We start from the raw sequence: 57,671 nt of genomic DNA, 5'->3' as shown, positions 1-57,671 counted from the left end.
TTATGACAACGCTGCTGGAGCGTAAAGACCGCATGAGCATGGGGGCGAGTCTAGAGGTGCGAGTTCCGTTCGCTGATCATCGGCTTGTGGAGTATGCCTGGAACATTCCATGGAACATGAAAATGCTGAACGGGCGGGAAAAAGGAATTCTACGTCGCGCTTTAGAAGGAGTGCTGCCTCATGATGTGCTTTACAGGAAAAAGAGCCCTTACCCAAAAACCTATCATCCAGAATACACAGCACGGGTAAAGAAACAGTTAACGAACATCATCGATACTCCATCATCTCCTATTCTTGAACTGCTCTCAAAAACAAAAGTGGCAGACATTATTCACTCAAATGGCTCCTCCTTCAAAGTGCCCTGGTTTGGCCAGCTTATGACAGGGCCGCAGCTCATTGCCCATCTTATTCAAATCAATGAATGGCTCGAACATTACAACATTAATATTATTGATAACTAAAAAACAGGGTCAGTTCCCACTGTGCCCATGCACTACCGCAGTGGTGAGCTGACCTGAAATAAAGGAGGAATGTGAATGGATGATTTGTATTGGTTAAATAGTGTATGGATCATGCTAGGGACCATTTTAGTTATTTTAATGCAAGGCGGTTTTATTTTGCTGGAGGCTGGATCAACACGAATGAAGAATGCGGGACACATCGCTGGAAAGACGATTTTTACGTTTGGAATTGCTTCAATTGTGTTTTGGGCGGCAGGATACGGTTTTATTTTCGGGGAGGATGCCAACTTTTTTATTGGGATGTCTGACTTTTTTTATTCCGGTTATGAAGTAGAGGCGACAAGCTATTCCACTGCCGTATTTTTTATGTTTCAGCTGGCATTTGCAGGGATCGCTCTGACGATTGCTTTCGGTGGATTTGCCGAGCGGGCTAAGCTTTCCGTTTATCTGGCTTTTGCTCTTATTTTTTCAGCGGTGATTTACCCTGTTGTAGCTCACTGGATATGGGGGGGCGGCTGGCTGGCTGCGCACGGAAAGCAAGATTTTGCCGGCTCAACAGTTGTTCATTTGACGGGAGCGATGGCTGCTCTTGCAGCTACTATTCTATTAAAACCGAGAATTGGTAAATATAATAAAGACGGGACGGCTAACAACTTATCTGGGCATAATCAAGTGTTCACTGCTTTGGGCGTGCTCATCTTATGGGTTGGCTGGTTTGGTTTTAATGCGGGAAGCACACTAGGAGTGGAAGATGGTTTTTTCGGATTTGTCGCTCTGAATACGAACGTAGCTGCGGCTGCAGGAGCATTTAGTGCCTTAGTCATTTCGTGGATTGTGTGTGGAAAACCTGATGTCCCAACAATGTTGAATGGCGCGCTTGCCGGACTTGTTGCCATCACAGCTTCATGTGCTTTTGTCGAAACGTGGGCAGCGCTTGCTATCGGTTTGGTAGCTGGAATCCTAGTATTTTATAGTGTAAGATTTTTTGAGAAAATAAAAGTGGATGATCCGATCTTTGCTCTTTCAGTCCACGGAGTTGCTGGTGTGTGGGGAACGTTATCAACCGGTTTGTTTGCCACTCCAGAGCTAGCAACTGTTGGTCAACCCGGTCTCCTCTATGGTGGCGGGCTAACGCAGCTTGCTGTACAAGCAATGGGAATCGCTGTATCAGGAGCCTATGCATTTGCTGTTTCATTCGCTGTTTTAGTGATCCTGAAAAAAATGATGAATGGACTGCGAGTGACGGAAGAAGAAGAGCTCGTAGGTCTGGATTTAAGTGAGCATGGCAGTTACGGGTATCCTGAAGCATTTACAGTGAAAGAGCACAGGCTAGCGAAATAGCTTTTTTATTTAGTTGAATAAACCATTAAAGCGATAGAGGACGGGCCTACTATAGCTCATCAGTTAAGTGCTGGTGTAAGATGCAGATGAACGGCTAGCGAGGGGGAGCCCATACTGCTGTTAGGTGTACAGGGCCACTCCGGCTAGACCGGAAAGAATAATGACAACTGCAGGATGAAGATGCAATCTAGTTAATGCCAGCAAAGAAAAAATAAATATTAGTAAAAGACTAAATGATCCGTTGGACAAAGGAGTAGCCATGCCGCTGGAAACGGCATGGTCTGGTGAAGCATTGATTATAGCCTTCGAGTTATAAGGTGACAATAAGTTTAGTTATTTTAAAACCTCAAACAAGCATAACCCCGTTCTAAATTTAGGACGGGGATAAAATATAGTTGTTTCATTTCTAATATAAGATCCTTCACTTTACTTAAAAATATAACAATACAGTTATTTAAATCTAAATATTATTCCATTGTTACGCCCGATTGTTAAAGTTTGGTTCCAGTATAAAGCGCATTTTCATAAAAACCACAAAACCATTAAGATTTCTCCCCAATTTTAGTCAGAATCACATTAGCTGCTTCTACAGCACCGCCGGCATTTTGAAAGGATTCTGACAGTTTCTGTGCATTTCCCTTATATGTCCAATTTGTCAGCACCTCAGCTACTGCTGTTGCTAAATAGTTTGGCGTCGTCCTCTTTAGTTTCAATCCTGCACCCAGTTCGGCAACTCGGTCGGCCACTAATTTTTGTTCGCTATGTTGCGGGAATAAAACCATTGGAACTCCGAAATACAGACTTTCATTTACACTGTTCATACCACTATGGGTAATAAATACGTCTGCTGTCTGTAATATCGATATCTGGTCTACGGAGTTTTTTACTGTGAAATTTTCTGGTATGTTACCAAGAGAAGAAATCTCAGTTTTTTCACCAACTGACATCACAATATCATAGTTCGTCTTTGCAAATGCTTTGATACAGTTTTGGTAAAAATCCTGATTTTGATTAAGTACAGTTCCGAGGGAAATATAGACGACCTTTTTATCTTTTTTAGCGCTCTGCACCGGCGAAGACTGCCTAATGGATGGCCCAACAAAAGCATATCGCTCAGAAAAGGTATGAGCCATCGGCTGGAATTCTTTTGACGTATAAACAATGGTGTCCGTTTCATTATCGTTTTGAACAATCGACACAAAATTCTCTACTTCATAACTATGATTTTTTAGTAAGTGAATTTTTTTGTTAATTCGCGGCATGCCCACGACCATTCTCCATAACTCCAGGAAACTCGGCTTCATCAGTTTTGCTGTATGCTGATTAAAAGAAAAAGAAGTAGTCGAACAAATATATCGGATTCCTAATTTTTGGGCAAATAATTTGCCCCAAAGACATAAAGAGTCGAATACGATGCAATCTGGATGAATAGCCTTTAATTCTTTGCATACCTTTTCATCCAAAGCAATGGTCGTATCAGCAACCATTTCAATCAGTGCCGCAAAATCTTTACCAGCCTTACGGGCCAATTCTTTTTGCGATAATTGAGGCAAGAATTTATCACAAGCAATGTACGTGGCACCCGCACTCTCTATTTTTTCCTGAAATTCTGAAAAGGAGTAGTACCAAACTTGATGGCCCCTTTTTACTAGCTCGGTTACCACCGGAATGGTCGGATTAGTATGACCATGCGCGGGTATCGAGAAAAATACGATTTTGCTCATTCTGACTCATCTTCCGTCAGTTCAGCTTTTCGGATCATCTCCGCAAACTCCAGGAAACTCTCACTTTTTAATATAGCCATTCCTTTTGTCGCATCTTCTCCCAAAACGATTAGCTTATCACCAGCATGAATTTGATACATTTCTCGTGCTTGTTTGGGAATCACAATCTGTCCCCGTTCCCCTACCTTTACCACACCAAAGAACTGCTTTCCTTTGGGCCCGAGCTGATTTACCTCTTCCTCACTCATATTACGAGATAATTGATCCATGGTTACTTGAAAAATATCAGCAAGTATCTTGCACTTATAAATATCGGGTGCGGCTTCTTCGTTTTCCCACTTTGCTATGGTCTGTCGTGATACGTTTAACTTCTCAGCTAATTGTTCTTGACTTAGTTTATGCTTTTTACGCAAAATACGAATATTCATACCAATCATGTCTTTCATCTCCTTATATGTTTAAATATATAAAAGGATGAAGGTGAAATCTATCAACAGTTCGGAACATTTTTTGTTAAAAATCGTGGCAAAGTACTTATGCATTTTATGCAGCTTATCAAGTGGAAAGCTTAGAATCGCCTCTTCAAATAAATTAAGTCGCATACACTTTACTTCTAGATAACGAAGAGATGATACAAACAGCGATATCCATACTTGAAATAATCGAATATAACACTAAATGGCCCGATTGCTGAATAGCATAACTGGGGTTTTTTTAACAACTTTACTATTTTTTAAGCACCTTTATTGTTGCTTAACGCTCCTCAAACGAGAAAGCATCCTGATGCTTCTTTGCTCGGGGAGTGTTCTTTCTGCTTCATATATTTTTTATTTGTTTATTTACCCCCTCCTTTAATCTAATTAAATATAAATTTCTCGGATGGATTTAGGAAGCTTTTTTCTTTGAGGCATTTACGGTGAATCTAACATACAAAAAAGGTCTTCTTTTCTCTATGTCAATGATTTAAATGAAATGATGTAAGTTCTCATTTTTTAGAAAGGTTCGTCCATCAAACAAAAGTATGTACTTGAAAAGGTCATAATATTTAAATAAGCTGAAAAGGTAGCGAAATATCTATACAGTACAGACTGATAAAGTACTGATTTTTAAAGTACTATACGTAGTTGAAAAGGAGAGAAGTCTATGAAATTGCAAGTTAAAGAGCAAATTGCAGAGTGGTTTGATTATTTTCATCAGCACCCTGAAGTGAGTTGGCAAGAAGAGGGCACCACACAAAAAATCACGGAGATTTTAGATGAATTAGGTGTGTCTTACCGGCGCTTCTCTGATGTAACAGGGGTCATTGCAGAAATTGGAGAAGGGGATCAAACAGTGGCCGTCCGTGCTGATATTGATGCATTATGGCAGGAAGTGGATGGGGTGTTCCAAGCCAATCATTCGTGTGGGCATGATGCTCATATGTCGATGGTATTAGGTGCCCTTCTTCAATTGCGAAATGAACCACTCAATAAGAGAATACGCTTTATTTTTCAGCCGGCTGAGGAAAAAGGCAATGGTTCGGTCGCTATGATTGAACGCGGGGCAATGGAAGAAGTGACACATCTTTTTGGTGTGCATGTACGTCCGGCAGAGGAGCTTTCATTTGGACACTTTGCCCCTGCTATTTATCATGGAGCCGGCATTTTCCTGGAAGGAAAAATTATTGGAGTAGATGCCCATGGAGCACGTCCTCACCAAGGAAAAAATGCCATTGATGTGATTGTTGCCTTTCATCAATTGATCAAGTCCATTTACCTGTCACCATTCGAAACCTATTCGGCTAAATTGACAAAAATTGTAGCCGGGGGAGAAAGTGTTAATATTATTCCGGGGACGGTTGAGTTTTCTGTTGATGTACGCGCTCAGAAAAATGACACATTGCGAGTTCTTCAGGAACGCTTGACAGAAGGCTTGGAAGGATTAAAAACGCTCTATGGTGTGGAGATAGAAGCGAATTGGATTGACTATACTCCGGGAGCAGAAGTATCAGAAGAAGCGGCATCTGTTGCGGAGGAAGCTATTCGTTATGTAGCAGGAGACCAGGCTGTTGCCCCACCAGTCGTTACTTCTGGAAGTGATGATTTCCATTTTTATACGATTAAGCATCCGGAAGTGAAAGCGACGATGATCGGTGTGGGAGCGGATTTAGTACCAGGATTGCACCATCCCCATATGACATTTAACCGCTCTGTATTATATACAGGTGCGCAAATTTTGGCAGAAGCACTTAAGAGGGCTTAGCAGAATAAAAGTTTTTGTGAAAAAATAAAAAATCGAATTGACGTACAGCCATTGACCAGTTATTATTACCCTATTAACGTCTATTATGCGACAATTGAAAGTTTTCGAAAAAAGAAGGATTGGGGTAAGATAATGAAAAAAGAGATGTCTTTTTGGGTAGCCATTATTCCGCTGGCTGTTATGATTACTGTCATGGCGATAGCAGTAATAGCTTTAGATCAGGGACCGCACATTCCATTGATTGTCGGTACGACGACAGCCGCACTTGTTGCCTGGCGTTCAGGTTTTAAGTGGGACGAAATTGAAGAAGCTATGTATAAAGGGATACGCCTTGCGCTTCCGGCTGTCGTTATTATTATGCTTGTTGGTTTGACAATCGGGGCTTGGATCGGTGGAGGCATTGTAGCGACGATGATTTATTATGGATTGAAAATCATTACACCGTCATTATTTTTAGTATCCATTACGATCATTTGTGCCGTCGTCTCTTTAGCGATCGGAAGCTCTTGGTCTACAATGGGGACAATTGGCGTAGCAGGCATGGGGATCGGCCTAAGCATGGGAATTCCGGCACCGATGATTGCAGGGGCTGTTATCTCTGGTGCTTATTTCGGAGACAAAATGTCACCGCTTTCAGATACAACGAACTTGGCTGCGGGCTTAACGAATACGGATTTATTTGTTCATATTCGCCACATGTTCTATACGACGATCCCGGGATTAATTATCACGTTAGCTGTATACGCGTTTTTAGGAAAAGATTTTGGTAAAAGCGGAATGGATACAGCTGACATTCAACAAACAATGACGGTGCTTCAAGATAGCTTTGTCATCTCACCATTTTTAATGCTTATTCCATTACTCGTTATTGTGTTGGTAGCCAAAAAGGTGCCTGCGATTCCTGCACTTATTATCGGAATTATCCTCGGTTTTGGCTCTCAAGTCTTTATTCAAGGAGGCTCTTTTACAGGGGCGATTGCTGCCCTGCAAAGCGGTTTTGTTATTGATACCGGAAACGAGATGGTTGATAACTTATTTAACCGCGGCGGTTTAGATTCAATGATGTATACCGTTTCCATGACGATTGTGGCTATGACTTTTGGAGGCGTTCTAGAGTATACAGGAATGCTTGAAGCCATTGTCAAACAAATTTTAAAGCTGGCAAGAACAGGAAAAACGCTTGTGGCATCAACGGTGGTTTCTTGTTTTGCGACAAACGCTTCTTGTTCCGAACAATATATTTCTATCGTTATTCCTTCAAGAATGTATGCAAAAGCTTATCAGGAGAAAGGGCTTCATTCGAAAAATCTTTCGCGTGCTCTTGAAGATGGAGGAACGCTAACTTCCGTGTTCATTCCATGGAATACGTGCGGAGTGTTCATACTCGCAACGCTTGGTGTTCATACATTTGATTATGCGCCGTACGCGATACTGAATTTCGTGGTGCCAATTCTTTCTATTATTTATGCGTTAACTGGATTCTCTATTGTCAAGCTGACAGATGAAGAGAAATTAGCCTTAGCACAGCAAGAGGAAACGACATTAAATCAATAGAATAAAGGAAAGAAAAAGTTCCTTTATGTGAACTTTTTCTTTCCCTCAATTAATAGATAGGGATATTCAGTTCATAAATAGAGCGAGGCCGCCCTTGTTGGTAAGTCATTTCTTCACCAACAACTTTAACAAAGCCATGATCGACGAGTTTTTTTAAGATCCGCTCCGTTGACCGGCGGGTGACTTGCAAATAGTCTGATAGATCGGCAGCTGTAAAGTGAAGAGATGGACGGGATTTGCCAAATTGAATAACCTTCGATATATTTGCAGGACTCAGCTTTGTTTCTTTTGCTATTTGAAGCAATGCCGGATGATCGTTTTTTAACCGTTGTGTTTTCTTTTCTTTTGGAAAAGGTCCGAGAAGTTCTTTATCTTCTGTTAGAATGTATCCGCAGCTTTCATGTTCATGATGGGCCGCAAAACTGTTTGCAATTTTTGCATGTTGACTGGCCTCGGCTGCTGTCAATCCGTATCCAAAGCCTACTGTTACAGGGCTCTGCCACTTGAGAAGGAATTCATAGAAATCGTCGCTGTTCATGATGATTTCAACATCGCCGCGAGTACTATATAGCAAAAAAGTAGCTTCTGCTGATTGTTGAATAGAAGCATTCATTTTATGCGCAAACGCTTCTAAATACTCTTCCTGAACATCTTCTGTTTTCTCTAAGGAAATATAGCCGGCTGCAACTGTAGCGGATTGGCTTTTGGTTAATTCTGCTCGAGCTTTGGCATCTTGTAAGCCATGTATCAATGATTTAACGGGATCGATCATTCTTTGGGCGGGAACACCTAGCTGTTGGAGCCTGTCATACACAGCATGAATACTTGTTAACGCCAGTTCTATTTTTCCAGCTTGAAAGCGGGAATAATGAAAATGGACAATATCATTGATATCAAATTTATTGGGCAGTTTATCCGCATAATCAATCACATGAAGAGGGCCATTGCGAAAGCCGATATCAGCAAGGATGTTTTTAATAAATGAGGATTCAGTTAAATCAATGGAAATCCGCTCCATGGAAATCTGCTTATGAGAGATAAGAGAAAGAAGAGAAATGGCAATAGCCGTTTCATCCTGTTCTAAATAGAGAGAGGGAATCGGCATTGACTCGTGAACTTCCTTTGAAAAATAATAAGGTAAAGCTCCTGAAAAAAATAAAACATCGCAAGGTTTTACTTGTTTGACCAGCTCGGTGGCTTCTTCTGGCCGATCATATACATATGGCTCAATCTCAACTTCTCCGACTTGGGGGGCTATAGAAGAAATAGTACGGATAAAATCAGCTGAACCGATTACAGCAATTTTAATGGTCATAATTCCAGCTCCTATATGAATAAAAAATTTTTATTATTTAGCGTCTATTTAACGATAACTATATCAAATAAAAAAAACAATTGTAAACTGAAAGGAAGAAAACTTGATGAAGATTACAGCCATCCATTTATACGCTACACATTTCCCTTTGCATACTCCATTTATCGTAAGCTATCATACTTATGATTATATGCCATCTATTATTGTGAAGGTAGAAACAGATGAAGGAATTACAGGATACGGAGAAACTGTAGCGGATGAACACGTAACAGGCGAAACGTGGGAGGGAGCTTTTTATACGCTTAAAAATACTCTAGCTCCTGCCGTATTAGGAAAAAAACCGCTGGAGATTGAAAAAATACACGATATTATGAACAAGGCCGTTTATGGAGCACCAGCTGCAAAAGCGGCTATCGATATAGCTTGTTTTGATATTCTCGGCAAAAAGCTAAAACAGCCTGTCTATCAGCTTATTGGCGGCCGTTATCACGATGAATTCCCAATCACACACGTATTAAGCATTGCCGAGCCTGACTATATGGCAGAAGAAGCAGCCACTAGGGTCGATCAAGGTTATCGATCATTTAAAATGAAAGTCGGAAACGACGTCAAAAAGGACGTCGAACGAATAAAAGCTGTACGAGCAAGAGTAGGAGAGGATATTGCGATTCGGGTAGACGTCAATCAAGGATGGACAAACAGCGCGACGACACTAACGGCGCTGCGTGCCCTTCAAGAAGTAAATCTTGATTGGCTGGAGCAGCCAATTTTAGCGGATGACATCAATGGCATGGCATTTATCAGATCAAAGACGGATATTCCTTTAATGATTGATGAAGGATTAAAAGGCCCCCGGGAAATGCGAGAGATCATTGAAAAACAGGCAGCTGATAAAGTAAATATTAAATTAATGAAGTGCGGCGGCATTTATCCTGCGGTAAAATTAGCCCATCAAGCCGAAATGGCCGGGTTTGAGTGCCAAGTTGGTTCGATGGTTGAATCGTCTATCGGTTCTGCCGCTGGATTCCATGTTGCTTTTTCAAAAAAGGTAATTACAAGTGTTGAGTTAACAGGTCCTTTAAAGTTTTCTAAGGATGTAGGGAACCTTCATTATGATGTTCCGTTTATTAGATTAACGGAACATCCGGGGCTTGGTGTCGAAGTAGATGAAAAAACATTAACGGAGCTAACTGTTTTTGAAGCGACAGTCTGTTAACAGAAGGGAGAATTTTAGTGAGAGTCATTCATGAGGGAAGATTAGGTACGAACAATCAATCATTTAATGTTTTGCGGCTATCTATGGAGCATATAGAGCCTATTTTAGAATTACAGCAATCGGTCATTGAAGTTTTGGAAAACAAAGAGATATTGCAGCCGCTTTCCTATGAGGAATTTCAGTATATCCTTGAGGGAAAGGGCTTGATGATTGGGGCGTTTACAAACAAAAAATTGATTGCTTTCCGAGCGTTACTGGTGCCGCCAATAGATGAGGAGCATCTCGGGTGGGATATTGGATTGACAGAAGAAGAGCTGCCAGGTGTAATTTATCAGGAAATCTCGAATGTGCACCCCGATTATCGCGGAAATGGCTTGCAAAAGCTTTTAGCTGCCTGCATCATGCAAGAGCTAGATCTACTTGAGCCAAAGTACAAGTACGTTTGCTGTACAGTAGCGCCATTTAATATTCCGAGCTTAAAAGACAAATTCGCTCAAGGAATGGAAATTGCTGCGTTAAAAGAAAAGTATGGCAGCCGGCTTCGTTATGTTTTTGTAAAGGAACTGAAGAAAGACAGCACCGAAAAAGAGTGGACATTCACAACACGCCGAATGGACGACACGGCTGGGCAGCAAGAGCTGCTTAAGCAAGGGTGGAAGGGCTTCCGCATGGAAACTCATGAAGGCACACAATGGGTTGAATTTAGAAGAGAAGTGCAGTAAGATTTGCTGCTATCGCGTAATAAATATTTAATAGAGTAGGGCGTTGCTTTTACTACAGACAAACCATCTATTCTTTCCTAATAGGATTGAATAGGTGGTTTTTTATATGAATTAGCATGATAAGGGTTAAAAAATTAGAATATTCAAACTTATTAGGCTGTTGTTTGCAATCGTTTATTTTTTTATTATTTGAATACGGAAAGTAATTCAGAACATTTCAACAATTATATTGAAAACGTTCTCATTCATTTAAATGAATCAGTAAATTCTCACTAAATTATTGGAGGCTGAAGAAAATGAATTTTGGTATTTATGTAGAGATGCAAAACCCTGAACAATATAAGAAGCCACATGCGCAAGTATACAGAGAAATATTAGAACAAATTGAGCATGCAGACAAACGGGGATTTAGTACCTTTAATACACTTGAACATCATTGGTTTGAAGAATTCTCGATTTCGGCGAACCCGATGGCTCTTTACTCAGCAGCGGCACAGCATACAAGCAATATTCGTTTTAGAACTTGTTCACATGTACTTCCATTGCATAACCCGATGGTGTTTGCCGGCCAGGCCGCTGTAACAGATATTTTAACAGGGGGAAGATTTGAATTTGCAGTAGGCCGCGGTCATGCTTGGGTGTTCCCTAAAGCCTCTATCCCGCTAGAAGAATCAAGAGGCCGCTTTGTTGAATCGCTTGAAATTATCGAAAAAGCATTGGAAGAAGAAGTATTCTCTTATCACGGAAAGTATTACGACGTAGAGAATGTGAGAGTAGTTCCGCGCCCAACGAAGAAACCAAGAATTTTTACAGGCGGAGCGAGCAACCATAATTATGAGCTTGCCGGGAAAAAAGGCTGGGGGGTACTGATCACCCCAATGCTGCCGTTAGAGCACGTATTAGGCCAGCTTGATATTTATCGCAAGTCATGCAAGGAGCACGGAAATACGCCAGACATCGTTTACGTTCAAGCGTTATATCTCGATGACGACGGCGAGAGAGCCAGGAAAGAAGCAGAACCATATATTTTACAGTTCATGAAAGGAAATGTGTCACCGGCAAAAGAGCTTCCTCCTAAAGAAGAAATGATCAAAAAGGACTTTGGCTTCTATGCTAGCGGCGCCTTAGAGTCATTAGCGGATATTCCATATCAAAAATTAATTGATGACGAGTATGTATGGGTTGGATCTCCAGATGAAATTCAACCAAAAGTTAAGAAAGTCATTGAAGCTTGCCCTGATTTATCGGAAATTGCCCTGCTCTGTACGTATGCGGGAATGGAGCATTGGAAAACAATCCGTACACAAGATTTATTCAGCCAGCAAATTATGCCTCATTTTCAAGAAAATAAAGAAGAAGCACTCGTTCGTTACTAACAAAATAGAAGGCTGCTTCAAGAAGAGGGACGTGTTGAGGCAGCCTGAACAAAAAGAAAGAACGGAGTGACAAAGCGTGAACCAATTAATAACAGGAAAAATCATTCAGGGAGAAGGAAAAGCAAAACATCTTGGTTTTCCAACGGCCAATGTTCTTTGTCATTGTAAATTACTAAATGGGGTATATGGCGTCATTATACGGCTTAGGAATGAACGATATGCGGGCATCATGAATATCGGAAATAAGATTACGTTTCATGACCAGTTTCCCACTTCAATAGAGATTCACATTTTTGATTTTAATAAACAAATATACGGTGAAATGATTGAGGCAGAGATTGCCTTCTTTATTAGGGAAGAGCAAAAGTTTCCTTCTGTGGAAGATTTAATTACTCAAGTAAAGGAGGATATTGCCTATGCACGTAGCCGATTTGCAAAAACGGGCATCCGGGTGTCGAGTTGAACAGATTATTCATTTGCCTGACAAAAAATTCGTCGACTGGTGTGGCGAGCATTATGCCATTAATCGGGGGGTGTTCAATGTTATTGACCGCTGGTTTTTTGATTATGGATTGACGAACATTTTACAGAGGCGGCAAACTATGGTGCAGTTTTTGCAACATTTTCATACTGTCAATAAGGTGGATTCCAAAAAAATGTATGTTCAATTCGGAAAAGGCGGAGTGAAGAAGAGCCTTTATTATTTTGTAAATCAATGTTTAAAATAAGTAAAAACAAAATAATGAGGGTGATATTGTAGCCATGAAAGCAAGCGATTTGAGTTTAGACCACTTTATAAGCATCTCAGAAAGACCTGGCATGAGAATGAAAGAATTACAGCTAACACTTACTAGTGCAGATGCCATTGCATTGCTTCGCAGAGATTTAATTAATGCATTAGGCATCCAAAGGGCCAAAAGATTTTTGCTTAGATACGGTTATCACTGTGGGGCTCACGAAGCAAGAATATTGAAGGAGGCTATTCAGTGGCAAGATGCTTTGGAATGGCTGATTGCCGGGTCTAAAATGCACCAGTTAACGGGGCGGGCCTTTTCTTATCCGGATACCTTCCGTGTTGATATGAAAAAAGGTACATTTGATGTTTCAGGATACTGGAATGATTCCTATGAAGCCAAGCAGCATCTTGCCTATTTTTCGGAACATATTGAACCAGTTTGTTACTATTTAGTCGGTTATGCCAGCGGATACACCAGTGAATGCATGGAAAAGCAGATTATTTTTAAAGAAGTAAAGTGTAAAGGAAAAGGTGATGACCACTGCAGCTATGTGGGTAAAACAGTAGAAGAATGGGGAAAGGAAATCGAAGAAGATCTCCTTTACTATCAAGATGAAGATATGTCAGCTGAACTCGATCAAATGTATCGAAGAGTGGAACAGCAAAAAGAAAGATTAGAGATTGGCTATTCGTTAAGCCGCAGCCTGACACAAGCGATGCTCCAAGAAAAAGGACTGCCTGCTTTTGCTGAAATATTAGGAAAGAGCCTTCACTGCCAAGTGCTGATTGAAAACAAAGACTTTGAATCCATTGCTCAATATAGTGTAAGCCCCGGGCTCGATCAATATATGACGGTGAAAAATCTGGAGAAGAAGGCTAAGGATGAGCTTAGAAACCACTCTGTCATTGAGAGAGAACTGAAGAACAAAACATTTAGGCTTCTAACAACAGCTATTATTATGAAAAATAACGTTTATGGCTATATTACCATCGCTTTAAATCAGAAAAACGACGATTTCTACACAGATTTACTTGAGCGTACAGCGACTACTGCTGCTTTATATATTCAAAATGAGCGAGTAGCGGTTGAAACGGAGCAACGCTTAAAAGGAGATTTATTAGAGCAGCTGCTCAATAATAAAGAAGTAAAACCTCAGGAAATACATGCCCGTCTTTCTTTGCTTGGCTATGACATTACGCAACCCCATTATATTATTCACATGGAAATAGAAAGTGAGAATAAAACAAAAAAGACCTCGCTAAATTCAGAATATTTTAAAATATACAACAAACTAACAGATATTTTTAATCATGAACTAAATAGAAATGGAAGCCATGCTTTGATGCTCCCCAAATTAAATACCGTACAGGCGATTGTTTCAAAAAAATATATTGATGGAGAAGGGATAACCATTAAGAAACTGGGGGAAAGGCTGCTTCAAAAGATTGGAGGTACACATCAGCAAATCTATATTGGAATCAGCGAGGAAACGACCCACGTTTCAGAATTTCATAAAAAAATAGAAGAAGCGAAAAAAGCAGTAGAGCTGGCTAAAGTAAGATATTCCAGTTCGAAGGTAATCCTAGCAAGTGAATTAGGGCATTTAACTTTATTTTTAAGTGCAAGGGCCCCAGAAGAACTGGAAGCATTTGCTGTGGAAAAACTGTATTCCATTTTGGATTACGATCAAAAGAAAAACTCAGAGCTTGTTGTTACGCTGTTTTATTATTCGCAAAATGAATTTAATTTACATAAAACAGCCAGAAAAATGTCCATTTCCATTAGTGGAATGAGGTATCGGCTGCAAAAGATTGAGGAGCTGCTCAATTTGAGCTTAGCAGATTCCAGCTGCCGGTTTGAAATTCAACTAGCTCTTCAGATTCTATTAATGCTTGGAAAGATCCATATGTAGTTGATGATATGGCCATCAGAGTTCTCAATTGTATTAAAAACTATTATTAACGAACAGCAGGGGGAGAAAAATGTTAAGTAAAGAGGATAACCAATTATTAACTCAAACAGGGCCAGGTACACCGATGGGAGAAATGTTTCGCAGATATTGGATTCCGGCTTTACGATCTGATGAATTAGAAAAGGATGGGAAGCCGCAACGCGTTAAATTGTTAGGGGAAGATTTAGTTGCTTTTCGTGACACCGAAGGAAAAGTAGGTTTGATTGATGAAAGATGCCCGCATCGCGGCACGTCTTTATATTTTGGCATTAATGATGGCTGTGGTATTCGCTGTATGTATCACGGATGGAAATTTGATACAAATGGAGATTGTACAGAAATTCCTTCTGAAGCGAAGGATGGGAAGTTCAGACAATCTATCAAACTAAAAAGCTATCCAGTGGAAGAGGTGAGCGGCATTATCTGGACGTACATGGGACCGCAAGAAGATCAGCCGCCATTTCCAGAATTTTATTGGATGAATCTTCCAAATGAAAATAAGTTAGTCGAACGGGTTTGGCAGGAATGCAACTATGCCCAAGTAATGGAAAATGACTTGGATTTTGTCCATGCCGCGTTCCTGCATAAAGCCCATAATAAGCAAACAGTAGAGGAAGGTATTTTAAGCAGTGATTTAGGGATCGATCCTGATCATCCTCTCGTGAAAAATCCTCCGGTTAAGCAGGCCGTAGAAGACGCAAATTACGGTAAACGCTGTATTGCCGTTGGAATCGGTACAGAAGAAGAGAATGCTTTTATGGAAATCCATTATATTTTTCCATTCTACACATACCCGCCAAGATTCGGTGGGGAAGATGGCATGTGGCATGCCTTTATCCCCCGGGATGATTACAGCACCTGGTCCTGGGACGTTCAATTTTCCCATGACCGAGCCATTGATGTTCAAGCGCAGCATGATCGCCGCGGCTTACAATTAGATGAAGAGTTTAGGAAAAAAATAAATATGGAAAATGAGTATGGTCAAGATCGCGGCCTGCAAAAAACAGGCAATTTCACTGGCATTCGCGGGATTGCCAACCAAGATCATGCTGCTACGGAAACGATGGGTCCCATTGTTGACCGCTCGATTGAACACCTTGGAACGAGTGACCTGCCAATTATTCATATGCGCAGGCTATTGCTTCAGCAGTTAAAAGCCTTCCAACAAGGCCAAAAACCGATGCAATTGGATAATCCATCATTAAAAACGCTATATAGCGATGGACTATATGATGATAACCAAAAGACGTGGCAGGAAGCTTTTCCGATGAAAGAGCAATTTAACATAAAAGCGGCTGCGAAACAGTGAATCATAATGAATGAGAAAAGATTTGCTGGTTATACATCATTCCGTTATTTAGAAGCGAACAAAGACTATAAACTGTATGATTTGGCGGATGAGATCGATCGAGTTCCGCTCTTCTCTTTAGAGCTCACAGTGGAGGAAGAAGAAAAGGTACAGGATATTTTCACTAAACATCCGATTGTTTCGATGCGCGATCACGGTTTTATCGTACCAAGACAGTATAAAGACATTCTCCCGTATTGCAGTGATTTGCACACCTCCTTTCATTATGAAGGAATTTCTAAGTCGGGAGTGGATGTGATATTTGAAAATTTCATGGATGGCATTTCTACTATTACATCCAAAAATGGCCTGAAGTGGCAGGATGTTATTTACTTGCTTGGCATTCGGTATGCTGATATCCAAAAGCAACAGACTGTTTATATCGCCAGCACCTATAACGATCTCACAAAAGCTAAAAGAAAAAAGCAAGTAGCACTCCTGCCGTCTTTAGAGGCGGCCAGCATTTTGGAAAATGAAGTGGATCGGGTGGATATTTTATATGGATTCGGCATTCGATGCATGGGCATTACATACAACGAGGCCAATACTCTCGGTTCGGGACTCGTCGAGAAGCATGATGGCGGATTAACCAACTTTGGCCGCCGGGTCATCAAGCGAATGAATCAGATTGGTATGTTAATTGATATTTCCCATTGTGGAGATCAGACGAGCCTGGATGTCATCGAAACAAGCGATGACCCTGTTTTAATGACACATGCGGGAGCCCGTGCTTTATGGCATACCCCTCGAATGAAACCAGACGATGTATTGAAAGCCTGTGCAGAAAAGGGCGGCGTCATCGGAATATGCGCGGCGCCGAATACGACATTAACGAAAAGCTCGCCTTCTCACACGATTCATTCTGTCATGGAGCATTTTGAATACATTGCTGATTTAGTAGGCATCAATCATGTTGGAATGGGGCCGGATACATTCTTTGGTGATCATGTGGCCTTACAGCATGCATTTGATAACATGCTGGGCATTTCTGCTTCGCATAGCGGAGAAGAATTCACAGAGTCCTCCTATGTAGAAGGATTAGAAAATCCATCGGAAGCGATGAAAAACATGATCGGCTGGCTCGTAAAAAATCATTATTCAAAGAAGGACATTGCTAAGGCAGCTGGAGGCAATACGATGAGAGTCATAAAGAAAGTATTAACCTAATGGAAGGAGGGACCAAATAGTGGAAAGCTCAGTAGCTATTGTTACAGGTGCTGGACAAGGATTAGGTCTGGCGATTGCGAAAAAATTTCTTTCGGAAGAAAAGAAAGTCGTTTTTGTGGATGTGAATGAACAGTTATTAAATGAAGTACGCTCCTCTTCTTTTCTAACAGACTATGATCCTTCCCATTCTATGTTTTTAACAGTCGATGTGGCAGACGTTCAAGCGGTTAAGAACAGTGTCAAAATGATTGTGGAGTCATGGGGCCGGATTGATATTTTAGTAAATAATGCAGGTGTCCGCAAAGAAACAGCGATTGAAGGCATTACAGAAGAAGAATGGAACCTTATCTTATCCGTTAATCTCGGCGGTACGTTTTTCTATTCTCAAGCTGTATTGGAAACAATGAAAAAACAGCAAAAGGGGCGCATTATTAATATTTCATCTTTTGGCGGCCAGGCAGGCCCTCTGACTTCTGGAGCGCATTATTGTGCATCCAAAGCAGGTCAGCTTGTGTTAACAAAAGTATTTGCCAGATCGTTGGCAGATCAAGGAATTACGGTCAATACGGTAGCGCCCGCAGCCATTGAAACACCAGAGATGGATAAAATGGATTCAGATGTTCTAGAAAAAATGAAAGCAGGAATTCCTGTTAAGCGATTTGGGAAATCAGAGGAGGTAGCGGATATGGTTTCTTATCTTGCTTCAGATGCAGCTGGTTATGTTACTGGTTCTACATTCGATATCAATGGCGGTTTGCTTATGCGTTAAACAAATAAAGGGGGTTCATACAGTGGGAGAGATTAAACATGGAGCACCACAAATTCCAACACCATTACGGGTATTTATGACATTTGAATCGACAGGCTGGTTTGATACCAATCAAGAGCAGAAAGAAAAAGAGATTTTGCCACAGCTTAATGAGATTTTAGAAAGCTGGAAACAAAATGGATCAAAGCTGTTAGGAACATTTGATAGAGATATTTTAACAGCCGGGCATGCAGGACCTGTCCACTGGCACGCTTGCTTTTTATACGATATCCCTAATTTGCAAACGGTGACAGATATGACGCATTCTTTTCGTGCAGCAGGTCTTGATCGTTATTTTCGTCTGGAAGCTTCCATCGGTCGGCCGTTTTTCTTATTAGAAAGATAATAAATAAACAAAAAACCGAAGAGAAAAACAACGATCTTCTCTTCGGTTTTCTAAATAAGGAGTGGGGAAATGAAGAAAGTTCTTTCTTTTATTTTCGCAATATTTTTAATGTTTTTACTTTCAGCCTGCAATTCCAATGAAAAAACTGGAGCTTCCGACGGAAAAGGCCCTATTAAACTAACATATGCTTTTTTCGCACCTGCTAACACGTTTCCAGCTGTGCAAATGGAGGAGTGGAAAAAACAATTAGAAGAGCGAACGAATGGAAAAGTAAAAGTAGAACTATTTCATGGAGGATCTTTACTAGAGGCCAATAATATGTACGATGGAGTGGCCAGCGGTACAGCTGACATTGGCTTAACTTCCACTTCTTATGAGCCTGGCCGCTTTCCTCTTTTAGCTATTTCTGATATGCCTTCCGGTTATAAAAATGCCACAGTGGCAAGCAAAGTAGTAGCCGATTTGGTTGAACAGTATCCACCCGAGGCTTTAAAGGATTTTAAAATTATTACGACATTTGCCACTGAGCCAGCTTACATTCAAAGTAAAAAACCAATTTCCTCATTAAAAGACCTCAAAGGAAAACAACTTCGCATTGCCGGGGCCTTAACACCGATTATGGAAAAACTAGGAGCAGCGCCTGTCGGCATGTCACAGGCGGAAGTGCCCGAGGCATTGCAAACAGGGATTGTTGACGGCTATGTTTCTTCAAGAGAAATTTTAAAAGACTCTAAGTTAGCTGAAATGGTAGGCTATACAACTGACTATCCGCTTGCTTTAAATACCTTTATTGCGGTGATGAATAAAGACAAATGGGATAGTCTTCCAAAGGATGTACAGCAAGTTATTGATGAATTAAATCGAGAAATGACCGATTTTACTGGCGAGTATTTGGATCATCATGTGCAAGAATCTCTCAAGTGGAGTAAAGAAAATCACGACCACAAAATTGTTCAGTTGTCTGCCAGTGAGAAAGCGGCATGGGATAAACAATTAAAAGATATGCAAATCAAATATGTCAGGAAAACCGAAAAAGAAGGTCAGCCGGCTAATGAATATTTTAGCAAGATGGAAGAATTAATTAAGAAGCATAACGAAGAAAGCAAATAATCATTTATGTACAAGGAGGTGAACAGATGGAAAATAAACAGGCGATTTCGTTGGAGGAAGAAAAATCTCAGCCGATCGATTTGGAGGAGACAGCGAACCTTGAAAGTGAATCGAATGTGTTTTTTAAAATGATAGACCGTTTAAACCAAGGCTTGGCCATTCTGGCCGGTCTTGCTCTCGTTTGCATGATGTTATTAGTAGTGTTTAATGCCGTTAAGCGGCTTTATTCTGATCCAATTGCAGGTACGGTGGAACTCGTTAGTTGGCTTGGTGCGATCACGGCCGTATTTTCGCTTGGATATGCCCAACTGCATAGAGGCCATGTGTATATTGATCTCCTCGTTAATAAGTTGCCAAATAGGAGCCAAAAAATTATTCATTCGTTTATGAATGTGCTCAGTATGGGCTTTTTCTTAATAGCCGCTTGGCAGATTGTTTCATACGGGCTGGATCTAATGAACAGCGGCGTTGTCTCTGAAACGATACAGGTGGCTTTTTATCCGCTTGTCATTCTTTGTTCTGTGGGGTTTTTCAGTTTAGTAATGGCAATCTTGAAAGAAACTATTTTGATTTGGAGGGAGGTGGCATAATGGACCCTAATCTATTGGCCCTCATAGGGATTACTGTCTTGTTCGTCTTTATGTTTCTGCGAATGCCGATCAGCTTTGCCATGTTCATCGTAGGGTTTGTGGGCATCTTGCTCGTTGCTTCTCCACAAGCTGCTTACAACGTATTAAGCGCTGATTTATGGAATCAATTTTCCAGTTATTCATTAAGTGTTGTGCCGCTTTATATTTTAATGGGTGAAGTGGTTTTTCGAACAGGTATTACCGAAAAACTTTTTCAGGCAGCCTATAAATGGATTGGTCATTTGAAGGGGGGAATGGCGAGCACGACTATTCTAGCTAGTGCTGGTTTTGCTTCCATTTGCGGTTCCAATTCAGCAACGGCTGCCACTATGGCGACCATGTCCCTTCCAGAACTTGATAAGTATAAGTATGATAAGGCACTTAGTACAGGGAGTATTGCAACAGGAGGTACGCTTGGCATTATTATTCCCCCCAGCACGGTCTTGATCGTCTTGGCACTGCAAATGGAACAGTCCGTTAAGGAATTATTTGTGGCAAGCATCGTGCCGGGACTCTTGCTTACAATTCTCTTGATCATGACAGTCGTGTTTATCTGTCGAAGAAATCCGGAATATGGGCCTGCTGGTGAGCGTTCTACTATGAAGGAAAGAATGGCTTCGCTCAGGGATGTTATCCCAATTGCTCTTCTGTTCGTATTCGTAATCGGCGGTCTGTACAAAGGCTGGTTTACTCCCACTGAATCTGGTGCATTTGGTGCATTCGGAGCGATTGTTTTGTCTATCGTCATGAAAAAAATAACATGGAGAAAATTTCAAACAGCAATGTCCGGTACTCTTAAGTCTTCTGCCATGGTGTTGATGTTAGTAGTTGGAGCCATGGTATTTGGCCGGTTTTTAACGATTACAAGGCTGCCATTTACTGTGGCTGAATGGGTTAATCAGCTTCCTGTTCCGCCGATTGTTGTGTTGCTTGCGATTTTGCTTATTTATGTCATCGGCGGTTCCATCATGGATGCACTTGGCTTTTTAATTATTTCTATTCCTATTTTCTATCCAACAGTCGTTGCACTCGGATATGATCCGGTTTGGTTTGCCGTCATACTTTGTGTCGTAACGAGTATGGGAGCCATTACTCCACCAGTTGGTGTCAATGTCTTTGTCGTGCAGGGGTTAACCCCTCAGACTCCTGTTACGACCGTATTCAAAGGAGCTTCTTATTTTTTGGTTACGTATATTCTGTTTATTGGATTACTGATTCTTTTTCCTCAAATCATCTTATTTTTTGTTTGATTGACCTGGCAACTCTCCATTCGCGGGACAGGATCTATTTCTGTTTTTAATAAAAAGCTCTGTTAAAGGTAAATGCTGTTTTTTAATCGTTGATTGTAACGGAAGGCGGCGACTCCAGCGGGAAAAGCGTGTCCTGGTGAGACCCCATAGGAGTGCATGCGACGAGGAGGCTCACGGACCGGACCGACCGCGGAAAGCGTCCGCCTGCAGTGAAAATCAACAAACAAGTATAACAAAGCCAATAAAAAAGGAGGAAGAGCAAGTGACGTTAATGGAATTTTTACAAGACATCCTCGAGGAAGAAGAACTGAAATTAGTAGGGGAAGAGCCTGCTTTTGCTTTTTTGTTGGAAGAGTTAAAGGAGCATGAAGAATGAGTGATATTCTTTTTGACACAATTGAAACCGTTGGGGAATTAGTGAGGAATAAAAAAATTTCGCCAGTAGAGTTAACGAAGCTAACGCTTGAAAGAATTGATCTTCATGAACCAGGACTCTCCGCTTTCATCACCATAACGAAAGAAGAAGCTCTTGTGCAAGCAAAGGAAGCGGAAAAAGAGATACAAAAAGGAAATTGGCGAGGTCCGTTACATGGTGTTCCAATTGCTGTGAAAGACTTGCTGCAAACAAAAGGAGTTAGAACAACAGGGGGATCAAAAATATTTGAACAGTGGATTCCTAGTGAAGATGCTTTCGCTGTGCAAAAGTTAAAAGAAGCAGGAGCAGTGATTGTCGGAAAAGCAAATTTGCATGAATTTGCCATGGGAGCGACAACGGAAAACCCCCATTATGGGAGTGCAAAAAACCCTTGGGACCTTACAAGGATACCAGGAGGATCAAGCGGAGGATCGGCCGTAGCAACAGCAACAGGGATGGCATTTGCAGCAGTCGGAACAGATACAGCGGGGTCGATTCGATTGCCGGCAGCTATGTGCGGGACGGTTGGATTCAAACCAACATATGGCCTTGTCAGCCGAGAAGGATGTTTTCCATTTAGCTGGTCACTCGACCATATTGGGCCGATGACGAGAACTGTAAAAGACGCTGCCATTATGCTTGAGGCAATGAAAGGATATGATCCAAAAGATTTTTCCTCTGTCAAAAAAGATCAAGAAGTGCTGTTCCGTCACTCATTGACAGATCTACAAGGAATCAAACTCGGTTTTCATGAAGCTTATATGTTTGCGGGAATAGATGAGAGCATCAGAAGGGTGATAGACCGGGCTTTCGAACATTTAAGAGCGCTGGGAGCAGAAATTGTTCCGATTGAACTGCCGGGAATAGAGCGGGCTCTTGAGGCACTAAAAGTGATTGCCCAATCAGAAGTGGTCTCTTTCCATGAGCCGCTGCTAAAAAAATACGGAGATCTTTATGGAGAGGACTTAAAATACCGCTTCCAATTCGGCCGTGATATTTCTGCAACTGCCTACATTAATGCTCAGCGGATAAGGAAGCAATTTGTCAGAAAAACATTGGAACAAATGCAAGGAATAGACGCGCTTGTCGGCCCAACAAACGTAAAGCCTCCTTTTGAAATCGGCACGATGGTTCCAGAGCAGGCAATCAGCAATATGTTCACACTTGGAAAAACGCCGCTTGCCAATATATTAGGTTTTCCTGCTTTATCTGTTGCTTGTGGGTTCATAGAAGCGAATCTTCCTGTTGGCCTTCAGTTAATTGGGAAACCTTTTTCTGATCAAAAAGTTCTCCAAATAGGAGATTGCTATGAAAAATCGGAACAATGGGCGAAGGCATTGAGAGGAAATACGCATTATTTTTCTAAAGAAGCGAGCAGCTAATAAGGGCTAAGCCTCATTGGAAGATAGTTAACTTTTCAAAAAAAGAAAATGAGGAGGAGAATGAGATGAAGATTGCCGTACTTGGCGGTGGAAATGGCGCCTATGCAGCCGCGGTCGATTTAACAGAGCAAGGCCATGAGGTTCGGTTATGGAGACGAGACAAGCAGGCATTCCAAGAGGTATTAAATACACAATCTATTCAGTTAAAGGATGCAAAAGGAATACGAGATGTTTCATTAAAATTGGCTACACCTGACTTAAAGTCAGCTATTGAAGGGGCAAAGCTTATTGTCATTCCTTTGCCGGCTACTACCCAGCAGTCACTCGCCAAGCAGCTTGCTCCCGTTCTTGAAGAGGGGCAAGTGATTTTCCTGCCACCTGGAACATTCGGCAGCTATGTCATGTCAAAAACTCTAATAGAAGCCGGCTGCAAAGTAAATGTTCTATTTGCAGAAACAGGCACGCTGCCTTATCTGGCAAGAAAGTATGATGAACGAACAGTCTCCGTTTCCGGCCGGGCAACACGGCTTCCAACCGGTGTATTTCCAAGTGATCAATTCAGCAAAGCCTTTGAAATATTACAAGAAGCTTATCCAGCGGTGGAGCTTATCGAGGATGCACTTGATGGGGCGCTGATGAATGCCGGTCCTATTATTCACCCACCCTTAATATTAATGAACGCCGGTCCCATTGAGCATTTTGACAAGTGGGATATACATGATGAAGGCACACAGCCAGCGATTCGAAATGTTCATAAGGCCCTCGATGCCGAAAGAATTAAAATTCGTGAAGCGCTAGGATACAAAGCGCCTCATTTTCCACTCGACGATCATTATAATCCAGACGGTGAAGAATGGATGTATGGAAACGGTGCCCATGAAAAGCTTGTAGATGGAGAAGATTGGTTCGAACCGCTCGAGTTAAAGACCCATCGCTATATGAGAGAGGACGTTGCTTGTGGTCTTGCTTTTCTTGTGTCGCTTGGTGAGTGGCTGAATATCCCCGTTCCAACAGCGGCTGGGCTTTTGGCCATTGCTTCAAGTGTAATCGGAGAAAATCTGCGAGGGACTGGAAGAACAATTGAAAGCTTAGGACTTGCCAATAAAACGAAAGACGAAGTACAAGAGCTGTTGCGAAAAGGAATGGTTCAATATGAAGTCAACTAGGGGAATCATTGCCATTGCCGGAGCTGGACGAATGGGGAGAGGGATTGCCTTAACTTTTGCTTATCAAGGGTATCGGGTGGGTCTTATCGATGTTAAAGAAAGAGGAGAGAATGAATTCCAGCAATTAAAATTAGCGGCATTTACTGAAATGGAGAGCCAGCTTCACCTTCTAGCAGCAGCAAATGTGTTCCCAAAGGAATCTGTTTCTTCTTTATTAGATCAGATTTCGATTGGTTCTATACAAGACCAAATGGATATCTTGCAGGGGGCTGATGTGCTCTTTGAGGCAGTGCCTGAAATATTGGAGGTGAAAGAAAAAGTCTTTGCTCGTTTATGCCCCCTCTTTCCAGAGAATATGCTTATCGCTTCAACAACCTCTTCTTTTTCGGTAAATCATTTAGCGGGGTTTGTTACTGAGAGAGGTCGATTTATGAATACACATTGGCTCAATCCCGCCTACTTAATTCCGCTGGTTGAAGTAAGTCCAGGCGATGAAACGAGTGAAGAAGCGTTGCAAGCGATGTTCCAGCTTCTTGAAGGCGTGGGAAAAGTGCCTGTTATGTGTGCTCCTTCTCCAGGCTTTATTGTTCCAAGAATTCAAGCGTTGGCCATGAATGAAGCTGCCCGTCTTGCAGAGGAGGGCGTCGCTTCCATTGGAGACATTGATAAAGCTTCCCGGATTGGCTTCGGCTTGAGATTTGCCGTGCTTGGGCTATTAGAATTCATTGATTGGGGCGGTGCCGATACCCTTTTCCATGCGAGTCATTATTTAAGAAATTCATTGAAGCAAGACAGATTTGCGCCACCGAAAATAATTGAGAACAAAATGGAAACAGGAGATATTGGGATGAAAGCACAGCGAGGATTTTATTCATTTGATGATCAGAATGTCGATGAATATCAAATAGAGACTTTGCGAAAATTTATTGATTTGCTGCAGCATCTAGGATTCATTGCTTCCCCTAAAGAAGCTTCTCTTACGGTTAGGGAGGAGGGAATAAAAAAACACTAAAATATGGGAGATATGCTAGTGAACATTCGTCAGTGGTTCAATTCAGAACACTATAATTTTTGAGAGGTGAGTAATTCTATGAAAAGCGAGACGAATAAGAAAATGGGAAGACGTGCTGCTGTTGCTGCGACATTCGGGTCCGTTATTGAATGGTATGACTTTTTCTTATATGCTACGGCTTCGGCATTGATTTTTCCAAAGGTGTTTTTTCCTGATGCCGATCCTTATCTAGCAACCTTGCAGTCTTTTGGAGCATTTGCGATCGGCTTTTTTGCTCGTCCGGTTGGTGCCGCAATTTTTGGTCATTTCGGCGATCGGGTCGGACGTAAAAATGCACTCGTGCTGACGATGTTTTTAATGGGATTCAGCAGTTTGGCTATGGGACTTTTGCCTACTTATCACAGCATCGGCATGTGGGCACCTACCTTGCTCGTTCTGTTACGTTTAATTCAAGGAATCGGAGTAGGAGGAGAATGGGGAGGAGCAGTTTTGCTTTCGATGGAATGGGGACAAAAGAAGAGGCAGGCTTTAATGGCCAGTTGGCCGCAAATGGGAGTGTCCGCGGGCCTTTTATTATCTTCTCTCGTTATTTCATTGATCATGTATATATCGGGTGACGGTTTTTATACGTGGGGGTGGCGCATACCTTTTCTCTTTAGCGTCGTTCTGCTTGTCATGGGGTTGATTATTAGAGCAAAAATACCCGAAACTCCTTCTTTCAGAAATGTACAAGAAAAACAAAAAGTGTCTCGTATGCCTGTAGTAGATGTAATCAAACAACATCCAAAGGAGATCATTTTAGCTGCTTTAGTCCGGCTATCTGAAAACGGCCCTTTTTATGTCTATACTGTATTGATGATCAATTATGGAATCGAAACATTTGCGGTCGATAAGCAGTTTTTAGTGAACGCTAACACAGCAGCAAGCTGTGTAATGGTTTTTTGTATTCCTTTATTCGGTTACCTGGCTGATCGGTTTGGGATTAAGAAGATGTATTTAATCGGCGTAGCGGTTACTTTCCTTTGGGCATTCCCGTATATTGGACTGATTAATACAGGTGTTCCTATGGTCATTTTCTTAGCTACTGCTTTATCCATGATTCCTCATAGTATGCAAGTTGGGCCTCAAGGAGCGTTAGTTGCCCAAAGCTTTCCTGCTAGATTACGCTATAGCGGATTGTCACTAGGCTCCCAATTTGGATCAATTATCGCCGGAGGGGTAGCACCGCTTATTTGTACATTCCTTTTACATGAATTCGGCACTGCTTATGCTGTTAGCGGTTATATTGTTTTCGCTGCCATCGTTACGTTCATCGCCTCACTTCTACTTAAAAGCTATGCTGGAGCGGAGGAAGCACAGGAAGAACATGAGAGGGAAATTTCGTCTGCTGCATCTTTACACTAAAGCATCCGGCGATGTATCGAACCAGACAGAAAATCCAACTGTTTCATACTAAATTATCTGAATTATCAAACCTGTTAGTATATTGTGAAAACTGTTTTGAGAATTTAGAATGAAATCATAAGTAAAGTTTAAGACAATGTTGAAAGCGTTAACATGATGGCTCGTTTAATACGGCACTTTAGAGTAAAGGAGGGGAGACTAATGGCGAAGTATACCATCGTCGATCAAGAGACGTGTATCGCCTGTGGGGCCTGTGGAGCGGCCGCCCCTGAAATTTTTGATTATGACGATGAAGGAATTTCCTATGTAATTCTTGATCAAAATGAAGGAACGATGGACGTGCCTGAAGAATTGATCGATGATCTGGAAGAAGCATACGAAGGATGTCCAACAGAGTCAATAAAAGTAGCAGATGTCCCTTTTCACGGAAATCCACTGAAGTATGAAGAAGCAATCTGAAAGGGATTTATCTTTTTTAATGCAGGGATTGTGCTTTTAGCCTGGTTGATATAAATCAATAAATTAAAATAAGAGATTCACTAGAGGAGGAATTCAAATGATCGAGTCTGTTGCTAAGAATAAGCGTGTTGTGGAAATCTATGAAAGCTTTGTTAAGCATATGAAGAACTTTCTGGATGAACAGCAAATCAATCATGAAGAATATACAAACTTCGTAAATTGGGCAAATCGCCTAGGTACAAGCGGTGAAATTCCTTTGTTTCTAGATGTGTTCGTTGAAACACATGTACTTGAATCAAAATATAAAACTCTTCCAGGAACAGAGCCTTCTCTTCTTGGTCCATATTTTGTAGAAGGAACGCAGTTGTTAACGGAACAGCCTTTTGTTATCCCGCAAAGACCAGATGAAAAAGGGGGAAAACTAGTATTTCGTGGAAATGTCAGCTCTGTGAATGGCCAGCCGCTGCCTAATACAAGAGTAGAATGGTGGCAGGATGATGCGGACGGATTCTATTCTAATTTTGACTCCGATGCGCCTGATTTTAATTTACGAGGTCATTTCTATACAGATGAAAATGGTCATTTTGAAGTGCATTCGATCGTACCGGTTCCTTATCAAATCCCAACAAACGGTCCAACAGGAGAATTTGTAAGGGCTGCCGGCTATCACGCTTATCGGCCGGCCCACCTGCATTTAAAATTCGAGAAAGAAGGTCATGAAGCTCTGATTACGCAAGTATTCTTTGAAGGGGATGAGTGGCTCGAAACAGATGTAGCTAAAGGGGTTCGTTCTTCTTTGCTTACTAAGCTGATAGATAAAGGAGAATATAAAGAAGCTTCGTTAGATTTTGTTATGCGAACTGAATAAGGAAGGGAAAAGAAGGAAGAGAAGCTCTTCCTTCTTTTTCTTCCTAGATAATAGAATTACTAATTTTTTGAAAGGGATGGAGATATGGGGAGAAATGCACTGTGGACAAAAGATTTTTTATTTCTATCACTCGCCAACTTTTTTTTATTTTTAGCTTATTATGCTTTGCTCGTTACGCTCCCCTCAGCCGCCATCCAACACTATAATGTATCAGGGGCAACAGCCGGACTGTTTACAACGGTTTTACTGGGAGCCGCTATCGTCGTAAGGCCGTTTACCAGCCGCTGGATTGAACAACATGGAAAGCAGGCTATCTTCCTTATTTCATTGTTGATTTTCGTTTGTTCTTCGATTGCTTATAGTTTTTTTTCTTCCATTATACCTTTGCTCTTTATTCGATTTATCCATGGACTTGGATTTGGGATTGCCACTACTGTCACCATTGCTATTGTCGCTGATATTGTACCTGATTCTCGGAAGGGGGAAGGGATCGGTTATTTTATTATGTCATCCAATTTAGCGATGGTGATAGGGCCTTTCATCGGTTTAAGGATATTGGATGGGTTTAGTATTCATAGTTTGTTTTTTGTGTCGGCATTTTTTTCTTTGTCTGCCTTTCTTTTAGGCTGTACAGTACGACTGCCTAAAGAACAGCAAGTTACACCATTGCCAGGCTCAAAAAAATTTTTTGCCTTCGAAAAAACGACGATTCCGATTGCCATTACAGGAGCCTTTTTTTCTTTCGCTTATTCTTCTGTTCTATCTTTCATGCCGGTATTCGCTGATGAGCGGGGACTAGCGAGAGAAGCGGGTTATTTTTTTGCTGTGTATGCCACTGTTTTAATGATAAGCAGACCTTTTACGGGCAGATGGTTTGATGCGCATGGAAAAAATGTTATTGTTTTTCCATCGATTCTCTTATTCGCATCAGGAATGTTTTGTCTCGGAATGGCAAAAGAAGCTGTTTTATTTTTTGTTGCAGCAGGACTTATTGGTATGGGCTGGGGTACGCTTTTTCCAAGCTTCCAGACCATTGCTGTTCAAGAGGTTGAACCACATCGGCGATCCGTAGCAACCGCTACTTTCCTATCTATTTTTGATATTGGTATTGGCGGCGGTTCATTCGCTGCTGGGATATTTACAGAAAAGCTTGATATTGGTATTTTATATGCAGGCAGTTCTATCTACATTTTGCTCGGACTTTTTGTTTATTATTGGGCTCAAAAGAAAAGGGCAGTAGAAATCAAACAGGCAAGTCAAAGACAGGAGGCTTAATAAGTTTTTATCAACTGTAAAAAAGTATATGAAAGTAGCTTGGAGCTATACTTTTTTGTGGTTTATAAATAGAAAGAATATTGCTAATATTTGTGATACGAACATTTATAAGCGCAAATATTTTGTTCAGCAAAGGGTGGGGAGAAATGAAGTCGTATCAGCTGCTATTTGAGAACTTAATTGATGTAAATCCCCGTACTGGAGAAATTAAATTTAGCGACAGAAGAATGGCTCTCGTGCCTGTAGAAGCATTAGGAATTCTGCGCAGAGATTTAGTTAATACGTTAGGCATGGAGCGGGCAAAGGGATTTTTAATGAGGTACGGGTGGGCATGGGGATATCGAGACGGAGAAACCATTGAAAAAATGTTTGATTGGGACTCAAAGCAAGAGCTTATACTGGCAGGACCTTATTTGCACACCTTAGAAGGGATCGCCACCGTCGAGCAGGATGTAATTGAACTAACAGAGGAAGTTCTTTATTTTACGGGATTCTGGAAAAATTCTTTTGAAGCTGTGGAGCATATTGATCACTATGGCTGCAGCGAGGACCCAGTTTGCTGGACATTGATTGGTTATGCAAGCGGTTATTTAACTAAAACGTTTGGCAAGGAAGTATTAGTCATTGAGGAAGAGTGCCAGGGGAAAGGGGACGCACATTGCCGCTTTGTTGCAAAAACCGTTGATGAAAAGGATGAGCGCCATCAACAGGACTTGCGCTATTATAAGGCGGAATCGCTGCTGTCTGAACTAGATCATGCTTACAAAGAAGTGCAGCAGTTAAACGAAAATATCACCCGATCAGAACAAATTCAAAAGCAATTAACAGATATGCTGCTCGAAGATAAGAGTATAACAGATACGATTCGATTTCTTGCCAATACTTTGCAAAAAAGCATAGTGATTGATTATTACTTTGAGAAGTTAGAGTGTGCATTTGTCTGCTTAGCTGATGAAAAGACCTATCAAAACTGGCGAGAGAATAAAGGCGTTTATAAGGAAGGACAAAAGCAGATTGATGCGTTTTCCATTCGGGCTCACAATGAAAATCTCGGAAGTCTGGTCGTTATTGGCGACAAAGAGCTATGTCAAAAAGAACGAATGATTACTGAACGGGCGCTTACCGTTTTCTCGATACAAATGTTTCATCAGCGCAAGTTGACACAAGCGCTTTGGAGCAAAAAGGAAGATTTTTTTCAAGAAATATTAAATAATAATTACGATGAACATACTCTTCAAAGGTACACACATATTTTCAATTTTAACCCCAAAAATTCAAGCCGCATTCTTACACTGAAAGTCGATACCGATTTAAAACGAAAAGAAATTCTTCATCATATTTGTTTGTTGTATCCAGACACGGATGTGTTTTTAAAGGATCAATATATCACTTTTATATTGTCAGAAGAAGACTACTCGGAAATCGAAAGGTTTTCAATCAAGCTGCAATCCGCTATTCAAAAAGAATTCAAGCCTATAAGGATATACATAGGGGCCGGGCGTAAGGTAAATCATCTAAAAGACTTACCAAGAAGCTATGAAGATGCCTGCCATATTTGTGATTTTATCGAGGCCGCCTATCCGACTGATAGCAGGATCTCCTGCTTTGAAGAATTAGAGCCGGTTATTATGTTTTTTAAAGGCAGTAATCAACAAGAGCTGATCGAATTTTGCAAGAGGACGATCGGAGATATCATTGAGTACGATGAATTAAATCAGGGGAATTTAGTGATTACATTAAAATCTTATTTAGAGCATAATGGCAATCTCCAGCAAACAGCAGATGACTTACATTTATCAATTGCAGGATTGCGTTATCGGATAGAAAAGATCGAATCGCTTTGCCGATCTGACTTAAAGACTGGCATTGGTCGTTTTAATTGTCAATTGGCTGTCCAAGTGTATTTTGCCTTGAGAATCATTGAGGGAGATTCCCCTTTTGCTGCGTTAAAAATATAAATAGAGAAGGCCGCCTGTCCGTTCCTTTTGGAGCCGATCGGCGGCTTTTATGTGCTTTCGTTGGATCAAGAATAGGACAAAATTTATACTTTACTCTCATTTAAAAGCGAAACCACAAAATATGAAACAAAACTAGAGATATACCACGTTTTTTTACAGTTCAAACTATTCTAATTATTCAGGATAATATATTTACAACATGAAAGCGCTTTATAACAAGGAGGCAAAATAAGGAGGAATAATAATGAATGCACAACAAACGGCAACCACCAACCGGCCTTTAACAGGAAAAGAATATTTGGAAAGTCTAAAAGATGGGCGTGAAATATGGATTTATGGCGAGAAAGTAGAAGATGTCACCACTCACCCCGCTTTTCGTAACTCGGCCCGTTCAATCGCCCGGCTTTATGATGCCTTGCATGATGAAAAAACAAAAAATGTTTTAACGGCCGAAACGGATACCGGCAACGGTGGATACACTCAAAAATTTTTCCAATTTGATAAAACAGCAGAGGATCTCTTAGCTTCCCGCAATGCCATTGCTGAATGGGCAAAGCTCTCTTATGGGCAAATGGGAAGGTCTCCCGATTACAAAGCGTCTTTTTTGGCAACGCTTGGTGCTGATCCTGATTATTATGCTCCTTATGCAGATAACGCAAGAAGGTGGTACAAGGAAGCACAGGAAAAGAACTTATTTTTCAACCATGCGATTATTAATCCACCAGTGGACCGTAACAAACCATTAGAAGCGGTGCAAGATATTTTTATTAAAGCAGTGGGAGAAACAGAGGAAGGGGTCATCGTTAGCGGTGCCAAGATGGTCGCCACCGGCTCCGCTCTAACCAACTATAACTTTGTGGCTCATTACGGGGCAGCTCCTATTAAGGATGAAAACATGGCCCTTTGCTTTGTAGCTTCGATGGATACGCCAGGTGTCAAACTAGTGTGCCGGACTTCGTACGAAATGAACGCGGCTGTTATGGGCAGCCCATTTGATTATCCGTTGAGCAGCCGCTTTGATGAAAATGATGCCGTGCTGGTGTTTGAGAATGCCTTAATCCCTTGGGAGAATATTTTAATTTATAAAGATGTGAAGAAGATTAATAACTTCTTTGCAGAGAGCGGATTCTTACATCGTTTTACTTTCCATGGCCTTACAAGACTAGCAGTAAAGCTAGACTTTATCGCCGGCTTATTGATCAAAGCGGTTAAGGTGAATGGAACCGACCAATTCCGCGGTGTGCAGGCGAATGTCGGAGAGGTTATTGCTTGGAAAAATATGTTCTGGGCTTTAAGTGACGCCATGGCGATGAATCCAAATGAAGGAAAGAATGGCACGGTGCTGCCAAACTTAAATTATGGGCTCGCCTATCGGGTCTTTATGTCAGAAGGCTGGCCGAAAATTAAAGAGATTATTGAAAACGTCGTGGCAGGCAGCTTAATCGTTCAACCTTCCAGCGTACGAGACTTTAAAAATCCTGAGCTCCGTTCTATCATCGATAAGCTGTACAGAGGCTCCAATGATGTAGATGCCTTAAATAAGATCAAGCTCATTAAATTGCTTTGGGACGTAGTAGGAACAGAATACGGCGGCAGACACGAATTGTATGAAAGAAATTATTCTGGAAATCACGAAAATATCCGGCTTGAAAACCTCGTTGTCGCTACTAGCAGCGGAGAGGCAGAGAGGATGGAGAAATTCGTTGAAGCGTGTATGAATGATTACGACTTAGACGGCTGGAAAAATGACACATGGATAAACCCCGACGATGTCAGCTATTTTTCAAAGTGACCAGTAAGAGAGTCCGGAAGAGTTTCACTGGCTGTTTTCAAAAAAAGCTCTATTGGAGGAGAAGTGAACAGGCCGTTAAGGAGACGCTGCATCAATCATAGGATATGGAGGGAACTTCTATGGAAGTAATCAAAAACCATAATTTAAAGCTGAAGCAATCTGTCGTGACGATCGGCGCTTTTGACGGCATTCATATTGGGCACCAGTCGCTTATCAAGAAGACGGTCAATCGGGCACGCCAGTTAAATGTTCCTGCGGTAGTCTATACGTTTGATCCTCCTCCTAGACCCTATTTTCAAAATCAAATGATTTTAACGACTGTGGAGGAAAAAGTCGGATTTTTAAAAAAGCTTGGTATCGATTATGCCATTATTGCAAGATTTGATGAAGATTACGTGGCAAGAAGTGCTGAAGACTTTCTAAAAGAATTGGAAGCCTTGTCTCCACAAGAGGTATGGATAGGGCCAAATTTTCAATTTGGAAAAGGCAAACAAGGAACAACGAAAGAATTGGCTGCCCGTTTTCATACATTTATTCATCCGCTGGTTAAGTGTGCAAACGGACAACCGGTTTCTTCTACACGAATAAGAAACTTACTTGATGAGCAGGAAGAAAAGCTGGCAAATGAGCTTCTCGGAAGAGATTTGTTTGCCGGCGCTTAAATATAGTGATTCTTGAGCGAAAGAGTCTTATAAAAAAATAAATTGAAATAGGGAGGAATTAAAATGATAGAATCTGTTGCCCAAAGTAAACGAGTGGTGGAAATCTATGAGAGCTTCGTTAAGCATATGAAGAATTTTTTGGATGAGCAGCAAATCAATCATGAAGAATATACAAACTTTGTGAAGTGGGCAAACCGTTTAGGCACGAGCGGGGAAATTCCTCTGTTTTTAGATGTATTCGTAGAAACATATGTATTAGAAGCAAAATATAAGGGCCTTCCTGGAACAGAGCCGTCGCTTCTTGGCCCTTATTTTGTAGAAGGAACTCCATTACTGAAAGAGAAACCTTTCGCCGTCCCGCAAAGACCGGATGAAAAAGGGGATAAGCTTGTATTCCGTGGCAGTGTCCGCTCCGTAAATGGAACGATTTTATCTAATACGAGAGTAGAATGGTGGCAGGATGATGCGGACGGCTATTATTCTAACTTTGATTCTGATGCTCCCCACTACAATTTAAGAGGACATTTCTATACAGATGATAATGGCCAGTTTGAAGTACACTCCATCGTACCGGTTCCTTATCAAATTCCAACGAACGGGCCAACCGGAGAATTTGTAAGAGCGGCTGGTTATCATTCCTACCGTCCAGCTCATATTCACATGAAATTTGAAAAAGAGGGCCATGAAACATTGATTACGCAAGTATTCTTTGAGGGTGATGAGTGGCTCGATACAGATGTAGCCAACGGCGTCCGTTCTTCTTTATTAACGAAGCTTGTAGACAAAGGTGATCATAAAGAAGCTTCACTGGACTTCGTTATGCGGACGGAATGAGAAAGAAGTTACTGAAGAGGGAAGGGGGATAACTGCCTCTTCTCTTTCTTTGCTCACAAAAAAGCTATTTCAAAAAAATTCAACCATTTTTTGAGGGAGTAAATCCGTTCTTCTTATTTATTGAATAGCGCAAAGCTGACGAAAAAACCTTATAAAAAAGAATAAAAGAGAGCCAGAAAAGTGTTTGCTAAGTATCTGATACTCTATAGACGATTTAAGTTATACTCGAAACGTTGAGCGCTATATGATAGAATAAATTAACAAATAAGAAACTGCCTATTCATTAGCGATTAAAAGATGCCCTTTTTTAATTGAAACTAGTGAAAGAACTGGCTGTCTTAAATAACTGCTGTCAAAATTTGATAGCACTATTTAAGGCAGCCAATTTTTATTATAAGGAGTGAAAATCATGAAGATGTATATGAAAGAGATTAATAACCGCAGGTTCCAATTGGCTGACTACCCTGGAAAAAAAGGGACGATCATTGCGATTCACGGCTTAACAGGCACGCACAAAAATATGCATTATTACGCTGAGTCGTTAAAAGGAGATTACCGGTTTATTTCACTTGATTTAAGAGGGAGAGGCAATAGTTCAGAGATGGATGAGGAGCCTTCGATCTTCAAGCATGCAGAAGATATTATAGATTTAATAAAGGAGCTTAAAATTGAAAATCCCATTTTAATCGGCCATTCGATGGGTGCTTTTATCTCGACTATTGTGGCCAGCAAATTAAATTCTGTGAAAGGGATTATTTTGTTAGATGGCGCCGCTTTAATGTCTGATCATCAGCGCGATATTGTGAAGCCGTCACTTGGAAGGTTAAGTAAGCAGTATGAGTCAGCGGAAAGGTATGTGCAAGAAACAAAAGGAATTTATGAGCGTTTAGGTGTAGAGTGGTCCCCGGTATTAGAAGAGGCGGTCCGGTATGAAATTCGGGAAGCGGAGGGCCATTGGGAACATAAATCGTGCGAAGCAAAAATTTTATCTGACTTTGAAAGTTTTTATTCCTATTCTCCTAAAGAGATATGTGAAGCAATTCAATGCCCAGTTTTATTGGTATATGCCAAAGGGGAAATCGGACCATTTCCTCCTCTGTTTTACGAGGCAGACTACGATGAAACAAAAAAATATACAAAGAATATGAAGACAGTGATTTCAGACAGCAATCATTACACGATGGTATTTGAAAACAGAGAAGAAATCAATCAGATAGTAAAAGAATTTTTGCAGAATATTCGTTAAATTAGTTGTAATATTTAGAATTTAGTGTAAAATATAAATATGAATTAAATGAGCGATTGCCTATTCATTAGCTATTAAAAATTACCCTTTTTAATACTACCTAATGAACAAATGGCTGTCTTAAACAACTGTTATCTCATGAGATAGCAATGTTTAAGGCAGCCATTTTTTTGTGGCAATGGTGTAAAGCTTTCAATCGATCTTACCTTCACAATTTAATGGAATAGGATGTTGAAAATGAGCAAAGGATTAGCATATTTCAAAGAAGTATACGATAAAGTGCCAGGCTGGGTACAAAAAATGCATGATTATAGCCCTGAAGCGCTTGAGCATTACACAAGTTTGCGCGGCGGCATTATGAATGATAGCGCCCTAACAAGAAAAGAAAAAGATATTCTGCTAGTCGGCATGAATGCAGCACGGCTGTATGAGCGGAGTATGGTCTACCACACGAAAGGAGCGTTAGATGGCGGAGCGACTATACCGGAATTAGTAGAATACTTGTTGGTTTCCTATTTATATAACGGAGAGAAAGCATTAAAAACAGCTACCAAATCGTTAGAGTATGCCTTGTCATTAAAAGGAAAAGAGGTTCCTGATTTCAAAAACAATGCACAAACAGCGGAAGAACTGCTGAATCGGATGATTCAATTAATGGAGGATGAAGACACACAGTTCGCGGAAGAAGTGTTGGCCTTGATTCGTTCGGGAGAAGAAGAGCAGTTAAAAGAAAAAATAGTAAGCGATGCAGTAGTTTCCCGGAGAATGAAGCATCTTTTAATATCAGGTATTTATATTACCGAACTAAAAGGAAAGGAAGCAGGGGAGTGGGTGGAAGCGGCCAGAAAACAGGGAGCTTCCGAAGCGGAATTAGCCGATGTTGGATTGATTTGTTTATTAACAGCAGGCATTCCGGCCTGGTTTGAAGCCAGTGATTCATTAATTGAAAAATAAAGGGGAAGAGGTGGTGAAAAGCATGGCGAAAATCTATGAGGACATCAAGCAAGCTTTGTCTTGTGTACAGTCTGGCCACACGCTTATGGTCGGCGGATTTGGTTTAATCGGAGCGCCTCTAACATTAATTGACGGACTGGCTGAAAGAGACGTATCCAATTTGACGATCATTAGCAACAACTTAGGGGAAGTCGGCCGGGGGTTGGGGATTCTCCTTAGACAAAACAAAATCAGGAAAGCGATCGGCTCTTATTTTACAAGCAACCGGGAAGTGGGCGACTATTATCAAAAAGGAGAAATAGAGTTGCAGCTGTTGCCACAGGGGACGTTATCCGAGTCCATGCGAGCGGGCGGAGCAGGAATTGGCGGGTACTATACGAAAACTGGTGTTGGAACCGAATTAGCTAAAGGAAAGGAAGAACGGGAGATTAACGGAGTGAAGTATATTTTTGAACCGGCCATTCGGGCAGATGTGGCATTAATCAGAGCACATAAAGCAGACACGCTTGGAAATCTTGTTTACTACAAGACAGCTCGTAATTTCAATCCGTTAATGGCCACAGCAGCCGATATCGTTATCGCCGAAGTAGATGAAATTGTTGAACCAGGCGAACTGTCACCGGAAGAAATTGTAACGCCTCATTTATTCGTCGATGGAATCGTGAAGGCACAGAAAATATTGACGAAAGCCGGGGTGGTCAGTTGTGGCTGAAAAACATACTATTCAGGAAGTGATCGCTGAACGAGCCGCCAGAGAATTAACAGGTCCTTGTATTGTTAATCTGGGGATCGGAATTCCAACATTAGTAGCCAAGTATATTGATGATAAAGATGTTTATTTTCATACGGAGAACGGCCTGCTTGGTGTAACGGATGTAGAAGAAGATGAGATCGATCCGAACCGGGTGAATGCAGGTAAATTGCCAGTTGGTGAAACGATCGGTGCCTCATTTTTCAACAGTGCAGATTCTTTTGCTATGATTCGCGGGGGTCATGTTGATGTCGCCATCCTTGGTGTATTGCAAGTGGATCAAAAAGGTATTATTGCTAACTGGGCTGTGCCGGGGAAGAACATTATGGGAGTAGGCGGCGCGATGGATTTACTTGTAGGAGCAAAGAAAGTAATTGTCACAACGACACATACAACAAAAGACGGAAAAAGCAAACTGTTAAAGGCGTGTACGTTCCCAATTACTTCAACAAGAAGTGTAGATATGATCATTACCGAGCTGGCTGTTTTTGAAGTAGCTGACGGCAAACTAAAGTTAATCGAGTTAATGCCGGGAGCGACAATAGAGATGGTACGAGAAAAAACAGAAGCAGAATTTATAGAGCAGAGGATTGATGATAATGAAGATTCATTCGCTAAATATATACGTAGTTGACCTGCCGACCATTCGTCCTCATCATTTAGCGATGCATACGATTGTCACACAAACCATTGTATTGGCGTGTATGAAGAGTGAGGATGGCATAGAAGGATGGGCGGAAGTAGCGACGATTGGTGGCACGTCTTATTCGGAGGAAAGTCCGGAAGCCATTAAGTTTAACATTGAAAAATATATTAAGCCGCTCATTATTGGGGAGAGTGCGGGAAACTTTGAGGCATTGTCTTATAAAATCGGTACGTATGTGAAAGGAAATTACTATGCAAAGGCGCTCATTGAAGCAGCAATGGTTGATTTAACTGCTAAAACAAGAAACGTTCCTGCCTACGAATTATTTGGCGGGCAATGCCACGCTTCATTACCTGTCGCCTGGACACTGGCCAGTGGTGATACAGCAAGAGACATTGAAGAGGCGCAGCGTTGTCTGGCAGAAAGAAAGCATAATATTTTTAAATTAAAAATTGGAAAGGGGGATCCAAAAACGAATGTGGCTCATGTGATTAAGATCAAAGAAGCGATTGGGGAGTCCGGTAGTGTCCGGGTTGATGTGAACCAGGCGTGGGATGAAGTGACCTCTTTGTATTGTATTGAAGCACTGGAAGATGGCGGCGTGGACCTCATTGAACAGCCACTCGTCCGTTGGAACAATGAAGGCATGGCGAAGCTTTCGGCTCGTTTCAAAGTGCCGATTATGGCCGATGAATCGGTTGGCACGATTCAAGAAGCATATCAAATGGCTAAGTGCAGGGCAGCGAACGTATTTGCTTTGAAAGTTGCCAAAGCCGGCGGTTTAACAGCGGTGAAAAAGGTGGCCGCTATTGCGGAAGCGTCTGGAATACCGTTATATGGCGGAACGATGATCGAATCCTCGCTCGGAACGGCCATTTGCGCGCAGCTCTATTCCACTATTTCAGAAATGACGTTTGGCACAGAACTATTTGGTCCGCTGCTATTTAAAGATAATGTGACGGTTAACGAAATTGAATATGAAAACTTTGAAGTAAAAGTGCCGAACGGGCCAGGGTTTGGGATGACAATCGATAAAGAAAAAGTAAAACATTATTCAAGAGAAGTGTATATGGTATAAACTTATAAGGGAAAAATAATTCCCTTACATGGTGAATGCCACATAGACATGGGATCTTGAAAGGATGTAGTTGTATGAGAATGACAAGTGTACTGATTACCGCTTATGCAAAAGCACCGCAAAATACAAGCATGTATGAAAATTATAAATACGCGGGAATCGTGCTTGAAATTCATAAAGAAAGTCATATTGTCCTCAATGCCGAATTTACCTTCTTAACGAACCTTGCTCAGGATTACTTTAAGAGAATGATTGTTGGTTATGACTTTAGCAAAGATCTTAAACCGCTGATCGAAGAGATCACGGAAGATTTTCTGGCGCCGTCCCAGCAGGCGGTAATCGTAGCGTTAAAGGTGGCGCATCAGCGGTATAAAGACAGTTTGGAAGCGAGAAAATAAGGAGCAAATCACCGAAAAGATATAGTAGAGCGTTTCCTCTTTATCTTTTAATAATCCTATTTGATTGAATATTTAAAATTTTGTTTATTCCAGTTTTTACGTCTTTCCAAGAAAGTGGAGCGTACAGTTGCGCAGTAATTTGATAAGCAAGAATTATAGAAATAAAGATAAACAAATTTCATGTAACAATATAAAAGGAGCGAGAATAAATGGACAAAGCAGAAAAGCAGAATTTATTTAAAGAAGTGATGGGAAACTATCCGACGGGAGTAACGATTGTAACTGGAGTTACTGAGGATGGAACACCGGTTGGCTTAACCGTGAATTCATTTGCGTCCGTCTCGCTTGACCCCTTGATGGTGCTTTGGTCTATTGACCATGGAGTGTCAACAATTAAAGCATTTACAGAAGGAGGAAAGTTTGCTATCCACGTTCTCGCTGGTGAACAGCAAGAACTATGTAAAACCTTTGCCACAAAAGGAGTAGATCGCTTCGGTCAGTGTAAGTGGGAGATGTCTGAAAATGGACTGCCAATCATTGAAGGGGCGTTTGGTGTCTTTGAATGTGAAACATCTCAAGCTGTTGAAGCAGGAGATCACACGATATTGATTGGGAATGTGACCAATATCCATCTTGATAAAACTAAAGATCCAATGCTTTATCATCGCCGTTGTTTCGGTCCAATTCCGGCTGAGTTTTATAGCTATGTTAAGTGAACAATCAAAAGAGGTTATCAGTTAATGGATAACAAAAATCGGGCAAATTGCCCGATTTTTTGTTGGCTATTAAGATATCCCTAGGGTGACGCCGAGCTTCTTCAAATATTGTCTGTAAGCGATGCTCACGCGGTCAGAGATCAATGAAAGCTCAACTTGCAAGTCAAGCGGCAGCTCCTCTGGTTTTTGGTTTTCGACGATCGGTTTGTCCTGAGAGAAAATTTCATCCTGGAATTCGACCAGCTGCTGGTCTGTTAGCCCGGTATCGTAATTGAAAGAAAGAATACCGTAAGCGATGGAAGTTATTTCATCAACAGGGCGGACTGTTAAGAGAATCGTCATTAATGTATCATTTTCACGGTCTTTCTTCGTGAATTTTACCGTTAATGGACGAATGATTTCATACGTGTAGTAAACATATTTCGGTATGCCAGATCCGTCTGGGTCAGGCTGGAAAATAGCAATTTCGTCAGAGAATATCCGGCTGCCTTCCCAATGGACGGAATAGTCCCCGATCTCCCGATGCGTTTCTGCCCCTAAGTACCCTTGATGAACAACAGCAAGATGGCCGACATCAAGAAAATTCTCAATGATGCGCGGTGGCTTTGCTTGCACTTCTTGCGGTCCCCAAATGACATTGTGAAAGTCTGTGCCTTCCATTTCCTCATATCGAAAAAATTCTGGTTGGTTGTTCGCTAAGTTGACCCAAATGAAGCCGTATTTCTCCACACAAGCGTAGGAGACCGCTTTCGCTTTTTTAGGGATAGCCCTTCCTTCCGGCAGCTGCGGGATCTTCACGCAATCGCCTTGATCATTATATTCCCAAGCATGATAAGGACAGACGAGACAGTCATTCTTGACTTCTCCGAGTGATAAAGCAGCTCCTCTGTGGATACACAAATCTTTAAAAGCGTGCACGCCGTTATGGTTTCTGAAAATAGCCAAACGTTCTCCCATAAGAATGACTTGAACAGGCTTTTCTTTTACATCCTCTGAACGACAAGCTACTAGCCAGTCCTGCCGTAATACATCGTCTTGCAACATATCTCTTATCCCTCCGAATCAATATCATGCCTTTATTTTAATAATAGGAGAGTAGTAGGTCAACAAAAATACGAATTAAATTATATTTTTTTTAAAAAATGTTCGTTTTTTATATACAAAAAAGAATTTTTTTTATATAATCCACTTGAAAATAAATAAAAAACGAATAAAAGGAAGGGTTGCAGTGGAAAACAAGTCAGGAAACAACATTATTATCGGAGTAGATGATAAAGTTAGCCCCGGTAAAGCATTTGTCCTTGGATTACAGCATGTGCTGGCTATGGATTTATATATTGCCCCAATTGTCATTGCAGGCCTACTTGCGTTAAGTACAGAGAATACATCTTTCTTTATCCAAATGTGCTTCTTGGCCACAGGACTAGCTACATTAATTCAAACAGGTGCAGGAATCAAGCTTCCAGTCGTACAAGGGCCGTCTTATGTGCCGATTGGTGCGATCGCTGCAATTGGCGGTAAGCTCGGTCTTGGCGCAATTGCAGGGAGCCTCATTCCTGGTGCCATCATTATTGCTATTCTTGGGTATCCGTTAAAGTGGTTTGCTAAAGCAGTTAGAAGAATTATTCCACCACTTGTCGGTGGTACGGTTATCATTATTGTAGGTATCGCTTTAATGCCTGTCGGGCTTAATAATGTGTTTATCTCAGAAGGAAACATCGGGGACAATATTTTGATCGCAGCTGTTTCGGCGATCGTGCTCGTTATTTGTATGCTGCTTGGCCGTAAAAAGAATGGTTTCAGCACGTTTTTACGCTTGGTCTCTGTTATTATTGCCATTGTCGCCGGTACAATCACAGCCAGCTTTTTTGGCACAGTTGATTTTTCCCCAGTAAAAGAAGCGAGCTGGTTTGCCCTGCCGACCTTATTTCCGTTTGGAAAGCCGATATTTGATGCCGGTGCTATTATTACAATGGTGTTTGTCTATTTCATTATTTTAATGGAAACAACAGGTACTTGGTTCGTTGTCTCTACTGTTACTGGAAAAGAACTGGACGAAAAACGCTTGAATCGAGCTTCTGTTGGAGAAGGGCTTGGCTGTTTGGTCGGGTCTCTATTTGGCAGCACGCCGATGACGGGTTATTCATCAAATGCGGGCCTCCTAGCTATTACCGGTGTGGCAAGCCGGATGGTCATCATGGCAAGTGGACTGATTCTTGTCTTTCTTGGCCTTATTCCTAAATTGTCCACAGCGATTACGTGTATCCCTGAGCCTGTAATCAATGGGATCTTTGGCATCGTTTGTGTAGCTATCGTTACGAATGGCATGAAAGTTATTCAACCCATCATCATTGATGACCGCAATATGATCGTGATTGGCCTTCCAATTTTATTAACCATTGCTGTTACCATTTTACCGAAAGAAGTACTCAATAGTGTTCCTGACTGGGCTAACTATATTTTATCTTCTGGTATTACAGTTGGTGCACTGGCAACTGTTCTTCTAAATCTGGCCATTCCGGAAGAAAAAAGAAAAGCAGAAAAGGAAGTAAGCAGTTTATAGTGATTTGTGAAAAAGCCATCATCCTTCTTAAGAGGGATGATGGCTTTTTATAAAAGAACAGTTATTAAGGAAATCGGATAGGAATGTTTGATTTATGCTGGTCCTTATAGGAACGATAAGCGACAATGCTCCGGTCGGTTGTCCGGGCGTCTAATTGTAAAATCTGTGGCCCTTTCATCTCCAAATAATAATGGATGCCCATTGTTTCAAGGTCGTAGAACGTGAAGGTTTTCCCTAAAAAAGTTTTAGTCACTTTCTTTGTATCATGATGGGTGGGAATGAAGGCTGCCAGTTCTGTAACAGAGGCAGAAGGTATGCCTGTTAATTCAAATGTTTTTTCTTTTATATAGGCGGTAGTCCGTCCGATTGTTTCCTTTGCCTGATTCACCATCTGATTCACGTTCATAGGGTTATCACCTCAAGAGCTGACCCATCATGCAAATGGGTCAGCTATTTGTTAATGATCCAATAAAATCATGCTGTTTTGCATTTGCTGAAGCTGCAGTCTCATTCGGTGAAGCTGTTCTCTTTGCTGCTCGTTTGCACTAAGTAACAATTTATCCAATTGATTGTAAGCATCCTCCAACATCAATTGAGACTGAGAAAAGTTTCCATCATTATTATGCTCTTGCCGAGCTGCCTGCTTATATTGTTCTTCAGCATAATTAATTGCCCCTTGACATTGCTCCAAACATTCATCGACAGATTGTCTTGTTGCCATGCAGATCCTCTCCTTGCGACAAGTAATAAAAGCTTGCCGTTGCCTTTAGTTTTGCCTTTTTTATTTCTGATTATTAAAGCCAAAGATTGAAAGGACGAGAAGTTTGCATGTGACATTTTTCCATACTACAGCTGGTGTTTTAAGCAAATAGTAAATACAGGGGGTGTTAATATGAGCAAAAATAGGAATCGGGGCAATAAAGCTTTCAGCGGTGTAAATCCTCAAGGGTATGCCGGAGGAGGAAAAGGAGATACGAGCCCAAAGTCAGAGCTCGAAGATAGAGCTAAACATAGCAATACGAAGCGTTAACATTTGCTCTCCCGCTATAACGGCGGGAGGGCGATTCCAAACGAAGTGGTTTAAGCAAATGAATGTTTGGCAGCAGAATGAGTGTGGCCATGACAGAAAGACTTTAACGACGTCTTATTCCAGATTCGATGTAAACATGCGCACATAGAGGTAGGGGAATCACAGAGAATCCATTACAGTTCAAGTGCCCGATTGCCCATTATCCTCTAAAGACGCAGGTTTTTTTTATGATGAATATAGGTCTATTTATTCGCAACAAATTACATAGATTTGTTAACAGAGTAGTGTTAATATTGAGATAGTTAATGAGGGGGGAGAATAATGTTACATCCATTAAGAGAAATAGTGGAGCATTTATCAACTATTCAACAGACTTATCCAGAGGATACTTGCTTGATCTTAAGTGACAGGGAAACAATCATTGGCTATCTTCCAGGAAAGGAAATTGATTTAAAGTTAAAAGTCGGCGAGAGCATGTCCAAATATAAAAAATCTGCTACTTATAAAGTGTTGCAGACAGGTGAAAAAATTCGTGAAGAAATACCTGCAGACATGCTTGGCATTCCTTACGTATCAACTTGTACACCAATCAAGCAAGATGGACAAGTGATTGGCGCCTTTGCGGCAGTCGTTTCAAATCAAAAGATGGAGGATCTTCGCAAAGGAGCGGAAAAACTCAGCGCGGTTATTAGCCAAATGACAACGTTTTCAGAAGAAATAGCCTCCATCACTAATTCTTCGGCAGATAAACTCCAGGAATTGTCTCAGCAATCAGAAACGATGAAAAATAATATGAAGAGTGTGGAAAGAATTATTCAGCAAGTAAAGGAGATTTCCTCCAGGTCAAATATTTTAGGGTTAAATGCATCAATTGAAGCTGCTCGTTCTGGAGAGTATGGAAGAGGATTTTCAGTTGTGGCTGATGAAATACGTAAAATGGCCGCTAACAGCAATTCGGCGGCTGAAGATATACAAAAGCAGTTGGAATTAACTCAGAAAGAAATTTTAAAAATTAATGAATCTATCCATGAAATTGCCGCCCAAACAGAAGAACAATCGGCTAGTACGCAAGAGTTCCATTCAATGGTAGAAAGAATTTCTGATACAGCTAAACTGTTAAATAAGCACGGTGGAATCCATCATGCGTCCCATTAATGGCTGCCAAAGAAGGCGGTCTTTTTTTATTGGCAAGAACAAGCTTATATATTAGGTGTGGTGAAAGGCGTACACAACAAATTGATTGCTGAATGAGCAGGATTATCTCTATATTTCTGACAATCATCGTCCCGCTTATATTCAGCAGAGGGGGAACAGCAAAATAAATGAAAAGCCAAGCTGTCTTACTGCTGGCATGATGAAAATATTAGGCCATTACTTGTCACTATGCCTAATCGCCAACTATGCAAATACAAATTCCATGCTGTTTTAGCAATAGCTGCTATACACAATGAGGACGATTGAATGTGATGTCAACGATTTCGTGGAAGGTGTGGGGAAAAGCTATTTGGGGTATAACAAAAGGTAGTATCCAGTGCAGCAGTGGAATGCTAAAAAATGGGGTGAAAAGAGTGTTTTATCGTTATTCTATAGCTTTATTATGTTTGGCTGGAGGAGCCTTCTTGTCTTTAAAAACCCGACGTCAACAGCGGTTGGCTCGCATCAATAGTCTGATGATCAAATCCATTGAACAGAAGGAAAATGAAATTACCTTTCATTGGAAAGGAGAATTGGCGTCCTATAACCTGTACAGGGAGGGGGAGCTCGTCTATTCAGGATCAGATACAGAAGTGACGGATACAGGACTTCTTCCAGGTCAGCCATATTCATATACAATCGAAAAGAAAAGGGCAGGAAACCGTCCTTTAAAGATAATAAAAATACAGACCGCTACTGCTACTGCGGCAAAAGATAAGAGCTCTGTCAATGTCTTACAAGATTTAATCGTTACAACTATTGTAACAGACTCGCTTGTTAGTATGGAATGGGAGCCGATTGAAGGGATTGAAGAGTATTCAGTTTACCGGAACGGAGAAAGAATAGCAAAGGTAAAGGATTGTCGTTTTATTGATAATGATGTTCAAGCCAACAAGGATTATACGTATTCTATTCAAGCGGCCCGTCCCCTAGTGTTGTCAGAAAAGAAGATGAGTGAGGAAAAATTCGCCATAGCAGGGATTATCGGCTTTTTCAAAAAGGGAGCATCGGAAAAGGAAGCAGTCCTGGAAAGATTTAATCTAACTAAACGAATTGGCACAATTGAAAATGTATTAAAGCCAGTAGAACAGCTGTCTGAAGAGACAGAATGGATGGTTCGTTACACAACGTTTTTAGAGAATAAATGGTTGAAAAACCCCAACTTCTTTTCCCCGCTTCGTTATTTTAAAGGAGATAACCGCGGGTTTGACCCTGATTCTCAAGATTATCGAACAAGAGCGGACATTCGAGTCAACTATAATGGACAAAGTCCTCAAGTTCATTTATCAAGAGATGTTGGCAAAACAAAAGCTTATGGGTGGATGAGAAGGCTGAAAAAAGAAGAAACAGCTTCAGAGGACGGTATTAAGATAGAAACTGTAAACACAACAAGCGAAAAAGTCATTGTTCATCTTACTCACTCAGTCGGAAATCCATTGGTTACTTCCCCAGCAATTGATTATAAAGTACGGGCTTTGCTGTTCAGCAATGGTTTTTTTGATATTAGCGGGATACATGACCAATCTCCTCATCATGAAATATACATTAAGAATAGCAGTCATCCTTATTGGCAGCCTCTTCATCAAGCAGAGAGCAAAGGCTTAGAATGGATGTCGACAACGATGGCCGATCAATTTTGGAGAGTTTCTAACTTTATATAAAAAAAGGAAAAGCGAAAAACGCTTTTCCTTTTTTATATAAAGCGAGCCCGCACACTCGGTGACGGAAGCATGCAGCTTTCTTTTTTGCCAAACCATTTATAACGGTTTTTGGCGATAAAGTCATAAGCTATATTTCGGATTGGACGAGGCACGATAATCAGCGCATATAACAGTTTCCATGCTCCCTTTAAATGTTTGCAAATACGAAGGGCAGCGGCTGATTTGTAATAAACTTTGTCTCCTTCAATCAAAATCATACTATCAATATCAGATGGCACGCGGTGTTTTTTCAATAACGATTGCCCGGTGTCACTTTGCAAAGAGGCAAAGTGAAAGATGCCTTTAGGGTCATTCTTTATAATGAACTGGACACTTGAATCACAAAAATTACATTCACCATCAAATAAAATAATCGGGTTCATTTTTTGTCCTCCTCTATTTCTTAAAATATAAATTCATTACTTCTATTTTATCCTCTTTTAAGTCGCATAAAACGTTCAATGGTTATCATGAATGAAACTATAAAAAAAATCAGCATACTAGAACAGTCATAGTCTAACAATTTTTCTTTTTAGAACCATTATATGTTCAAAACGAACAATATGACTTGACTATTTTGTTTTAAAGTAACATAATTATGTTTGAAAGTAACAAAAGATTATTTGATATGAAGGCGGTGCTTGGCAATGTCGTCTTATGAGCGAAAAAAGAGCATTCTTGAACAGTTACACATTTACGGAAAGGTCGAGATTACAGAGCTTTCAGAAGCTTTATCTGTCTCTCCAATGACGATTCGTCGAGATCTCGATCTATTAGAAAAGCAAAAAAAATTAATCCGCACACATGGAGGAGCCGTTCTTCCACAGGCTTTAATTAATGAACAATCTTTTGCTTCCAAAGCAGGATCGGCCGTTGAAGAAAAAAAGCAAATTGCGTTAGAAGCTGTCTCTCTTGTTAAGCCAAATATGACCGTTTTGCTTGATTCAGGAACCACCACACTGGAAATTGCCCGGCTGTTGAAAAGCAATGTGCCAGCCACCGTAATAACAAACGATATACAAATTGCTGCTGAGTTAATGGATAGCCATTTGGAAGTAATTGTAATTGGTGGGCGGCTCCAAAATGACGTCGGTGCCTTGTTCGGCTCTCTTGCAGAAAATACATTAAGAAATATGCATGTTGATCTCTTTTTTATGGGAGCCCATGCGATTCATTCAGCATTCGGTATTACAGCCCCCACACTCGAAAAAGCGGCTGTTAAGCAAGAGATGATAAAAACTGCAGAAAAAGTTGTGCTTGTGGCGGATTCATCTAAATTCCATCAGAAGGCGTTTTCTAAAGTATGCGATTTAGACTTTGTCACGACCGTTATTACAGACAGATATATATCTGAAGAAATTCGAAAATCCTATGAGGAATACGTAGATATAGTAATAGCAAAGTAGGTGGGCAGGATGAAAATAGGAATTATTGCAGATGATTTAACGGGTGCGAATGCGACTGGTGTTCGGCTTGCGAAAGCTGGCTTTGTAAGTGCCGCTGTTGTTTTCGGAGGAGGAGTCCCCACATCAGGAAACTTTACTGCTATTAGTATAGATACAGATAGTCGCTATATAAAGCCAGACACTGCTAAGTATCGTGTTCAAAAGGCTTATCGACAGTTAAAAGATTGGGGAGCGGATGTAGTAGCCAAGCGGATTGATAGCACGGTTCGCGGAAACTTAGGTGCAGAAACAGACGCTCTGTTAGATGCGATTGGTCCTGGCAGTATTGCTGTTGTAGTGGCTTCCTATCCGGATTCAGGACGTGTCACCTCCGGCGGATATTTGCTTGTAGAAGGGATGCCTGTTCAAGCAACAGATGTAGCAAAAGATCCGATGAACCCCATTGCAAGCTCTTATGTCCCAGATGTTATAAAGGAGCAAAGCCGCTATGAAGTCGGCCATATTGGGCTAGGGACGGTTTTAAAAGGAGCGGAAGCCATTTTACCTGCAATGAAGGCGTTAATGGCTGCAAACAAACGAATTATTGTCGTGGATGCAGTAACGAATGAAGAGATTGACCATATTGCAGAATCGATGGCCGCTATTGATGAGTATACGATCATCCCTGTAGACCCTGGTCCATTATCAGCTGCCTACGGCCGTGTCAAATCAAGACAAAGCATACATCTGAATAAATGGATTGTCACAGTAGGAAGCGTGACTCCGTTAACAGGACGGCAAATTCGCTATTTAATCGATAAAACCAACTCACATCCTGTGTATGTTAATGCGGCGAATCTCGCATCTTTAACAGGTTCATGGGAAGAAGAAGTGCAGCGGGCGACAAAGGAAGCGTTAGAAAAGCTAAAAGAGGAAGAAATTTTAATTATTACAACACAGTCACCCGCGTCCATAGTGTTGCCGCTTTCAGAAATAGCAAAAGAAGAAGGAACAACAGAGGAAACACTGGCTAAAAGAATCACGGACGGGTTGGCTAAAATTACCTATGGAGTGTTTAAAGAGCGGGGCACGGCCATTAATGGCACTTTTTCAAGTGGAGGAGATGTAACGGCTGCTCTTTGTGCAGTGAGCAAAGCGGAGGCCATTCAACTGGAGGATGAAGTACTGCCGCTCGCTGCTTATGGAAAATTTATCGGTGGGGCCCTTAACGGCATTCCGGTTGTGACAAAAGGCGGAATGGTCGGCGACAAACAATCAATTTATCAGTGCGTCAATTATCTAAGAACAAAAAATCATGAAGGACGTGTTTAATATGACAATAGAACGTGCAATTATCGCTATCCCTATGGGAGATGCAGCCGGGATTGGACCGGAAATTACCGTAAAATCATTAGCCAAAGAGGAAATCTATTCTATGTGCCGTCCCCTCGTTGTTGGTGATGCAGCAACCATACGCGAAGCGATTGTAGTAACAGAAACTAATTTGAAAGTAAATGAAGTGTCTTCGCCAGCAGAGGGGAAATATGAATTCGGCACAATTGATGTATTGAATTTGGCAAACATTGATGCAAAGGCCCTTCAACCTGGGAAGGTCCAGGCTCAATGTGGACAAGCAGCTTTTGAATATATTAAAAAATCCGTTCAGCTGGCGATGGATGGGAAAGTAGCCGCTCTTGCTACTACACCGATTAATAAAGAATCGTTGAAAGCTGCGAATGTACCATTTATCGGTCATACGGAAATGCTAGAATCCCTGACGAATTCCAAAGATCCGTTAACGATGTTTGAAGTGCGCAGTCTGCGTATCTTTTTCTTAACCCGTCATGTGTCTTTAAAAGAGGCGATTACTCAGATGACAAAAGAACGCGTTCATGACTATTTAATCCGATGTGATCAAGCGTTGAAGCGTCTTGGAATTGAGAATCGCTCGATCGCAGTGGCTGGATTAAATCCACATAGCGGAGAAGGCGGCTTGTTTGGCGATGAAGAAGTAAAAGAAATTGGACCGGGAATCGAAGCGGCCAAAAGAGACGGAATTAACGCTTACGGACCAGTGCCGGCAGATTCTGTTTTCTTCCAGGCGTTAAATGGCAAATATGATGCCGTTCTATCCTTGTATCACGATCAGGGACATATCGCTGCTAAAATGACAGATTTTCATCGTACGATTTCTATTACAAACGGCTTGCCTTTCTTGCGTACATCAGTTGATCATGGAACGGCATTTGATATCGCTTGGAAAAATATTGCTTCCAGTGTCAGTATGGAAGAATGCATTAAATTGGCAGCACAGTACGCACCAAAATTCACACGAGAGTCGCTTTAATAGAGAGAACCAAAAGAGAGGGGATTCTCCCTTTCTTTTTACCTATATTGAAAGGGGTTGCAGAGGATGACACCAGAAACGCAAATGATCGTCGGATTGATTATTGGTGTAGCCGCATTGATCATACTTGTGTTAAAAACAAAAATTCATGCATTTTTAGCTTTGATTATCGGAGCTTCTTTAACTGGAATTATTGGTGGGATGGACCCGGTTAAAGTAGCGGAAACAATCTCTGCAGGGTTTGGAAGTACGTTAGGATCGATTGGGATTGTTATTGGTTTTGGCGTAATGATCGGCCGGATTTTGGAAGTATCGGGTGCAGCAGAGAGACTCGCCTACAGTTTAATTAAACTTGTCGGAAAGAAAAAAGAAGAATGGGCGATGGCCATTGCCGGATATATTGTGTCTATTCCTATTTTTGTCGATTCAGCATTTGTTATTTTAAATCCATTAGTTAAGGCGCTTTCCCGCAAAACAGGAAAGTCTGTTGTCACGCTTGGAGTCGCATTGGCCATCGGGCTGGCTGCTACGCATCATGCTGTGCCACCTACGCCAGGACCACTGGGTGTAGCCGGTATTTTCGGAGTGGATATTGGCTTAATGATTGCTTGGGGGTTAGTGTTTGCCGTTCCAATCATTATTGTTGGTGTCACTTATGCCAAGTGGATTGGCAAGAAAATTTACCAGCTTCCTGCTGAAGAAGGGGCAGACTTTGTCCGTCCAGATGCTCCACAGGCCTATCAGGAGTTTTTGGAATTATCAGCTGAAAGAAGCAAAGAGTTACCTTCTTTATTTCGTTCAATCCTGCCTATTTTATTGCCGATTGTTTTAATTTTCATTAATACAACATTAAGTGCGATGGAGATCAAGGGAGGATGGATTGACTATTTGTTATTCCTAGGTCAGCCAATCATTGCTGTAGGACTGTCATTGGTGGCAGCGATTTATGCATTGGCAGGACATATGAAGCGTGAGGAGGCACTTGAACGCATGGAGGAAGGAATGGTCACAGCCGGTATTATTTTACTTGTGACAGGAGCCGGTGGTGCGTTAGGGCAAGTGCTTCGTGAAAGTGGAGCCGGAGATTATATTGCCCAGCAAATTGCTTCTTTGCCATTACCAGCTATTTTAATTCCATTTTTCATTGCGACACTTGTCCGCCTTGTTCAAGGAAGCGGAACAGTAGCGATGATCACAGCAGCCTCCATTTCCGCGCCTATTGTGGCGAATCTAGATATCAATATGGCGCTCGCAGCCCAGGCAGCTGCACTTGGTGCGATGATTTTCTCTTACTTTAATGACAGTTTATTTTGGGTGGTTAACCGGATGCTTGGCATTAAAAATGTAAAAGAGCAAATACTCGTTTGGTCTGTTCCGACAACATTAGCATGGTTAACTGCTCTGGTGTCCCTGCTCATTGCTAACTTGTTTGTTTAAGAGATTGATTGCTGCTGGCTAAAAATATCATGAAGAGCTGCTTCGGGTTGAAGAGAAACATTTTATTTTTTAAATGAAGATATTGAATGAGAAGTAGAACGGCTGGATAGTAAATAATGGCAAACGTAAATAATTACCATCCGTACAGGAGCGTCTCTTGTTAAAGAGCGCTCCTTTTGTATTTGGTTCTATGATGGAGTGCTGTATTTCTTTTCCATATCCTCCGGGCTGATTTTCTGCAGAGCGGACAATTGTTCAAGTTCTTTGATTTGTGATACGGCCTCCTCATATTCAATAGAGTGAGTATACACCTTGTCGAAATAGACAGCTTCTTCAGGCATTAATATTTTTACCTCGATTTCAATAGCTGCTCCTCCCGTGTCTTCATCTCCAAGTGACATATCGGAAAGATTCTTTTCCTGATGAGAAATGAAGATTTTTTCTTTTTCTTGTTGAGACCGAACGAGGTTCATGATCTCGTCCAGATCCTGTGTTTGTTTCATATATGATCACCTCATTTTACTTTACCTTATTTTTTCAAAATTAATCATTTATAAAAATTGAAGACTTAGGTCGAATGAATGAAAATGGAGTAAAGAAGTTTAAATAAGTTCTTACCTGTGTAAAGTGAGTGTATGTGTACATAATTTTTAGAAAGGGAGGATGAGTATGAAGAAAATATTCTTTTTCTTCTCCATCTTAGCGGTCATGTTAATTGTCAGTGCATGCGGCGGTGGAGAGGATAAGGCAGCAGACAAACAAAAAAATGACGAAACGACATCTGAAAACAATTCCACAGCCACAGAAGAACAGCCAAGTGAAGAAACCTCTACTGAAAAACAGGCCCCTACATCTCCGGATGAGCCCATTTCTGAGGATGGAGAAGATAATGACTCCCAAGTGATTGATTTAAAAAATAGTGAGGGGAAAAAGGTAGGGATAGCTGAACTGAAACAAACGAATGAAGGGGTATCTATTAAGGTGGAGGCTTCGGATTTGCCACCAGGTGAGCATGGATTTCACATTCATGAAACAGGAAAATGTGAAAAACCGGACTTTGAATCAGCCGGTGGTCATTTTAACCCAACGAATGCCAGCCACGGAATGAATCACGAAAAGGGACCACATGCCGGCGACTTGCCAAATCTTAACGTAGGGGAAGACGGAACAGTAAAAGCAGAAATGATTGCAAAAGAGGTAACACTTAACAGTGGAGAAGATCATTCTTTAATAGATGAAGACGGATCAGCTCTTGTTGTTCATGAAAAGGCGGATGATGGCAAATCTCAACCAGCTGGTGATGCAGGCACCCGCATAGCTTGTGGGGTTATAAGCACTCAATGATAAACATAAAGGCCTTCCCAATCTTTTGTGGATTTGGGAAGGCCTTTGTTATGCTGTTAGTTAGCTCGCTATCTTTTTTCGATTTGGCGTATACTTATTTCCAATTTTAATAATAATGGGTGTGCCAATCATCGTTGGCAACAGCCAAATAGCGAGTATGGGAATGTCATTTAAAAAAGGAATGTGTGGGCTGTTAACAACAAGTGTGGCTGTAACTATTCCAATATAGGAGCCGAGCATTCCAGCGATATGCCGGTTTAGCCAATTTCTTTTCTTTTTCTTCACAGAAAAATAACCAATTAAAGCAAATGAAAAGGAGAAGAGGGCGATATAGAAGAGGTAGGCACTCTCTTCCCAATGAATAATGGCCATAATGAGAGCTGAAAGAAAAACAAGTGCATAGGACCAAAAATAAATTTCACCGGAGATCGTATGCTTCCCTTTTTTCTTTTTAGAAAAGCCAGCAAATAGCCCTGTAAATAAACAAATAAAGCCGGTAACGATATGGACTGTTAAAATAAATAAAAACAAAAGATCACCGTTTCATATGAACATCAAAAAAGCAACTACACTTTCAAATAGAAGATTGAAGGTGAGTTGCTTGTTTGTTTAGAGCAGAATTTTACTGTTCTATTTAGTTAAATGAGCATCTAGGCAATAATTATGCTTTTTGAACGTTAGACGCTTGTAAGCCGCGTTGGCCTTGTTCTGTTTCGAAAGTAACTGCTTGACCTTCGTCTAAAGATTTGTAGCCTTCACCTTGGATCGCTGAGAAGTGAACAAATACATCGTCTCCGCCTTCGCGCTCGATGAATCCAAATCCTTTTTCTGCATTGAACCATTTTACTTTACCGTGTTCCATTTTGTATCCTCCTCTTGTGCGAAAAGCACATCAATGGTACTATCCTTGCTCAAATTCATTAGACGAAAAGTACTTAACTTTCCTTTTTCTTCGAACAAAAATAATTCTCTTTAAACATAACAGACACTGCTAAAGAAGGCAAGAAAAGGAGAAAGTGATTTCTCGGCAATATTCGCCAAGTGAAGGCTTTTAGTGAGTAAAAACTGTCGAAAACTGCCTTTTTCAGACTTTATTCCTATATTTTAAAGTGGAAAGTCAAGGGTAAATCGTCTATTCGGCTGATTTATCAGAATATTTAATTAAGTATAATGGGGACGTATTATAAAAGTGATGGGGGGGGAATGTTTTGAGAAAATTTATGGTATTCTTTTTAGGAATTTCTTTGCTATTTTCCACAGGGTTTTCATCTGCTGCAATGGCAGCAGAAACAGTGCCTGGTGGACCTTCTACTAACGGAGAAATGAATTTGAACAGCCTTGTTACATATGAGGATATGATTAAGGTGTTGAAGGACATTGAGCAGACCAGCAAAGGAAAGGTAGAAGTACTTACTCTAGATAAGTATGGGAAAAGTGAGCAGAATCGAAGCTTTTATGCAGCAAAAGTTGGGACAGGCCCAATTAAGGTTTGGATACAGGCTCAAATTCATGGAGATGAAAAGCTGACAACACGGGCTGTTTTGGACTTGCTAAAAACATTTGGCAGCAGCGGGGCAAAGGATGTAAAAGAAATCCTGAACAATGTAACCATTTATGCCATTCCAATGTACAACCCGGACGGCAGCATCATGAATACGCGGACAACAACGCTGTATGAAAAGGGGGAGCCAAAGCTAAGCGGAGAGGGCAAGCCATTAACGACCGATTTAAACCGTGATTGGTCAGAGAATGGATTTAAAGCAAAAGAATCGTTAGCATTTTATAAGTATTGGGCGGATGTAAAGCCTGATTATGCGGTCGATCTGCATCACCAAGGCTTTAAGACGGTATACGGTACAAACGAGTCAACTTCGATGTCGCTTGGTGTATCGCTTGCTCCAAACGGTCCAACACTGCCTAGCGTGAAAAATTACAATGAGGTTACCCGTCAAATGCAAGTATACGTCTATGATGCGCTAAAAGACTATGGATATACACACATTGATCGCTATCAAGTGGGAAGCGGCGATCAGAGATACGAAATTGATATCAAGGGCGGAGTAGTTTCGGCTATGATGCTCGGCTTGAACTATAACAATCTTAACCCGACAAGGCATAGCAATCCAGCGATTTTCTTTGAGACAAAAGGGAATACAAGGGAGGGTGGCCTTGGACAAAAATCAAATGGTTATTTAACCAAGCAAAATTATTTAGGGTTAAAAGCGCTTCTTGAAGGAATTGCTTCTGGAAAGGTAAATAACGCGAACCCTAACCGCTGGGAAGACATTCCAGCGTATCCGCTTGCCGGTTATCAGACAGACACTGGGATTATCCCTGCTGGCTATTAATAGAGAGCTTTTCTGCTGATCGTTAGGCCGCTTATTACAAAATGTAAAATCAAAAGTACCAATTCTGCCCAATAGAGAAGGTTTGTGGGAGTAATTGGGATAAAAGAAACAGCCAGAGGAGTCTTCCTCTGGCTGTCTTTTTCGTGAGAGTATTATTTGAAAAATACTTTCTCGATATTATATTTCGATTGAAACTGATTAATAATATACGTTTCATAAATTTCCCGTTCCATTGGATCATCCACATAGCAGACTTCAATTTTATAGACGTCATCTCTATGCAGTTTAATCGGAGAAGCTGTGTCTTCAAAGCTTTTACGGATGCGCATCCTTAACTTTCTTGCTTTTCCAACGAACATTAACTCGTCGCGAGCATCATAGTACATATAGATGCCCCCTTTATCACGGGCGATTTTGTGATAGTCAATAAAGCCATACTCTCTGGCTATTGCCGCTTCGCTCGTGTCTCCTTCAGAATTCTTTTTTATAATGGTTAGATCTGGTTGAGGTACTTCAATTTTTATCATTTGCAATCGCTCCTATTCCTCTATAAAGCGTACCATAAATGCCAAGAAAAGCTACCATTCCTTTGATAATTTCACAAATTTTCGCCGTTTAAGGCTACTTTTCTTTATTCACCAGCTTCTGCAGATAACGGACAAAAACATCATCTCTGGCAAGCGAAGCCTCAAAGGTTCTCTTTAAGAAGTTTTCCCCTGCTTGAAAGTCCGGAAAAGCTTCTGGTAAAATGGTGCCTTCGCGATTAATCGTCCATTTATTTTCAGCCGCCTCATATAAAAGAAAAGTCTCTCCAGACCGGCTTTCATAAAGGGAACCGAATGACGACTCTTTTACATTGTAGCGGTTTCTTCTGGCATCTTCCCGCAGCGGCATCAAGTGAAACGTTTCCGTGACGAACTGTCTGTAGGCGTCCTCTGTCATAGAAGCACCGGCTGCTTTCGCATGACCGCCGCCCCCATAGTGGGCGGCTATTTCTGAGACATCGATATGATCATGGATTGTGCGAAAGCCGAGCCGCTTTCCGCCGATATTTAAGATCGCAATATAATCAAGGTGGGGGTTGTCCTTCCCGAGCTCATTCCCGAGCTCGGAATGATATGATTCCGCATAAACGACTCCTGCCAGATGCTCTCCAACTTTAGCTTGCACAAGTTCCCGTCTTTTCCGGCGGATGTAACGAGCGATTTTGTCATCTTCCATATCTAATATTTTTTCTTCTAATTCATCGAAAAAGAAATGATCATGATAACGAAGCCGGCTCATCATTCTTTCTTCAAACTCCTCTATTGATACTAAAAAGAAAAGAGCATTCAGTCTGCGTGCTTCCTGGTTATCATTTTTTTCCCATTCCCATGTATCATACTGCCTGACGAGCTCTACGAATTCAGCAATTGCACTAGAGGGCTCCATTAGCTCCTGTTCCAGCAAATACTCATAAAGCAATGAAGTAGCAGAAGTTAGTTTTCCTTCTTTATCTTCAACGACAACGTGTCCCCATTCATGCTCGTTAAAGTGAAGAGCCGTTTTATGATGGTCAATCAACTGCACTTTCCCACCGGCCAGATAAAATTCATTCAGTTTTTCTTTGTTTTCATCATTAACAGATAAATCAGTAATAAGTAAAGAAGTTTTCTTATCCTGATGTTCTAAAAACCATGCTACTTCATAGTCAAGACCCGATACGGAATTGTAGCGGACCTGTACCTCCTTTCCGAAGGCAAGCTTGGCTAGAATGCCACAGCCGACGCCGTCTAAATCATTGTGTGTTAACAATTTGTACATTACCTTCACCTCACTGTATTTAGTATGTTACCCAAAGAGAGAAAATTGAAGTATAAAAACACTCATTGCAGCTCAGTTTACGAAAAAGTAGGGTAAAACTATTGAATAAGGGGTGTAAAAGATGACATTAATCCGTCTTGGTTATGCAGCGATGAGCATGAATGTAAAAAACAGCTCTCCTTCTCAAACGATGACTCATACACAATTT

The 57,671-nt window shown here is 41.2% G+C and carries 58 protein-coding genes (2 of these 58 running past the window's edge); 46 read left to right on the top strand and 12 right to left on the bottom strand.

What is annotated here, in order from left to right; genetic code table 11:
- A protein-coding gene (gene asnB, locus MKZ02_RS18590) for an asparagine synthase (glutamine-hydrolyzing) (protein WP_340855203.1) crosses the window boundary here: on the top strand, window positions 1-461 show its 3' end. Its footprint begins 1,390 nt before the window's first position; the window shows 461 of its 1,851 coding nt (coding positions 1,391-1,851); its start codon lies off the left edge, out of view; the stop codon is at window positions 459-461.
- 75 nt (window positions 462-536) lie between these two features.
- Window positions 537-1,802: an ammonium transporter gene (locus MKZ02_RS18585; protein ID WP_340855200.1), complete on the top strand. Its 1,266-nt coding sequence runs from the start codon at window positions 537-539 to the stop codon at window positions 1,800-1,802.
- Between the two features lie 542 nt (window positions 1,803-2,344).
- On the opposite strand, the gene MKZ02_RS18580 is transcribed toward MKZ02_RS18585, so the two are convergent.
- Window positions 2,345-3,526: a macrolide family glycosyltransferase gene (locus MKZ02_RS18580; RefSeq protein WP_340855198.1), complete on the bottom strand. Its 1,182-nt coding sequence runs from the start codon at window positions 3,524-3,526 to the stop codon at window positions 2,345-2,347.
- Window positions 3,523-3,963 carry a helix-turn-helix transcriptional regulator gene (locus MKZ02_RS18575; RefSeq protein WP_340855195.1) on the bottom strand — a complete coding sequence of 147 codons (441 nt, stop codon included), beginning with the start codon at window positions 3,961-3,963 and terminating at the stop codon, window positions 3,523-3,525. The genes MKZ02_RS18580 and MKZ02_RS18575 overlap by 4 nt, the downstream gene beginning before the upstream one ends.
- Window positions 3,964-4,669: 706 nt before the next feature.
- Between MKZ02_RS18575 and MKZ02_RS18570 the strand changes: the two genes are divergently transcribed.
- Together MKZ02_RS18570 and nhaC are read left to right on the top strand one after the other, a co-directional pair.
- Complete coding sequence (locus MKZ02_RS18570) at window positions 4,670-5,767, top strand: amidohydrolase (RefSeq protein ID WP_340855193.1); 1,098 nt, start codon at window positions 4,670-4,672, stop codon at window positions 5,765-5,767.
- 132 nt (window positions 5,768-5,899) lie between these two features.
- A complete protein-coding gene (gene nhaC, locus MKZ02_RS18565; RefSeq protein ID WP_340855190.1) occupies window positions 5,900-7,321 on the top strand; it encodes a Na+/H+ antiporter NhaC in 1,422 nt (473 codons plus the stop codon).
- 49 nt (window positions 7,322-7,370) lie between these two features.
- On the opposite strand, the gene MKZ02_RS18560 is transcribed toward nhaC, so the two are convergent.
- Window positions 7,371-8,636 (bottom strand): transcriptional regulator, encoded by a 1,266-nt coding sequence (locus MKZ02_RS18560; protein WP_340855187.1) that lies wholly within the window; start codon window positions 8,634-8,636, stop codon window positions 7,371-7,373.
- 106 nt (window positions 8,637-8,742) lie between these two features.
- On the opposite strand from MKZ02_RS18560, the gene MKZ02_RS18555 reads away from it, so the two are divergent.
- The 31 genes from MKZ02_RS18555 (at window position 8,743) to MKZ02_RS18405 (ending at window position 40,312) form a co-directional block, all read left to right on the top strand.
- The gene (locus tag MKZ02_RS18555) at window positions 8,743-9,852 is read left to right on the top strand and encodes a mandelate racemase/muconate lactonizing enzyme family protein (protein WP_340855182.1); all 1,110 of its coding nucleotides are present in this window, start codon (window positions 8,743-8,745) and stop codon (window positions 9,850-9,852) included.
- Between the two features lie 17 nt (window positions 9,853-9,869).
- Window positions 9,870-10,574, top strand: coding sequence for a GNAT family N-acetyltransferase (locus MKZ02_RS18550; RefSeq protein ID WP_340855180.1), 705 nt, complete (start codon window positions 9,870-9,872; stop codon window positions 10,572-10,574).
- Between the two features lie 296 nt (window positions 10,575-10,870).
- Window positions 10,871-11,950, top strand: coding sequence for an LLM class flavin-dependent oxidoreductase (locus MKZ02_RS18545; RefSeq protein WP_340855178.1), 1,080 nt, complete (start codon window positions 10,871-10,873; stop codon window positions 11,948-11,950).
- A 76-nt stretch (window positions 11,951-12,026) separates the two neighbouring features.
- Window positions 12,027-12,413 carry a riboflavin kinase gene (locus tag MKZ02_RS18540; protein ID WP_120036692.1) on the top strand — a complete coding sequence of 129 codons (387 nt, stop codon included), beginning with the start codon at window positions 12,027-12,029 and terminating at the stop codon, window positions 12,411-12,413.
- Window positions 12,367-12,678 (top strand): hypothetical protein, encoded by a 312-nt coding sequence (locus tag MKZ02_RS18535; RefSeq protein WP_120036694.1) that lies wholly within the window; start codon window positions 12,367-12,369, stop codon window positions 12,676-12,678. The genes MKZ02_RS18540 and MKZ02_RS18535 overlap by 47 nt, the downstream gene beginning before the upstream one ends.
- 91 nt (window positions 12,679-12,769) lie before the next feature.
- Window positions 12,770-14,599, top strand: coding sequence for a XylR N-terminal domain-containing protein (locus MKZ02_RS18530; RefSeq protein WP_340855172.1), 1,830 nt, complete (start codon window positions 12,770-12,772; stop codon window positions 14,597-14,599).
- 70 nt (window positions 14,600-14,669) lie between these two features.
- Window positions 14,670-15,947: a Rieske 2Fe-2S domain-containing protein gene (locus MKZ02_RS18525; protein WP_340855169.1), complete on the top strand. Its 1,278-nt coding sequence runs from the start codon at window positions 14,670-14,672 to the stop codon at window positions 15,945-15,947.
- Between the two features lie 6 nt (window positions 15,948-15,953).
- On the top strand, window positions 15,954-17,153 hold the full coding sequence (locus MKZ02_RS18520; RefSeq protein ID WP_340855166.1) for a dipeptidase: 1,200 nt from the start codon (window positions 15,954-15,956) through the stop codon (window positions 17,151-17,153).
- A 19-nt stretch (window positions 17,154-17,172) separates the two neighbouring features.
- Complete coding sequence (locus MKZ02_RS18515) at window positions 17,173-17,922, top strand: SDR family NAD(P)-dependent oxidoreductase (protein WP_340855163.1); 750 nt, start codon at window positions 17,173-17,175, stop codon at window positions 17,920-17,922.
- A gap of 22 nt (window positions 17,923-17,944) precedes the next feature.
- A complete protein-coding gene (locus MKZ02_RS18510) occupies window positions 17,945-18,307 on the top strand; it encodes a hypothetical protein (RefSeq protein WP_340855162.1) in 363 nt (120 codons plus the stop codon).
- Window positions 18,308-18,376: 69 nt separating this feature from the next.
- Entirely contained in the window at window positions 18,377-19,417 is a 1,041-nt protein-coding gene (locus MKZ02_RS18505; RefSeq protein ID WP_340855160.1) for a TRAP transporter substrate-binding protein, read from the top strand.
- 26 nt (window positions 19,418-19,443) lie between these two features.
- On the top strand, window positions 19,444-20,007 hold the full coding sequence (locus MKZ02_RS18500; RefSeq protein WP_340855157.1) for a TRAP transporter small permease: 564 nt from the start codon (window positions 19,444-19,446) through the stop codon (window positions 20,005-20,007).
- Window positions 20,007-21,296 (top strand): TRAP transporter large permease, encoded by a 1,290-nt coding sequence (locus MKZ02_RS18495; protein WP_340855154.1) that lies wholly within the window; start codon window positions 20,007-20,009, stop codon window positions 21,294-21,296. Before MKZ02_RS18500 ends, MKZ02_RS18495 begins: the two co-directional genes overlap by 1 nt.
- Before the next feature lie 372 nt (window positions 21,297-21,668).
- Window positions 21,669-23,093, top strand: a complete 1,425-nt coding sequence (locus MKZ02_RS18490; protein ID WP_340855151.1) for an amidase — start codon at window positions 21,669-21,671, stop codon at window positions 23,091-23,093.
- Between the two features lie 65 nt (window positions 23,094-23,158).
- Window positions 23,159-24,259, top strand: coding sequence for an NAD/NADP octopine/nopaline dehydrogenase family protein (locus tag MKZ02_RS18485; protein ID WP_340855148.1), 1,101 nt, complete (start codon window positions 23,159-23,161; stop codon window positions 24,257-24,259).
- A complete protein-coding gene (locus MKZ02_RS18480; RefSeq protein WP_340855145.1) occupies window positions 24,246-25,271 on the top strand; it encodes a 3-hydroxybutyryl-CoA dehydrogenase in 1,026 nt (341 codons plus the stop codon). Before MKZ02_RS18485 ends, MKZ02_RS18480 begins: the two co-directional genes overlap by 14 nt.
- Window positions 25,272-25,349: 78 nt before the next feature.
- Entirely contained in the window at window positions 25,350-26,675 is a 1,326-nt protein-coding gene (locus tag MKZ02_RS18475) for an MFS transporter (protein WP_120036714.1), read from the top strand.
- 201 nt (window positions 26,676-26,876) lie between these two features.
- A complete protein-coding gene (locus tag MKZ02_RS18470; RefSeq protein WP_120036716.1) occupies window positions 26,877-27,134 on the top strand; it encodes a ferredoxin in 258 nt (85 codons plus the stop codon).
- 97 nt (window positions 27,135-27,231) lie between these two features.
- The gene (locus MKZ02_RS18465) at window positions 27,232-28,002 is read left to right on the top strand and encodes a dioxygenase family protein (protein ID WP_340855143.1); all 771 of its coding nucleotides are present in this window, start codon (window positions 27,232-27,234) and stop codon (window positions 28,000-28,002) included.
- Between the two features lie 84 nt (window positions 28,003-28,086).
- The gene (locus MKZ02_RS18460) at window positions 28,087-29,277 is read left to right on the top strand and encodes an MFS transporter (protein WP_340855142.1); all 1,191 of its coding nucleotides are present in this window, start codon (window positions 28,087-28,089) and stop codon (window positions 29,275-29,277) included.
- Window positions 29,278-29,423: 146 nt separating this feature from the next.
- Window positions 29,424-31,235, top strand: coding sequence for a XylR N-terminal domain-containing protein (locus MKZ02_RS18455; protein WP_340855141.1), 1,812 nt, complete (start codon window positions 29,424-29,426; stop codon window positions 31,233-31,235).
- Window positions 31,236-31,479: 244 nt separating this feature from the next.
- Window positions 31,480-33,027, top strand: a complete 1,548-nt coding sequence (locus MKZ02_RS18450; RefSeq protein WP_340855136.1) for a 4-hydroxyphenylacetate 3-hydroxylase N-terminal domain-containing protein — start codon at window positions 31,480-31,482, stop codon at window positions 33,025-33,027.
- A 119-nt stretch (window positions 33,028-33,146) separates the two neighbouring features.
- Entirely contained in the window at window positions 33,147-33,689 is a 543-nt protein-coding gene (locus MKZ02_RS18445) for an FAD synthetase (protein ID WP_120036724.1), read from the top strand.
- 63 nt (window positions 33,690-33,752) lie between these two features.
- On the top strand, window positions 33,753-34,523 hold the full coding sequence (locus MKZ02_RS18440; protein ID WP_120036726.1) for a dioxygenase family protein: 771 nt from the start codon (window positions 33,753-33,755) through the stop codon (window positions 34,521-34,523).
- Between the two features lie 409 nt (window positions 34,524-34,932).
- Window positions 34,933-35,769 carry an alpha/beta fold hydrolase gene (locus MKZ02_RS18435; protein ID WP_340855132.1) on the top strand — a complete coding sequence of 279 codons (837 nt, stop codon included), beginning with the start codon at window positions 34,933-34,935 and terminating at the stop codon, window positions 35,767-35,769.
- A gap of 237 nt (window positions 35,770-36,006) precedes the next feature.
- Window positions 36,007-36,723 (top strand): carboxymuconolactone decarboxylase family protein, encoded by a 717-nt coding sequence (locus MKZ02_RS18430; RefSeq protein ID WP_340855130.1) that lies wholly within the window; start codon window positions 36,007-36,009, stop codon window positions 36,721-36,723.
- A 22-nt stretch (window positions 36,724-36,745) separates the two neighbouring features.
- Window positions 36,746-37,435: a CoA transferase subunit A gene (locus tag MKZ02_RS18425; RefSeq protein WP_340855128.1), complete on the top strand. Its 690-nt coding sequence runs from the start codon at window positions 36,746-36,748 to the stop codon at window positions 37,433-37,435.
- On the top strand, window positions 37,428-38,108 hold the full coding sequence (locus MKZ02_RS18420; protein WP_340855124.1) for a 3-oxoacid CoA-transferase subunit B: 681 nt from the start codon (window positions 37,428-37,430) through the stop codon (window positions 38,106-38,108). The genes MKZ02_RS18425 and MKZ02_RS18420 overlap by 8 nt, the downstream gene beginning before the upstream one ends.
- Entirely contained in the window at window positions 38,074-39,198 is a 1,125-nt protein-coding gene (locus MKZ02_RS18415; RefSeq protein WP_340855122.1) for a muconate cycloisomerase family protein, read from the top strand. Before MKZ02_RS18420 ends, MKZ02_RS18415 begins: the two co-directional genes overlap by 35 nt.
- 74 nt (window positions 39,199-39,272) lie before the next feature.
- On the top strand, window positions 39,273-39,596 hold the full coding sequence (locus MKZ02_RS18410) for a DUF3870 domain-containing protein (RefSeq protein WP_120036736.1): 324 nt from the start codon (window positions 39,273-39,275) through the stop codon (window positions 39,594-39,596).
- A gap of 209 nt (window positions 39,597-39,805) precedes the next feature.
- Window positions 39,806-40,312 (top strand): flavin reductase family protein, encoded by a 507-nt coding sequence (locus MKZ02_RS18405; RefSeq protein WP_120036738.1) that lies wholly within the window; start codon window positions 39,806-39,808, stop codon window positions 40,310-40,312.
- Window positions 40,313-40,381: 69 nt separating this feature from the next.
- Here the strand turns inward: MKZ02_RS18405 and MKZ02_RS18400 are convergent, their stop codons facing one another.
- Window positions 40,382-41,356 (bottom strand): aromatic ring-hydroxylating oxygenase subunit alpha, encoded by a 975-nt coding sequence (locus MKZ02_RS18400; protein WP_120036740.1) that lies wholly within the window; start codon window positions 41,354-41,356, stop codon window positions 40,382-40,384.
- A gap of 184 nt (window positions 41,357-41,540) precedes the next feature.
- Here MKZ02_RS18400 and MKZ02_RS18395 point away from each other — a divergent pair, with 184 nt between their 5' ends.
- Entirely contained in the window at window positions 41,541-42,875 is a 1,335-nt protein-coding gene (locus tag MKZ02_RS18395; RefSeq protein ID WP_340855114.1) for a uracil-xanthine permease family protein, read from the top strand.
- Between the two features lie 64 nt (window positions 42,876-42,939).
- On the opposite strand, the gene MKZ02_RS18390 is transcribed toward MKZ02_RS18395, so the two are convergent.
- A complete protein-coding gene (locus MKZ02_RS18390; protein ID WP_340855111.1) occupies window positions 42,940-43,281 on the bottom strand; it encodes a hypothetical protein in 342 nt (113 codons plus the stop codon).
- A 51-nt stretch (window positions 43,282-43,332) separates the two neighbouring features.
- On the bottom strand, window positions 43,333-43,602 hold the full coding sequence (locus MKZ02_RS18385; protein ID WP_340856452.1) for a YtzC family protein: 270 nt from the start codon (window positions 43,600-43,602) through the stop codon (window positions 43,333-43,335).
- Between the two features lie 165 nt (window positions 43,603-43,767).
- On the opposite strand from MKZ02_RS18385, the gene MKZ02_RS18380 reads away from it, so the two are divergent.
- From MKZ02_RS18380 to MKZ02_RS18370, 3 genes are all read left to right on the top strand, one after another.
- Complete coding sequence (locus MKZ02_RS18380; RefSeq protein WP_120036748.1) at window positions 43,768-43,905, top strand: small, acid-soluble spore protein L; 138 nt, start codon at window positions 43,768-43,770, stop codon at window positions 43,903-43,905.
- Window positions 43,906-44,226: 321 nt separating this feature from the next.
- Window positions 44,227-45,060, top strand: a complete 834-nt coding sequence (locus tag MKZ02_RS18375; RefSeq protein WP_120036750.1) for a methyl-accepting chemotaxis protein — start codon at window positions 44,227-44,229, stop codon at window positions 45,058-45,060.
- A 464-nt stretch (window positions 45,061-45,524) separates the two neighbouring features.
- Window positions 45,525-46,760: a DUF3238 domain-containing protein gene (locus MKZ02_RS18370; protein ID WP_340855103.1), complete on the top strand. Its 1,236-nt coding sequence runs from the start codon at window positions 45,525-45,527 to the stop codon at window positions 46,758-46,760.
- Window positions 46,761-46,792: 32 nt separating this feature from the next.
- Here MKZ02_RS18370 and MKZ02_RS18365 read toward each other — a convergent pair whose 3' ends face one another.
- A complete protein-coding gene (locus MKZ02_RS18365) occupies window positions 46,793-47,182 on the bottom strand; it encodes a thiol-disulfide oxidoreductase DCC family protein (protein WP_340855100.1) in 390 nt (129 codons plus the stop codon).
- A gap of 264 nt (window positions 47,183-47,446) precedes the next feature.
- Here MKZ02_RS18365 and MKZ02_RS18360 point away from each other — a divergent pair, with 264 nt between their 5' ends.
- The 4 genes from MKZ02_RS18360 (at window position 47,447) to MKZ02_RS18345 (ending at window position 51,968) form a co-directional block, all read left to right on the top strand.
- A complete protein-coding gene (locus tag MKZ02_RS18360; RefSeq protein WP_340855096.1) occupies window positions 47,447-48,205 on the top strand; it encodes a DeoR/GlpR family DNA-binding transcription regulator in 759 nt (252 codons plus the stop codon).
- Between the two features lie 9 nt (window positions 48,206-48,214).
- On the top strand, window positions 48,215-49,516 hold the full coding sequence (locus MKZ02_RS18355; RefSeq protein WP_340855094.1) for a four-carbon acid sugar kinase family protein: 1,302 nt from the start codon (window positions 48,215-48,217) through the stop codon (window positions 49,514-49,516).
- Window position 49,517: 1 nt separating this feature from the next.
- Window positions 49,518-50,531 (top strand): 4-hydroxythreonine-4-phosphate dehydrogenase PdxA, encoded by a 1,014-nt coding sequence (gene pdxA, locus MKZ02_RS18350; protein WP_340855092.1) that lies wholly within the window; start codon window positions 49,518-49,520, stop codon window positions 50,529-50,531.
- Between the two features lie 66 nt (window positions 50,532-50,597).
- The gene (locus tag MKZ02_RS18345) at window positions 50,598-51,968 is read left to right on the top strand and encodes a GntP family permease (RefSeq protein ID WP_340855090.1); all 1,371 of its coding nucleotides are present in this window, start codon (window positions 50,598-50,600) and stop codon (window positions 51,966-51,968) included.
- 188 nt (window positions 51,969-52,156) lie between these two features.
- Here the strand turns inward: MKZ02_RS18345 and MKZ02_RS18340 are convergent, their stop codons facing one another.
- Window positions 52,157-52,471, bottom strand: coding sequence for a hypothetical protein (locus tag MKZ02_RS18340; RefSeq protein WP_340855087.1), 315 nt, complete (start codon window positions 52,469-52,471; stop codon window positions 52,157-52,159).
- Between the two features lie 166 nt (window positions 52,472-52,637).
- Here MKZ02_RS18340 and MKZ02_RS18335 point away from each other — a divergent pair, with 166 nt between their 5' ends.
- Complete coding sequence (locus MKZ02_RS18335) at window positions 52,638-53,312, top strand: superoxide dismutase family protein (protein ID WP_340855084.1); 675 nt, start codon at window positions 52,638-52,640, stop codon at window positions 53,310-53,312.
- Window positions 53,313-53,372: 60 nt separating this feature from the next.
- On the opposite strand, the gene MKZ02_RS18330 is transcribed toward MKZ02_RS18335, so the two are convergent.
- Both MKZ02_RS18330 and MKZ02_RS18325 read right to left on the bottom strand, forming a co-directional pair.
- Window positions 53,373-53,843, bottom strand: coding sequence for a DUF2306 domain-containing protein (locus MKZ02_RS18330; protein WP_340855081.1), 471 nt, complete (start codon window positions 53,841-53,843; stop codon window positions 53,373-53,375).
- Between the two features lie 130 nt (window positions 53,844-53,973).
- On the bottom strand, window positions 53,974-54,174 hold the full coding sequence (locus MKZ02_RS18325) for a cold-shock protein (protein ID WP_120036768.1): 201 nt from the start codon (window positions 54,172-54,174) through the stop codon (window positions 53,974-53,976).
- Window positions 54,175-54,520: 346 nt separating this feature from the next.
- On the opposite strand from MKZ02_RS18325, the gene MKZ02_RS18320 reads away from it, so the two are divergent.
- On the top strand, window positions 54,521-55,660 hold the full coding sequence (locus MKZ02_RS18320) for a M14 family zinc carboxypeptidase (protein ID WP_340855078.1): 1,140 nt from the start codon (window positions 54,521-54,523) through the stop codon (window positions 55,658-55,660).
- Between the two features lie 152 nt (window positions 55,661-55,812).
- Here the strand turns inward: MKZ02_RS18320 and MKZ02_RS18315 are convergent, their stop codons facing one another.
- Window positions 55,813-56,187, bottom strand: coding sequence for a nucleotide excision repair endonuclease (locus MKZ02_RS18315; protein WP_340855076.1), 375 nt, complete (start codon window positions 56,185-56,187; stop codon window positions 55,813-55,815).
- Window positions 56,188-56,281: 94 nt separating this feature from the next.
- On the bottom strand, window positions 56,282-57,463 hold the full coding sequence (locus MKZ02_RS18310; RefSeq protein ID WP_340855074.1) for a DHH family phosphoesterase: 1,182 nt from the start codon (window positions 57,461-57,463) through the stop codon (window positions 56,282-56,284).
- A 121-nt stretch (window positions 57,464-57,584) separates the two neighbouring features.
- Between MKZ02_RS18310 and uvsE the strand changes: the two genes are divergently transcribed.
- On the top strand, window positions 57,585-57,671 hold the 5' end (the start) of the coding sequence (gene uvsE / locus MKZ02_RS18305; protein WP_340855071.1) for a UV DNA damage repair endonuclease UvsE. Its footprint extends 885 nt past the window's final position; 87 of the gene's 972 nt are visible here — the first part of the coding sequence; it begins with the start codon at window positions 57,585-57,587; its stop codon lies off the right edge, out of view.

Origin of the sequence: Pseudobacillus sp. FSL P4-0506, assembly GCF_038003025.1 — a bacterium.
In the GTDB taxonomy this organism is placed as follows: Bacteria; Bacillota; Bacilli; order Bacillales; family Domibacillaceae; genus Pseudobacillus.
This window is presented reverse-complemented; position numbering and strand designations above follow the sequence as displayed.

Bases quoted from the DNA above. Each gene is read 5' to 3' on its own strand.
- MKZ02_RS18530 (WP_340855172.1), top strand. From the start codon at position 12,770: ATGAGAATGAAAGAATTACAGCTAACACTTACTAGTGCAGATGCCATT.
- MKZ02_RS18570 (WP_340855193.1), top strand. From the start codon at position 4,670: ATGAAATTGCAAGTTAAAGAGCAAATTGCAGAGTGGTTTGATTATTTT.
- MKZ02_RS18390 (WP_340855111.1), bottom strand. From the start codon at position 43,281: ATGAACGTGAATCAGATGGTGAATCAGGCAAAGGAAACAATCGGACGG.
- MKZ02_RS18465 (WP_340855143.1), top strand. From the start codon at position 27,232: ATGATCGAGTCTGTTGCTAAGAATAAGCGTGTTGTGGAAATCTATGAA.
- MKZ02_RS18340 (WP_340855087.1), bottom strand. From the start codon at position 52,471: ATGAAACAAACACAGGATCTGGACGAGATCATGAACCTCGTTCGGTCT.
- MKZ02_RS18375 (WP_120036750.1), top strand. From the start codon at position 44,227: ATGTTACATCCATTAAGAGAAATAGTGGAGCATTTATCAACTATTCAA.
- MKZ02_RS18345 (WP_340855090.1), top strand. From the start codon at position 50,598: ATGACACCAGAAACGCAAATGATCGTCGGATTGATTATTGGTGTAGCC.
- MKZ02_RS18310 (WP_340855074.1), bottom strand. From the start codon at position 57,463: ATGTACAAATTGTTAACACACAATGATTTAGACGGCGTCGGCTGTGGC.
- MKZ02_RS18430 (WP_340855130.1), top strand. From the start codon at position 36,007: ATGAGCAAAGGATTAGCATATTTCAAAGAAGTATACGATAAAGTGCCA.
- MKZ02_RS18475 (WP_120036714.1), top strand. From the start codon at position 25,350: ATGAAAAGCGAGACGAATAAGAAAATGGGAAGACGTGCTGCTGTTGCT.
- MKZ02_RS18580 (WP_340855198.1), bottom strand. From the start codon at position 3,526: ATGAGCAAAATCGTATTTTTCTCGATACCCGCGCATGGTCATACTAAT.
- MKZ02_RS18315 (WP_340855076.1), bottom strand. From the start codon at position 56,187: ATGATAAAAATTGAAGTACCTCAACCAGATCTAACCATTATAAAAAAG.
- MKZ02_RS18495 (WP_340855154.1), top strand. From the start codon at position 20,007: ATGGACCCTAATCTATTGGCCCTCATAGGGATTACTGTCTTGTTCGTC.
- MKZ02_RS18535 (WP_120036694.1), top strand. From the start codon at position 12,367: ATGCACGTAGCCGATTTGCAAAAACGGGCATCCGGGTGTCGAGTTGAA.
- MKZ02_RS18410 (WP_120036736.1), top strand. From the start codon at position 39,273: ATGAGAATGACAAGTGTACTGATTACCGCTTATGCAAAAGCACCGCAA.
- MKZ02_RS18560 (WP_340855187.1), bottom strand. From the start codon at position 8,636: ATGACCATTAAAATTGCTGTAATCGGTTCAGCTGATTTTATCCGTACT.
- MKZ02_RS18575 (WP_340855195.1), bottom strand. From the start codon at position 3,963: ATGATTGGTATGAATATTCGTATTTTGCGTAAAAAGCATAAACTAAGT.
- MKZ02_RS18450 (WP_340855136.1), top strand. From the start codon at position 31,480: ATGAATGCACAACAAACGGCAACCACCAACCGGCCTTTAACAGGAAAA.
- MKZ02_RS18470 (WP_120036716.1), top strand. From the start codon at position 26,877: ATGGCGAAGTATACCATCGTCGATCAAGAGACGTGTATCGCCTGTGGG.
- MKZ02_RS18335 (WP_340855084.1), top strand. From the start codon at position 52,638: ATGAAGAAAATATTCTTTTTCTTCTCCATCTTAGCGGTCATGTTAATT.
- MKZ02_RS18440 (WP_120036726.1), top strand. From the start codon at position 33,753: ATGATAGAATCTGTTGCCCAAAGTAAACGAGTGGTGGAAATCTATGAG.
- pdxA (WP_340855092.1), top strand. From the start codon at position 49,518: ATGACAATAGAACGTGCAATTATCGCTATCCCTATGGGAGATGCAGCC.
- MKZ02_RS18415 (WP_340855122.1), top strand. From the start codon at position 38,074: ATGAAGATTCATTCGCTAAATATATACGTAGTTGACCTGCCGACCATT.
- MKZ02_RS18425 (WP_340855128.1), top strand. From the start codon at position 36,746: ATGGCGAAAATCTATGAGGACATCAAGCAAGCTTTGTCTTGTGTACAG.
- MKZ02_RS18460 (WP_340855142.1), top strand. From the start codon at position 28,087: ATGGGGAGAAATGCACTGTGGACAAAAGATTTTTTATTTCTATCACTC.
- MKZ02_RS18555 (WP_340855182.1), top strand. From the start codon at position 8,743: ATGAAGATTACAGCCATCCATTTATACGCTACACATTTCCCTTTGCAT.
- MKZ02_RS18400 (WP_120036740.1), bottom strand. From the start codon at position 41,356: ATGTTGCAAGACGATGTATTACGGCAGGACTGGCTAGTAGCTTGTCGT.
- MKZ02_RS18545 (WP_340855178.1), top strand. From the start codon at position 10,871: ATGAATTTTGGTATTTATGTAGAGATGCAAAACCCTGAACAATATAAG.
- MKZ02_RS18435 (WP_340855132.1), top strand. From the start codon at position 34,933: ATGAAGATGTATATGAAAGAGATTAATAACCGCAGGTTCCAATTGGCT.
- MKZ02_RS18355 (WP_340855094.1), top strand. From the start codon at position 48,215: ATGAAAATAGGAATTATTGCAGATGATTTAACGGGTGCGAATGCGACT.
- MKZ02_RS18585 (WP_340855200.1), top strand. From the start codon at position 537: ATGGATGATTTGTATTGGTTAAATAGTGTATGGATCATGCTAGGGACC.
- MKZ02_RS18525 (WP_340855169.1), top strand. From the start codon at position 14,670: ATGTTAAGTAAAGAGGATAACCAATTATTAACTCAAACAGGGCCAGGT.
- nhaC (WP_340855190.1), top strand. From the start codon at position 5,900: ATGAAAAAAGAGATGTCTTTTTGGGTAGCCATTATTCCGCTGGCTGTT.
- MKZ02_RS18455 (WP_340855141.1), top strand. From the start codon at position 29,424: ATGAAGTCGTATCAGCTGCTATTTGAGAACTTAATTGATGTAAATCCC.
- MKZ02_RS18500 (WP_340855157.1), top strand. From the start codon at position 19,444: ATGGAAAATAAACAGGCGATTTCGTTGGAGGAAGAAAAATCTCAGCCG.
- MKZ02_RS18405 (WP_120036738.1), top strand. From the start codon at position 39,806: ATGGACAAAGCAGAAAAGCAGAATTTATTTAAAGAAGTGATGGGAAAC.
- MKZ02_RS18445 (WP_120036724.1), top strand. From the start codon at position 33,147: ATGGAAGTAATCAAAAACCATAATTTAAAGCTGAAGCAATCTGTCGTG.
- MKZ02_RS18360 (WP_340855096.1), top strand. From the start codon at position 47,447: ATGTCGTCTTATGAGCGAAAAAAGAGCATTCTTGAACAGTTACACATT.
- MKZ02_RS18325 (WP_120036768.1), bottom strand. From the start codon at position 54,174: ATGGAACACGGTAAAGTAAAATGGTTCAATGCAGAAAAAGGATTTGGA.
- MKZ02_RS18365 (WP_340855100.1), bottom strand. From the start codon at position 47,182: ATGAACCCGATTATTTTATTTGATGGTGAATGTAATTTTTGTGATTCA.
- MKZ02_RS18485 (WP_340855148.1), top strand. From the start codon at position 23,159: ATGAAGATTGCCGTACTTGGCGGTGGAAATGGCGCCTATGCAGCCGCG.
- MKZ02_RS18490 (WP_340855151.1), top strand. From the start codon at position 21,669: ATGAGTGATATTCTTTTTGACACAATTGAAACCGTTGGGGAATTAGTG.
- MKZ02_RS18480 (WP_340855145.1), top strand. From the start codon at position 24,246: ATGAAGTCAACTAGGGGAATCATTGCCATTGCCGGAGCTGGACGAATG.
- MKZ02_RS18505 (WP_340855160.1), top strand. From the start codon at position 18,377: ATGAAGAAAGTTCTTTCTTTTATTTTCGCAATATTTTTAATGTTTTTA.
- MKZ02_RS18520 (WP_340855166.1), top strand. From the start codon at position 15,954: ATGAATGAGAAAAGATTTGCTGGTTATACATCATTCCGTTATTTAGAA.
- MKZ02_RS18380 (WP_120036748.1), top strand. From the start codon at position 43,768: ATGAGCAAAAATAGGAATCGGGGCAATAAAGCTTTCAGCGGTGTAAAT.